General features: G+C 66.8%; 56 protein-coding genes and 1 tRNA gene (2 of these 57 only partly in view). 23 read left to right on the top strand and 34 right to left on the bottom strand.

The window, feature by feature from the left end; translation table 11 throughout:
- From AC6HZP_RS15845 to AC6HZP_RS15860, 4 genes are all read right to left on the bottom strand, one after another.
- Window positions 1-127, bottom strand: partial view of an arginase family protein gene (locus AC6HZP_RS15845; protein WP_497523619.1) — the start only. The gene continues 881 nt to the left of window position 1, outside the view; 127 of the gene's 1008 nt are visible here — the first part of the coding sequence; the start codon lies at window positions 125-127; its stop codon lies off the left edge, out of view.
- 80 nt (window positions 128-207) lie between these two features.
- Window positions 208-930 carry an amino acid ABC transporter ATP-binding protein gene (locus AC6HZP_RS15850; protein WP_497526811.1) on the bottom strand — a complete coding sequence of 241 codons (723 nt, stop codon included), beginning with the start codon at window positions 928-930 and terminating at the stop codon, window positions 208-210.
- 33 nt (window positions 931-963) lie between these two features.
- A complete protein-coding gene (locus AC6HZP_RS15855) occupies window positions 964-1701 on the bottom strand; it encodes an amino acid ABC transporter permease (protein ID WP_201400083.1) in 738 nt (245 codons plus the stop codon).
- 25 nt (window positions 1702-1726) lie between these two features.
- Complete coding sequence (locus AC6HZP_RS15860; RefSeq protein ID WP_497523620.1) at window positions 1727-2551, bottom strand: transporter substrate-binding domain-containing protein; 825 nt, start codon at window positions 2549-2551, stop codon at window positions 1727-1729.
- 145 nt (window positions 2552-2696) lie between these two features.
- On the opposite strand from AC6HZP_RS15860, the gene AC6HZP_RS15865 reads away from it, so the two are divergent.
- On the top strand, window positions 2697-3284 hold the full coding sequence (locus tag AC6HZP_RS15865) for a helix-turn-helix domain-containing protein (protein WP_497523621.1): 588 nt from the start codon (window positions 2697-2699) through the stop codon (window positions 3282-3284).
- A 3-nt stretch (window positions 3285-3287) separates the two neighbouring features.
- On the opposite strand, the gene AC6HZP_RS15870 is transcribed toward AC6HZP_RS15865, so the two are convergent.
- A complete protein-coding gene (locus tag AC6HZP_RS15870) occupies window positions 3288-3677 on the bottom strand; it encodes a RidA family protein (protein WP_497523622.1) in 390 nt (129 codons plus the stop codon).
- Between the two features lie 19 nt (window positions 3678-3696).
- A complete protein-coding gene (locus tag AC6HZP_RS15875; protein ID WP_497523623.1) occupies window positions 3697-5001 on the bottom strand; it encodes an NAD(P)/FAD-dependent oxidoreductase in 1305 nt (434 codons plus the stop codon).
- Between the two features lie 245 nt (window positions 5002-5246).
- On the opposite strand from AC6HZP_RS15875, the gene AC6HZP_RS15880 reads away from it, so the two are divergent.
- A complete protein-coding gene (locus AC6HZP_RS15880) occupies window positions 5247-5543 on the top strand; it encodes a hypothetical protein (RefSeq protein ID WP_201400088.1) in 297 nt (98 codons plus the stop codon).
- A 45-nt stretch (window positions 5544-5588) separates the two neighbouring features.
- Here the strand turns inward: AC6HZP_RS15880 and AC6HZP_RS15885 are convergent, their stop codons facing one another.
- From AC6HZP_RS15885 to AC6HZP_RS15915, 7 genes are all read right to left on the bottom strand, one after another.
- Window positions 5589-7832 (bottom strand): tetratricopeptide repeat protein, encoded by a 2244-nt coding sequence (locus AC6HZP_RS15885; protein WP_497523624.1) that lies wholly within the window; start codon window positions 7830-7832, stop codon window positions 5589-5591.
- On the bottom strand, window positions 7823-8803 hold the full coding sequence (locus AC6HZP_RS15890; RefSeq protein ID WP_497526812.1) for a family 8 glycosyl hydrolase: 981 nt from the start codon (window positions 8801-8803) through the stop codon (window positions 7823-7825). The genes AC6HZP_RS15885 and AC6HZP_RS15890 overlap by 10 nt, the downstream gene beginning before the upstream one ends.
- An 80-nt stretch (window positions 8804-8883) precedes the next feature.
- Window positions 8884-11592, bottom strand: a complete 2709-nt coding sequence (locus tag AC6HZP_RS15895; protein ID WP_497523625.1) for a cellulose biosynthesis cyclic di-GMP-binding regulatory protein BcsB — start codon at window positions 11590-11592, stop codon at window positions 8884-8886.
- Window positions 11589-13793 (bottom strand): UDP-forming cellulose synthase catalytic subunit, encoded by a 2205-nt coding sequence (bcsA, locus tag AC6HZP_RS15900; protein ID WP_497523626.1) that lies wholly within the window; start codon window positions 13791-13793, stop codon window positions 11589-11591. Before bcsA ends, AC6HZP_RS15895 begins: the two co-directional genes overlap by 4 nt.
- Before the next feature lie 146 nt (window positions 13794-13939).
- Entirely contained in the window at window positions 13940-14839 is a 900-nt protein-coding gene (bcsN, locus tag AC6HZP_RS15905; RefSeq protein ID WP_497523627.1) for a cellulose biosynthesis protein BcsN, read from the bottom strand.
- A gap of 324 nt (window positions 14840-15163) precedes the next feature.
- Window positions 15164-15583, bottom strand: coding sequence for an HIT domain-containing protein (locus tag AC6HZP_RS15910; protein ID WP_497523628.1), 420 nt, complete (start codon window positions 15581-15583; stop codon window positions 15164-15166).
- Window positions 15580-16536, bottom strand: a complete 957-nt coding sequence (locus AC6HZP_RS15915; protein ID WP_497523629.1) for a UDP-glucuronic acid decarboxylase family protein — start codon at window positions 16534-16536, stop codon at window positions 15580-15582. The genes AC6HZP_RS15910 and AC6HZP_RS15915 overlap by 4 nt, the downstream gene beginning before the upstream one ends.
- A 314-nt stretch (window positions 16537-16850) precedes the next feature.
- Between AC6HZP_RS15915 and AC6HZP_RS15920 the strand changes: the two genes are divergently transcribed.
- Complete coding sequence (locus tag AC6HZP_RS15920) at window positions 16851-17750, top strand: DMT family transporter (protein ID WP_497523630.1); 900 nt, start codon at window positions 16851-16853, stop codon at window positions 17748-17750.
- Window positions 17751-17977: 227 nt separating this feature from the next.
- On the opposite strand, the gene folD is transcribed toward AC6HZP_RS15920, so the two are convergent.
- Both folD and purU read right to left on the bottom strand, forming a co-directional pair.
- The gene (gene folD, locus AC6HZP_RS15925) at window positions 17978-18910 is read right to left on the bottom strand and encodes a bifunctional methylenetetrahydrofolate dehydrogenase/methenyltetrahydrofolate cyclohydrolase FolD (protein ID WP_497523631.1); all 933 of its coding nucleotides are present in this window, start codon (window positions 18908-18910) and stop codon (window positions 17978-17980) included.
- Window positions 18882-19742, bottom strand: a complete 861-nt coding sequence (gene purU, locus AC6HZP_RS15930; protein ID WP_497523632.1) for a formyltetrahydrofolate deformylase — start codon at window positions 19740-19742, stop codon at window positions 18882-18884. The genes folD and purU overlap by 29 nt, the downstream gene beginning before the upstream one ends.
- Window positions 19743-19916: 174 nt before the next feature.
- Between purU and AC6HZP_RS15935 the strand changes: the two genes are divergently transcribed.
- Both AC6HZP_RS15935 and AC6HZP_RS15940 read left to right on the top strand, forming a co-directional pair.
- Window positions 19917-20612 carry a fumarylacetoacetate hydrolase family protein gene (locus AC6HZP_RS15935; RefSeq protein ID WP_497523633.1) on the top strand — a complete coding sequence of 232 codons (696 nt, stop codon included), beginning with the start codon at window positions 19917-19919 and terminating at the stop codon, window positions 20610-20612.
- Window positions 20613-20728: 116 nt separating this feature from the next.
- Window positions 20729-21511: an NAD kinase gene (locus AC6HZP_RS15940; RefSeq protein WP_497523634.1), complete on the top strand. Its 783-nt coding sequence runs from the start codon at window positions 20729-20731 to the stop codon at window positions 21509-21511.
- Between the two features lie 167 nt (window positions 21512-21678).
- On the opposite strand, the gene AC6HZP_RS15945 is transcribed toward AC6HZP_RS15940, so the two are convergent.
- Complete coding sequence (locus tag AC6HZP_RS15945; protein ID WP_201400100.1) at window positions 21679-22254, bottom strand: nitroreductase family protein; 576 nt, start codon at window positions 22252-22254, stop codon at window positions 21679-21681.
- A 274-nt stretch (window positions 22255-22528) separates the two neighbouring features.
- Here AC6HZP_RS15945 and AC6HZP_RS15950 point away from each other — a divergent pair, with 274 nt between their 5' ends.
- From AC6HZP_RS15950 to AC6HZP_RS15970, 5 genes are all read left to right on the top strand, one after another.
- Complete coding sequence (locus tag AC6HZP_RS15950) at window positions 22529-23542, top strand: RgsD C-terminal domain-containing protein (protein ID WP_497523635.1); 1014 nt, start codon at window positions 22529-22531, stop codon at window positions 23540-23542.
- Between the two features lie 847 nt (window positions 23543-24389).
- Entirely contained in the window at window positions 24390-25259 is an 870-nt protein-coding gene (locus AC6HZP_RS15955) for a hypothetical protein (protein WP_497523636.1), read from the top strand.
- 41 nt (window positions 25260-25300) lie between these two features.
- Window positions 25301-25639 carry a hypothetical protein gene (locus AC6HZP_RS15960; RefSeq protein WP_497523637.1) on the top strand — a complete coding sequence of 113 codons (339 nt, stop codon included), beginning with the start codon at window positions 25301-25303 and terminating at the stop codon, window positions 25637-25639.
- A gap of 112 nt (window positions 25640-25751) precedes the next feature.
- Window positions 25752-26333, top strand: a complete 582-nt coding sequence (locus AC6HZP_RS15965) for a hypothetical protein (RefSeq protein WP_497523638.1) — start codon at window positions 25752-25754, stop codon at window positions 26331-26333.
- Between the two features lie 168 nt (window positions 26334-26501).
- Window positions 26502-26885, top strand: coding sequence for a hypothetical protein (locus AC6HZP_RS15970; protein WP_497523639.1), 384 nt, complete (start codon window positions 26502-26504; stop codon window positions 26883-26885).
- 171 nt (window positions 26886-27056) lie between these two features.
- Here AC6HZP_RS15970 and thrS read toward each other — a convergent pair whose 3' ends face one another.
- Window positions 27057-29027, bottom strand: a complete 1971-nt coding sequence (gene thrS, locus AC6HZP_RS15975) for a threonine--tRNA ligase (protein ID WP_497523640.1) — start codon at window positions 29025-29027, stop codon at window positions 27057-27059.
- A 213-nt stretch (window positions 29028-29240) separates the two neighbouring features.
- A complete protein-coding gene (gene blaOXA, locus AC6HZP_RS15980; protein ID WP_497523641.1) occupies window positions 29241-30074 on the bottom strand; it encodes a class D beta-lactamase in 834 nt (277 codons plus the stop codon).
- Between the two features lie 105 nt (window positions 30075-30179).
- Between blaOXA and AC6HZP_RS15985 the strand changes: the two genes are divergently transcribed.
- Complete coding sequence (locus AC6HZP_RS15985; protein WP_497523642.1) at window positions 30180-31091, top strand: LysR family transcriptional regulator; 912 nt, start codon at window positions 30180-30182, stop codon at window positions 31089-31091.
- On the opposite strand, the gene AC6HZP_RS15990 is transcribed toward AC6HZP_RS15985, so the two are convergent.
- The 4 genes from AC6HZP_RS15990 to AC6HZP_RS16005 all read right to left on the bottom strand — a co-directional run bounded on the left by AC6HZP_RS15990 (window position 31076) and on the right by AC6HZP_RS16005 (window position 32946).
- Complete coding sequence (locus tag AC6HZP_RS15990; RefSeq protein ID WP_497523643.1) at window positions 31076-31606, bottom strand: dihydrofolate reductase family protein; 531 nt, start codon at window positions 31604-31606, stop codon at window positions 31076-31078. The two genes, AC6HZP_RS15985 and AC6HZP_RS15990, sit on opposite strands and share 16 nt — an antisense overlap.
- 118 nt (window positions 31607-31724) lie before the next feature.
- On the bottom strand, window positions 31725-32201 hold the full coding sequence (gene yidD / locus AC6HZP_RS15995; RefSeq protein ID WP_497523644.1) for a membrane protein insertion efficiency factor YidD: 477 nt from the start codon (window positions 32199-32201) through the stop codon (window positions 31725-31727).
- A complete protein-coding gene (locus tag AC6HZP_RS16000) occupies window positions 32131-32427 on the bottom strand; it encodes a hypothetical protein (RefSeq protein ID WP_497523645.1) in 297 nt (98 codons plus the stop codon). Before AC6HZP_RS16000 ends, yidD begins: the two co-directional genes overlap by 71 nt.
- 63 nt (window positions 32428-32490) lie before the next feature.
- Window positions 32491-32946, bottom strand: a complete 456-nt coding sequence (locus AC6HZP_RS16005) for an iron-sulfur cluster assembly scaffold protein (protein ID WP_497523646.1) — start codon at window positions 32944-32946, stop codon at window positions 32491-32493.
- 163 nt (window positions 32947-33109) lie between these two features.
- Here AC6HZP_RS16005 and folE point away from each other — a divergent pair, with 163 nt between their 5' ends.
- The 3 genes from folE to AC6HZP_RS16020 all read left to right on the top strand — a co-directional run bounded on the left by folE (window position 33110) and on the right by AC6HZP_RS16020 (window position 36128).
- Entirely contained in the window at window positions 33110-33736 is a 627-nt protein-coding gene (gene folE, locus AC6HZP_RS16010; protein WP_497523647.1) for a GTP cyclohydrolase I FolE, read from the top strand.
- Between the two features lie 96 nt (window positions 33737-33832).
- Window positions 33833-34312 (top strand): phosphoribosyl-AMP cyclohydrolase, encoded by a 480-nt coding sequence (gene hisI, locus AC6HZP_RS16015; protein ID WP_497523648.1) that lies wholly within the window; start codon window positions 33833-33835, stop codon window positions 34310-34312.
- A 43-nt stretch (window positions 34313-34355) separates the two neighbouring features.
- On the top strand, window positions 34356-36128 hold the full coding sequence (locus tag AC6HZP_RS16020) for an ABC transporter ATP-binding protein (RefSeq protein WP_497523649.1): 1773 nt from the start codon (window positions 34356-34358) through the stop codon (window positions 36126-36128).
- On the opposite strand, the gene AC6HZP_RS16025 is transcribed toward AC6HZP_RS16020, so the two are convergent.
- Both AC6HZP_RS16025 and AC6HZP_RS16030 read right to left on the bottom strand, forming a co-directional pair.
- Window positions 36110-36538 carry a CBS domain-containing protein gene (locus AC6HZP_RS16025; protein ID WP_497523650.1) on the bottom strand — a complete coding sequence of 143 codons (429 nt, stop codon included), beginning with the start codon at window positions 36536-36538 and terminating at the stop codon, window positions 36110-36112. The genes AC6HZP_RS16020 and AC6HZP_RS16025 overlap by 19 nt on opposite strands.
- Window positions 36539-36742: 204 nt before the next feature.
- Window positions 36743-37486, bottom strand: a complete 744-nt coding sequence (locus AC6HZP_RS16030; RefSeq protein WP_497523651.1) for a rhomboid family intramembrane serine protease — start codon at window positions 37484-37486, stop codon at window positions 36743-36745.
- Window positions 37487-37857: 371 nt separating this feature from the next.
- Here AC6HZP_RS16030 and AC6HZP_RS16035 point away from each other — a divergent pair, with 371 nt between their 5' ends.
- A complete protein-coding gene (locus tag AC6HZP_RS16035; protein WP_497523652.1) occupies window positions 37858-38532 on the top strand; it encodes a PAS domain-containing protein in 675 nt (224 codons plus the stop codon).
- A 386-nt stretch (window positions 38533-38918) separates the two neighbouring features.
- Window positions 38919-39533 (top strand): transglutaminase-like cysteine peptidase, encoded by a 615-nt coding sequence (locus AC6HZP_RS16040; RefSeq protein ID WP_244669502.1) that lies wholly within the window; start codon window positions 38919-38921, stop codon window positions 39531-39533.
- Window positions 39534-40113: 580 nt separating this feature from the next.
- Here the strand turns inward: AC6HZP_RS16040 and AC6HZP_RS16045 are convergent.
- The 4 genes from AC6HZP_RS16045 to AC6HZP_RS16060 form a co-directional block, all read right to left on the bottom strand.
- Window positions 40114-40644 carry a gamma carbonic anhydrase family protein gene (locus AC6HZP_RS16045; protein ID WP_497523653.1) on the bottom strand — a complete coding sequence of 177 codons (531 nt, stop codon included), beginning with the start codon at window positions 40642-40644 and terminating at the stop codon, window positions 40114-40116.
- A gap of 276 nt (window positions 40645-40920) precedes the next feature.
- Window positions 40921-41142, bottom strand: a complete 222-nt coding sequence (locus AC6HZP_RS16050) for a DUF3126 family protein (protein ID WP_371813037.1) — start codon at window positions 41140-41142, stop codon at window positions 40921-40923.
- 109 nt (window positions 41143-41251) lie between these two features.
- On the bottom strand, window positions 41252-42076 hold the full coding sequence (cysE, locus tag AC6HZP_RS16055; RefSeq protein ID WP_201400121.1) for a serine O-acetyltransferase: 825 nt from the start codon (window positions 42074-42076) through the stop codon (window positions 41252-41254).
- Between the two features lie 278 nt (window positions 42077-42354).
- Window positions 42355-43113, bottom strand: a complete 759-nt coding sequence (locus tag AC6HZP_RS16060; protein WP_497523654.1) for an alpha/beta fold hydrolase — start codon at window positions 43111-43113, stop codon at window positions 42355-42357.
- Window positions 43114-43264: 151 nt separating this feature from the next.
- On the opposite strand from AC6HZP_RS16060, the gene AC6HZP_RS16065 reads away from it, so the two are divergent.
- Both AC6HZP_RS16065 and AC6HZP_RS16070 read left to right on the top strand, forming a co-directional pair.
- Window positions 43265-43513: a zinc-finger domain-containing protein gene (locus AC6HZP_RS16065; RefSeq protein WP_497523655.1), complete on the top strand. Its 249-nt coding sequence runs from the start codon at window positions 43265-43267 to the stop codon at window positions 43511-43513.
- Window positions 43514-43523: 10 nt separating this feature from the next.
- Window positions 43524-44711, top strand: coding sequence for an FAD-dependent monooxygenase (locus AC6HZP_RS16070; protein WP_497523656.1), 1188 nt, complete (start codon window positions 43524-43526; stop codon window positions 44709-44711).
- A gap of 584 nt (window positions 44712-45295) precedes the next feature.
- Here AC6HZP_RS16070 and AC6HZP_RS16075 read toward each other — a convergent pair.
- Both AC6HZP_RS16075 and AC6HZP_RS16080 read right to left on the bottom strand, forming a co-directional pair.
- A complete protein-coding gene (locus AC6HZP_RS16075; RefSeq protein WP_497523657.1) occupies window positions 45296-46753 on the bottom strand; it encodes a GGDEF domain-containing protein in 1458 nt (485 codons plus the stop codon).
- A gap of 130 nt (window positions 46754-46883) precedes the next feature.
- Window positions 46884-48488, bottom strand: coding sequence for an AMP-binding protein (locus AC6HZP_RS16080; RefSeq protein WP_497523658.1), 1605 nt, complete (start codon window positions 48486-48488; stop codon window positions 46884-46886).
- Window positions 48489-48715: 227 nt separating this feature from the next.
- Here AC6HZP_RS16080 and AC6HZP_RS16085 point away from each other — a divergent pair, with 227 nt between their 5' ends.
- The 4 genes from AC6HZP_RS16085 to AC6HZP_RS16100 all read left to right on the top strand — a co-directional run bounded on the left by AC6HZP_RS16085 (window position 48716) and on the right by AC6HZP_RS16100 (window position 51689).
- On the top strand, window positions 48716-49348 hold the full coding sequence (locus AC6HZP_RS16085; RefSeq protein ID WP_497523659.1) for a PadR family transcriptional regulator: 633 nt from the start codon (window positions 48716-48718) through the stop codon (window positions 49346-49348).
- A gap of 313 nt (window positions 49349-49661) precedes the next feature.
- Window positions 49662-50567: an alpha/beta fold hydrolase gene (locus AC6HZP_RS16090; RefSeq protein WP_497523660.1), complete on the top strand. Its 906-nt coding sequence runs from the start codon at window positions 49662-49664 to the stop codon at window positions 50565-50567.
- Between the two features lie 105 nt (window positions 50568-50672).
- Window positions 50673-50757: transfer RNA gene (locus AC6HZP_RS16095), tRNA-Leu, on the top strand.
- A 248-nt stretch (window positions 50758-51005) separates the two neighbouring features.
- A complete protein-coding gene (locus AC6HZP_RS16100; RefSeq protein WP_497523661.1) occupies window positions 51006-51689 on the top strand; it encodes a hypothetical protein in 684 nt (227 codons plus the stop codon).
- A 20-nt stretch (window positions 51690-51709) separates the two neighbouring features.
- Here AC6HZP_RS16100 and AC6HZP_RS16105 read toward each other — a convergent pair whose 3' ends face one another.
- Complete coding sequence (locus AC6HZP_RS16105) at window positions 51710-52570, bottom strand: LysR substrate-binding domain-containing protein (RefSeq protein WP_497523662.1); 861 nt, start codon at window positions 52568-52570, stop codon at window positions 51710-51712.
- 132 nt (window positions 52571-52702) lie between these two features.
- Between AC6HZP_RS16105 and AC6HZP_RS16110 the strand changes: the two genes are divergently transcribed.
- On the top strand, window positions 52703-53620 hold the full coding sequence (locus tag AC6HZP_RS16110) for a DMT family transporter (RefSeq protein WP_497523663.1): 918 nt from the start codon (window positions 52703-52705) through the stop codon (window positions 53618-53620).
- 137 nt (window positions 53621-53757) lie between these two features.
- On the opposite strand, the gene AC6HZP_RS16115 is transcribed toward AC6HZP_RS16110, so the two are convergent.
- From AC6HZP_RS16115 to AC6HZP_RS16125, 3 genes are all read right to left on the bottom strand, one after another.
- A complete protein-coding gene (locus tag AC6HZP_RS16115; protein ID WP_497523664.1) occupies window positions 53758-54096 on the bottom strand; it encodes a hypothetical protein in 339 nt (112 codons plus the stop codon).
- Between the two features lie 11 nt (window positions 54097-54107).
- Entirely contained in the window at window positions 54108-54605 is a 498-nt protein-coding gene (gene gpt / locus AC6HZP_RS16120) for a xanthine phosphoribosyltransferase (protein WP_201404495.1), read from the bottom strand.
- A gap of 96 nt (window positions 54606-54701) precedes the next feature.
- Window positions 54702-55075 carry the 3' end of a competence/damage-inducible protein A gene (locus AC6HZP_RS16125; RefSeq protein WP_497523665.1) on the bottom strand. Its footprint extends 385 nt past the window's final position, so 374 of the gene's 759 nt are visible here — the last part of the coding sequence; its start codon lies beyond the right edge, outside the window — the gene reads right to left on this strand; its stop codon occupies window positions 54702-54704.

Consider the following 55075-nt stretch of genomic DNA (forward strand, 5'->3'; position numbering starts at 1 on the left):
CGCCGAGGAGCGCGATGTCGCTGGCGGCCGGATCCTCGTTCCACTCGCAGCGGAAGAAGGTCGGGATGCCCCACCAGTACCAGCGGCCCATATCCTTGCGCGCGGCGTCGAAGTCGAAATCGGTCATAGCGGTTTCCATTTCCTCGGGACGAGCGAAGCCGTGGCGCGAAGCGGCGCCGGGCGGCCCGATCCCGAACTCAGGGTCGGTTAGTGCTGGAGTTGCGACAGGAAGGTCTTGGCGCGAGGCGACGACGCCGAGGTGAAGAACTGTTCCGGCGGGGCGACCTCGACGATCTGGCCCTTGTCCATGAAGACGATCTGGTCGGCGACCTTGCGGGCGAAGGCCATCTCATGCGTCACGCAGACCATGGTCATGCCGTCACCGGCGAGCTCCACCATCACGTCGAGGACTTCGCCGACCATCTCGGGATCGAGCGCCGAGGTCGGCTCGTCGAACAGGATGACCTTGGGCTCCATGCAGAGCGCGCGAGCGATCGCCACGCGCTGCTGCTGGCCGCCCGAAAGCTGGGTCGGATATTTGTTGGCCTGCTCGCCGATATGGACGCGCTTCAGATACTGGTGCGCCCGTTCCGTCGCCTGGGCGCGGGTGAGCTTGCGCGCCAGCATCGGCGCCAGGATGCAGTTCTCGAGGATGGTCAGGTGTGGGAACAGGTTGAAGTTCTGGAACACCATGCCGACCTCGCGCCGCACCGCCTCGCAGCTGCGACGGCTCTTCGGCTCGACGCCCTCGATGGCGACGACGCCGGTATCGTGGGGCGCGAGGTAGTTCATGCAGCGGATCAGGGTCGACTTGCCCGATCCGGAGGGGCCGCAGATGACGACCTTGGAGCCCTTGGCGATGGACAGGCTGACATTGTCCAGCACGAGGAAGTCGCCATAGCGCTTGCTGATGTTCTCGACGCGGATCATTTCGGACACGGGGATCACCAATCGACGTGAGGGTCAGGAGCGGCGGTAGAAGGCCATCGCCTTCTGCAGCATGCCGGGCGAGGCCTCGGCGGCGGAGGTGTTCCAGACGAGTCGGCGCTCGAGCCGCGACTGCAAGAAGACCAGCACGTAGACCATGACCAGGTAGTAGACCAAGGCGGCGGCGTAGTACTCGGTGAACTGGAACGTGGTCGCCACGGCGCGCGAGGTGACGCTCATCAGCTCGGAGAGCGAGATGACCGAAGCGAGCGAGGTGATCTTCAGCAACGTGATGAACTCGTTCGCGGTCGAGGGCAGCGCCACGCGCACCGCCTGCGGCAGCAGGATCCGGCGCAGGATCTGGAACCGCGTCAGGCCGAGCGCGACGCCGGCGGCCTTCTGGCCGGGATCGATGGCGCCGAGCGCGGCGCGGTTGATCTCGGTCTGGTAGGCGGCCTCGTTCAGGCTGAGCGCGATCCAAGCCGCCAGGAACGGCGAGAACCACGGCTCGCGGAACACCGGGAAGAACTGCGGCAGCGCGTTCCAGACGAACAGGAGCTGCAGCAGCGTCGGCGCGCCGCGAAGCATGCCAAGGATACCCTTGACGAGCCACCGGAGCGGACTGGGCGGCCCGCTCACATAAAGGGCGGCGGGAATGGAAATCAGGATGCCGACGCCGTGCGAGAGCAGCGCGAGCAGGACCGTGACCAGGGCTCCGTTCAGGAACGCCGTGGAGAACAGCGCCCCGAAGAAGACCGAACTATCAAAGGCCATGTCGTAATCTCCATTCCCGACCGGATTATTGGCTCACGCCGGGAACGAGGCTGTCGACGGAAGTTCCCCACTTCTTGGCGATCTCGCCGAGCGAACCGTCCTTGACGAGAGCCGCGACCGCCGCGCTGACGGCAGCCTCGTCACCATCGACGCGCTTGATGAAGACGGCGAAATCGCTGGTGTCGGGGAAGGAATAGAGGGTCTTGAACTGGCCTTCCTTCTGCAGGTTGCGATAGGCGAGTTCCGTATCCTGCGAGACCGCCGCCTCGGCGCGGCCGACCAGAACCTGCTGGATGACGTCGGTCTGCTTCGGATAGGTCTGGATGCGGATGGCGGGACGGCCCTCGGCAGCCAGGGTCTCGTTGATCTTCTCAAGGCGCGCCAGATAGCTGGTGCCGGCCTGGACGGCGACGACCTTGCCGGAAAGATCGGTGGCGTCGTTGACGACGAGGCCCGACTTGTCACCCGCGAAGACGACGACGGCGGTCGAGAAATACGGGACGCCCGGATAGGAGGCGACGCGCTCCGGCGTCAGCGGGATGCCGCTGATCACGGCGTCGCAGCGGCCGGCGTCGAGACCGGGAAGCAGACCCGTGAACTCCGAGACGATGATGCGGGATTCGGCGCCCCAGTGACCGGCCAGCGCCTTGGCAAGGTCGATGTCGAAGCCGACGGGTTCCGCATTGCCGGCGCTCTCGAAGAACTCCATCGGCGGGAACGTCGCGTCGGTGCAGACGGTGAAAACCTTGTCCCCAACAAAAGACGGCTGCGCTTCGGCGGCAAAGGACGGTACCGTTGCTGCGGCGAGCGCAAGGGCGCACAAAATTCCGGTCTTGAATGACTGCGACACGTTAATTCCCCTCTTGGAAACGGAGCAGATTTCCCCCTGCCCCTTATCTATACTGTCCTACCCGGATTTCTCTATAAGTCAACTAATTTCGTTTTTACCGAACTTGCGGTATGAGGGTGCTACACCCTGAGTTCAAGGATTACCGATGAAGACGGACACTTCGCCTGCGGCCAGCAAGCCACAGAAGCCAGCCCCGAAGTTCGGCGGCCTGATCAAGGAGCGCCGGCGGCAGCTCAACCTGACGCTGGAGAGCGTCGCGAAGACGGTCGAGCTGACCAAGAGCTTCCTGAGCGACATCGAGAACGACAAGACTTCGCCCTCCGTGGCGTCGCTCGTCCGGCTCTGCGACGCGCTGGGGCTTTCGATCGGCGACCTGTTCAATTCGACGATGTCGACCGTCGTGCGCGCCGACGAGCGGCCGAAGGTCTCCTTCGGCGGCACCGGCGTCTCGGATTCGCTGCTGACGGCCAGCAACAGTACGCGCCTGCAGGCGCTCTGGACCGAGATCGAGCCGCTCGGCACGGGTGGCGAGAAGCTCTATTCGCTGCGCGCCGACGAAGAGTTCATCCACGTCGTTTCCGGCACGCTGCTGGTGCGGATGGAGAATGAGAGCTTCGAGCTCAACACCGGGGATTCGATGACCTTCGATCCCCGCCTCCTGCACACCTTCCTCAACCCCTCCTCCACCGAACGGACGGTCGCGATCTTCGTGATGACGCCGCGACCGTCCTGAGCGTCAGGCGCGCTTGACGGCGACGACGTCGATTTCGACGAGAAGGCCCTTGGCGACGAAGCCCGAGACGATGACGACGGTGGAAGCCGGCGGCGGCTCGGGCATCAGCCGGTCGCGTACGGCCTTGTAGGCGCCGACATCGTCCGCGCTGGTCAGGTAGCCGGTCACCTTGACGACGTCGGCCAGTGTCAGCCCTTCGGAAGCGAGCAGCGTCTCGATGTGCTTCCAGGTCAGTTCAGCCTGGCGCTCCGCGCCCTCGGCGATGCTGCCGTCGTCGTTCAGGCCGACCTGGCCGGACAGGAAGACGAATTCGGCATTGGCCGGCGCGACCGCGACCTGCGAATAGCGGCTCGGCGGCTGCGGAGCGGCGGGCGGATTGGCAAAGCGGATCATGATGAGCCTTTCGATGGGATCAGGAGCGGGAAGGACGATCAAGCCAATCCAGGAAGCGGTAATATTCGCCGATGACGGGAATGAACCACGGATTGCCGGTGTAGCCGGGCACGGTCTTGATCGGGTTGAAGGCGAAGGCACTTTCCTCGCCGGTGCCGAGGATGTCGCCCGCGAGGCAATTGCCGAAATGGCTCATCAGCGCGACGCCCTGGCCGCAGCAGCCGAGCGCGTAGTGGACGCCCTCATGCGAACCGAGATGCGGCAGCGAGTCGAAGGTGAAGGCGACGTTGCCGGTCCAGCTATGGGTAACGCCGACATCGGCGAGGCTCGGGAACACCTCGGCCATGGACAGGCGCAGGCGGCGCGCGCTTTCGAGCACGCTGATCGGCCGGAAGCTGGTGCGCCCGCCGAAGATCATGCGGCGGCCATCCGGCGACAGGCGGTAGTAGTAGAGGTTACGCTTGGTATCCTGGATCATGCGCTCGCCCGGGATCAGCGCCCGGAGGCGACCGGGATCGAGCTCTTCCGTCGCGATGATATAGCTGCCGATCGGGATGACGCGGCGCTTGAACCAGGAGAGACCGCCATCCGTGTAGGCATTGGTGGCGACGACGACGCGGCCGGCGCGCACCGTTCCCTTGGCCGTCGTCAGCGTGAACTGCCCGGCTTCCTTCTTCATCGCCTCGACGCGGCAACCCGTGACGAAGCGGACGCCGGCCTCGCGGCAGGCCCGCACCAGCCCGGCGTGATAGCGCGCCGGATGCAGGCCGCCGGCGAAGGTGGTAACGCGGCCGCCGAAATAGAGATCGGAATTAAGCTCGCGCCGCTGGTCGGCCTTGGCCACCATGCGGGTCTCGACGCCGAGCGCGTCCAGCTGCTCGGCTTCTCGAGCGAGATCGTCGTAATGCTTCGGTGCATAGGCGGCGAAGTACATGCCGTAGCGCCGGTAGCCGCAGTCGATCGCGTTCTCGGAGATCAGCTTCTCGAGGAAGAGAACCGAATTCTGCGCCTCGAAGAAGATGCGGTCCGCCCGCTCCTTGCCGTAGGTCTTGACCAGCTGCGGGTGCGAGACCTTGAGCGTGCCGGAGACCATGCCGCCGTTTCGCGTGCTGCCGCCTTCGCCGAGTTCGCCCGCCTCGACGACGAGGACCTGGACGCCCGCCCGCGCCAGCCGCAGCGCGGCGCAGAGACCGGTATAGCCCGAACCGATGACGGCGACGTCGACGGCGCCGGAAGGCAGAGGTTGATCCTGCCCCCGATCGCGGGCATCCCACCAATAGGGACTTTGAGATATAGCTGAGCTGGTTCCGCCATCGATCAGCAAGACGTTCCTCCAATTCGCAATCAATTATAAGCGAATAAAGTTCACTTATAACGAATTACGAATCGGAACAAGACCGCGACGCGCCCGTGCGCGCCGCTTTGGCTCCCAAGCTTCGGTGCCCCATGCGTCGCACATCGACGCGATCACCCCCGGCCGCTCCTACCTGCCCAACATGACGCATGGTAAAGAAGACCCGGGCGGATGAAGCCGGCACAGGCCGGCGTCCGCCCGAGGGAGACGACGCCATGAGACAGGTAATGGAGCAGGCAGCCCGTCATCAGCTGAAACTCGCGGCGCTGGCCGGCCTCTTCGCCGCCATCGGGCTTTGGGCCGCCAGCGGCACCAGCGAGGCCGCGGTCTATTGCACCCGGGTCGGCTATCCCGTCGGATGCATCGTGCGGCCGGCGCCGGTCGTCCGCCCGGCGCCCGTCGTCTATTGCCAGAACGGCGTCTACGTCAAAGGCTGCGTGGCCCGTCGCCCGGCACCCCACGTCGTCTACTGCAAGCGCGTCGGCTATCCGAAGGGCTGCGTCATGCGCTGACGCGACGCCGCAGCGCCGCGTCGCAGACGGCAGACCGCCGCCGGCTCATTTCGGCTTCATTTCCTCGGCGAGCGTCGCGAGCGCGCGCTGCGCTTCGCGCGAACCCGTGCCTGCGACGGCGACGAAAATCGTCTTCGCGTCGTTGAAGCGGCGCAGGTGGAAATAGGACCAGCCCCGCATCATCATCAGGTCGTTCTGCTCCGGCGCGATGCGCGAGCGCTCGTCGAGCATCAGCAGCGTCTCGATGTAGCGGCCGTCATTGTAGGAACCGATCGCGCGCTGGGTCAGGATCTCCCGCTTCAACTCGATGCCGCGGGCAACCGTCTGCTGCGTCGAGGCGGCGGAGGCGGCCGCGAGATCGGTCAGCCCGGCGCGGAGATAGGCGAGCGTCTTGCCATAGGCGGCGTCCTGCTGGACCTGGCCGTAGCTGGTGCGCGCCGCCGCGTCGAAGGCGTCCGCCGCCTCGATCGGCCGGTTCAGCTCCATCAGGCACCAGCCGCGATTGAGCGCGCTCATTGCGGAGAGCTGGTCGGGACGGATATCGCCCGTGCAGGAACGGCCGCCACGCGGCGCGGAGGCGCGCTGCACAGGGCGGGCTTCCGCCGCCGGGGCGCGACGCGGCGCGGCAGCGCGCGGACGCGCCTCGATCCGTTCGACCGGACCGGTATCGCCGGAGGCTTCGGCGCTCGCGACATCCGCCGTCTCGACCGCGGTTCCGTCCGGCCCGGGCAGCGCTTCCGCTACCGGCATGGCCTCGCGCCGCGCCTTCGGGTCCGCCAGCGCCGCGATGCGCGGCGAGCGTGAGCCCCATTCGCTCAGCACCTTCTGAAAGCCGCTCTTGTCCTTGAGCTTCTGATAGGCGAGCGCCAGGCCATAGGCCGAGGGCTCGTCTTCCGGCATGAGCTGCTGCGCCATCGCGAACCAGCGGGCCGCCACGGCCGTCTGCCCGATCTTGTAGGCGTACCAGCCGAACTCCTGCGCGCCGGGCGCATATTTCGCATCGCCGATCGCCTTGGCGATGCGCGTCAGCACCTCGCGGTCCATCTTGACCGGCGGATCCACGGCGAGCAGCGCGGTCGCGACCACCAGATAGGCGTCGAGATTTTCCTTGCCGGCATCACGCCACTTGTAGGCGGCCTGCTCGGCCTCGGCCGGGCGCTTCAGGGCGTTCAGCACATAGGCGTAGCCGCGCGCGATATCCGCCGTATCAGCCCGCCCCTTGGCGAGCTCGTACCACTGCGCCGCGCGCGTCGGATCGTTATGCTGGAACCAGTAGGCGCCGAGCAGCACGGCATCGTCCGGCCCGGTCCCCTCGCGCACCAGCCGTTCGACGAGCGCGATATCAGCCGTCGTCGCCGTCAGGCTCGGATCCTTGGTCGCGGCGCCGATGCGGCGCCGGGCGATGTCGGCCTTGACGGCGGCGAACTCGCCCTGCCCGTCCGCGCCCTGCCGCTCCAGCTTGAGCAGATCGGTGAGTTCGGCGTCGCCGAGATAGCCCATCGCCTTCTGCACGGTGGCGAGGCGCTCGGCCGGATCCTGGCAATTGGTCAGGATATAGATGCCGGCGTCGCGGGCGCGCGCCTGGCGCTCCGTCTTGGCGAACGCCTCGGCGACGCGCCAGAGCACGTCGACATCGGCGCAGGTGAGCAGGCTCGGCGTCGCGGCGGCGACGGTGACGACGGTGTTCCACTGCTGGGCATTGGAGGCGTTGACCAGGCGCTCGCGCGCCTCGCCGACATCCAGCCGCGCCAGCAGGTCCGGCGGCACCACCCATTGCGGGTTCTTCGCCTGACGCTCCGCGATGGCGCTGCGGACGGCGGCATACTGGCCCTGCCCGTAGAGTTTCCACATCTGGTCGAGCGCGGGATCGCCGATCGGCGCCGGCTGCGAGAAATCATCCGGCGGCGTCCAGTCGGGATAGAGCGCGCGCAGCCGCGCGATCTCCGCCTGCAGGCGGCGCTCGTCGCCCTGGCGCGCGAAATAGCGCAGCGCCGTCTCGTCGACGACGGGCGCGGCGGGAGCCGCGGGCGCCGGCTGCGCGGCGGGAGCCGGAGACTGTGCTGGCGCAGGGGACGTCGCCGCGCCGTTCGCCTGCGCGGTGCGCACTGGACGGCCGTCGGCGGCGGAGGTGAAGAAGTCCGACGCGGCGCCGTTCGGGCGCACCGGCTGGCGCAGCACCACCTCGCTCCCGGCTTCCGCCGGGGTGAACAGCTGGTTGAGGAGATACGCTCCCTCGAGGCCGATCACCGCAAGCGTGCCGAAGATCATCAATTGCTGCTTCACAGGCATTGCGCGTGCCTTTCCGTCAGAAAGGACAGAGAGAGGAGATGGAGCGTCGACGGGTAGTAGAGCGTCGGCGTGAAGGTCTTGAGGTCGTCGGGCACGGGCGCGCCGTCGAGCACGCAGGCAAGCGCCGCGGCCAGGATCCGGTAGCCGGGCTCGTCCAGCCTGTGTTCGACGACGTTGGTCTTGACGTTAACGACGGCGGGTCCCGGCTTGCCCTGACCGAGCCAGGCCGTCTTGAACGGTCCGAGCAGGGCCGGATCGTTGATGCCGGCGCGGATCATGTAGAGCGGGATGCGGATGGCGTTGTAGCCGAAGAGCGGATCGAAGCCGGTCGCCGGCTCCGGCGTCTTGCCGCGAACCGTGATCCAGTCGGTCGGCAGCTGCTCCGCGCCGAACCGCGCGCTCTGGATGAGACCGAGCCCGGTGCGCGACAGCGCGGCCCAATCGGTCGCCGGCGCGAGCTGCGCCATGGTCGGCAACGCCTCGAACACCCAATAGGAGAGATTGACCACCGGACCGTCCGCCCGCGCGGCGCGGCCGAAGCCGTCGACGCCCGGCAGCATCAGCACACGGTCGCCGTCCTTGATCACCGTCTCCTTGCCGAGGCTCTCGGCGATCGACACCGCCGCTTTGACGTAGATCGGCTCGTTCCAGGCCCACCCGGCCTCGGCCAGGGCATAGGCGATCAGCATGTCGCCGTCAGAAGCGTTGTTGGTGTCGCGGACATGCGGCGCGGTCGGCTGCCAGCTCCAGACCGCGAGCCCGTCATCGCGCAGCATCAGCTCCGTGCGGGTGAAGCTCCAGATCCGTTCGAAGCCGGCGCGATCGTTGGCAGCGAAGGCGAGCAGCAGGCCATAGCCCTGACCCTCGCTATGGCTGATGCCGCCATTCGCGTCGTCGATCACTCGCCCCGAGGGCGCGACGAAGCGCTCGTTGTAGGCGCGCCAGTCGGCGGCCGTGATCGTTCCCTGCATGGTCAGCGCCTCCGCGCCGGAGGCGACGGATGCCGTCAAGCTCAGCGCCGTGAACACGACCGCCGGGATGAGGCCAGACTTCACGACGGCCTCCCCAGGCGGCGCAGCAGCGCGGTCGTGACGATACCCAGCACCAGGCAGAGCCCGACCAGACCGAGCGCGTAATAGAGGATATTGCTGGACAGCCAGTTGGCCGCGATCAGCCGCATATTGCCCAGCGAGAAGGGCTGCGTCTGCACGAAGGTGAACTGGTTGGCCGGGCGGCTCTCGATGGCGTCGGTGGTGGCGTTGAAGGTGCTGATGCGACCGCCGAGCTCCGGCCAGCGGGCAATGCCGGTGACCGTCTGGATGCCCGAGACCAGGCGATCCTCGGACGGCGCCGTGACCATCGTCCACGTCCCCTCGCCGTTCGGGCTGCCGGACTGGGCGATGATCATCGTCGTCTTGGCAGACGGTTCGAACGGAGGGGTCGCGGCGCTGAAGAAGCTGAGCGTCGAGAAGGAGATGTCGAAGGTCCGCTTCAGCCAGCCCTCGAGCGCGTTCACCTGGCCGTGCCAGCCGCCGCCGACCAGCTCGTTCTGCCAGCGATCGAAGGTCACGTCGGTATTCTCGGCTTCCGCCCGCGAGGCCGGCGCCTGAGCGAGTTCGGTGCCCGGCCGGCGCAGCACGGCGTCGAGCGGCGCGAAATCGTTCGCGGTCGCGATGCGCTCGCCGGCCGCCGTCTCGTCGCGCCAGGTGGTGCGAACGGTCTCGGCGATGCCGAGCTGCCCCAGCACATTGCCCGGCATCTGGGCGGCGGCGCCGATGAACAGCGCGTTGCGATCCCCGACGCTGGCGGCGGGCGTCGGCGCCAGATCGATCACGCGACCCGCCTGGATCGCCATCCGCGCCAGCAGGCTGGCAGCGGCGGAATAGTTCTTCGGATCGGTGCGGCCCATCACCAGGGCGGACGGTTCGGTGAAGCGGTTATAGGGCGCGGCCGTGCCGGCGAAGGCGCCGAGGTCCGGCCGGCGACCGATCCGCGCGAAATTGCCGATCTCGAAGGTCGTGGTGTCGAACAAGACGAAACGCGGGCCGCCCTCGGTCGAGCCGCCCGGCGCGCAGGCGGCGTCCTCGGCAGTATCGAGCAAAGCGTTGATCGAGACGCGGTTCACGCCCGGGTGGAAATGCCGGAGCGGGATCTTGATCGGGAACTGGCGATAGATGCCGCCCTGCTGGCGCGTGATGCGGGTGGTCGCGGCGATCTGGCCGTTGACGTAGATGTCGATGTGGCTGGCCGGGCGGACGGCGGCGGTATAGGCCGCGTCGAGCCGCAGCGTCGCCTCGCCATAGGCCTCGGCGTAGAAGTCGGACGGTATGCCGACGGCGAATTCCGTGCGGAAGCGGCGGCCGGAGAATTCCTGCGTCGTGACGCCGGCATCGAGCAGGCGGAAGCTGTCGCGGCCCATGACAAAGCGGACGTCGGGCGCGAGCCAGGGCGCCGTGTTCAAGGTCTTGCGCAGGACGCCGATCGGGCGATCGACGCCGCTGGCGATCTGGTCGATCGCGGAGCCGATCTGCGTCCAGTTGGCACCAGTCACCACCATGACCGAACGGCCGAGCGACGGCTCGTCGACGAAGCTGACGATCGGACGCGAGCCGGCGTCGGCCGGCGGCGTCTGCATCAGCGAGCCGAGCTCGCTGCCGACGCCGAGAACGACCGTGAGCACACCCGCGCCGGCCGGCTCGAGCGCACGGTCCGAGACGGTGACGATCGGATTGGGATAGTTGCCGGCCAGCGTCAGCGCCTGCACCAGCTTCAGAAGATGCGGCGCGATCGTGGCCTGGTTGCTGCCGGGCGCGATGACGCGGATGGCGGTGACACCGCTTCCGTCGAAGCCGATGGCGGGAAGATCGTCGAGCCCGCGCAGCACCTGCGTCTGCTGCGGGTTCGGGGCGAAGGTCAGCGTCGTGTCCTTGCCGTCGATCTCGGTCCAGAGCTCGTAGGTCGACTGCACCGTGCAGTCGGTGCGGTGGCGCTGGGCGACCTGGAAGCGCACCGTGTTGGCGCCAGCCTGCAGCAGGCCGGGCGGGATCATCGCGGCGACGTCCCGGAACGAATCCGACGCCGTCAGCGCCGTCTCGAGCACCGCCTGGTTGTTGATCGAGACCCGCAGCAGCGATGCCTCGGGCATGACGACGATCGCGTTCTTGAACGATACGTCGAGCCGGGCCGGCTGGCCCGCCTGATCGCCGGCGAGATAGATCACCCAGGAATGCTGGTCCGTCTCGCCCTCGAGACGCAGCGTCGACGACGGCACGATGAAGCGGCTGTCGGGATTTTCCGCCGGAGCCGGCTCTGTCGCGGCCGCGACGACCGGCGCAGGCTCGGACGGCTGCGCGGGAGCGGGCTGGTCGACGGCTTCGGTCACCGGCGCGGCGGGGGCCGCCGGGGTCAACACGATCGTCGGCGCTGTCTGCGGCGCAGGAGCCTGCGGCGCAGCTGGTGCTGCCACCGGCATCTGAGGCGCTGCGGGAGCGGCCGGCGCGGCAATCGGCGTCTGGGGCGCGGCCGGTGCGGCCTGCGGCGTCGGTGCGCTATGCGGCGTCGGCTCCAGCTGGAACGGAGCGAACGCGCCCTGCCCGGCCGGTGCGCGCTGCGGCGGAGGCGGCGGGGGCGTCGCCGTGCCGGCCCCCGTGTCGACCCGTTCGCCGCTCATGTCGAATGGCGATGCATTCTGGGCGATGGCCCAGAGCGCGCTGCTGCCGAGAAGACTGACGGCGAGGCCGGTGCGGATCAGCGTTTTCATGTGCCCGACTTCCCGGCGCTGGCGGGAGCGGCGGCCTTGGCAGGCGCCTCGCGACGGAACGACTTCAACAAGTAGGTGAGCCCGCGTCCGGTCTGATAGATCGAGATGCTGAAGAACCAGATCGTGCCGCGGAAAATTCCGATGTTCGTGCGGCGCGACCACTGGAACTTGGTCCATAGATCGGAGCTGGCGAACACGACGTCCGAAATCAGCTGGTAGTGACCGGCGACCGACGGCTCATAGCGCACGCCGAGCATCACGCCGTCCGGCGTCCGGGTCATGGCGCGAATGCTGATCGGCAGCGACTCGGTGGCAATCGGAACATTGGTCTTGAAGCGGACGTCGCAATAGAGATCGCGCGAGATCTCCGGCACCTTCACATTGCCGAGGTTGATGCGCGCGCCGCCGACAGAGGCATCCTCGATCGTCGCCGGCACGACCAGGTCTCCAACAAGGATCTCGCAGCGACGCTTGACGTCGACGCGACGGCTGGCGCGGCTTTCGCGCCGTTCCGAGACGACCCCGAGCGCGCAGCCGGCGATGATCAGGTTGAGCAGGTTCCAGCCACCCACCACCATGGCGACGTCGGCCTTGTAGGGTTCGTTGATGATGCGCCAGGCAGTCATGCCGACGGCGGCCACCAGCACGAAGAAGATGATGAAGAACGGACGTGACAGCTCGGAGACACGCGCGGTCTCGAGCGACTCGCTCTTCGCCGTCACCTTGAAGGTCGGCTTCGAGGGATTGAGGATGACCGAGACGAGCGCCGGTAGCAGGTAGACCGACTGCACATACTCATACAGCTCCGAGATCCACGGCCAGCGGAAGCGGCCATAGAGGTAGTTCTGCATCATCAGGTTCACGAGCATGTAGGACGCGGTGTAGGCGATGAACTCGCCGCCAGACGCCGTGAAGATCTCGAGATTGAAGAAGAGGTAGCAGAGCGGCGCGAGCAGGAAGACCCAGCGCGTGATCGGGAAGAACCAGAAGAGCGTGCTGGACATGTAGCAGAGGCGCTGCGGGATCGAGAGACCGCGCTTTCCCGGCGGAAAGCGGAAGCGCAGGATCTGGTACATGCCCTGCGCCCAGCGGCTGCGCTGGCCAATGAAGGAGGCAAAGGTGGCGGGCTGCAGGCCGGCGATCAGCGGCCGGTCGACATAGACGCTGTGCCAGCCGCTGGCGTGCAGCTCGAGCGCCGTCTCGGCATCCTCGGTGATCGAGACGCCGGAGAAGCCGCCGGTCTGATCGAGCGCCGCGCGGCGCAGCACCGCGGCCGAGCCGCAAAAGAATGAGGCATCCCACTTGTCGAGGCCGCGCTGGATGATGCCGTAGAACATCTCGTTCTCCGACGGCATCGTCTCGAAGGTGCGCAGATTGCGCTCGACCGGGTCCGGGTTGAGGAAGAAGTGCGGCGACTGGACCAGGAAGAGCTTCGGATCTTCCTTGAAGTAGCCGACCGTGTAGAGCAGGAAATCGCGGGCCGGCGCGTGATCGGCGTCGAACACGACGACGAGATCGCCCTTCGCATATTGCAGGCCGTTGTTCATGTTGCCGGCCTTGGCGTGCTCGTTACGCTCGCGCGTCAGGTAGCGGCAGCCCATGTCCTCGGCCAGCTTCTGCAGCGTGATCATGCGCTGTTCGGCTTCCTGGGCCGACTGCATGTTTTCCGCGTTGCGCTTCTGGACCGTGCCGCCATCATCGAGCAGCCAGACGGTCAGCTTGTCGGCCGGGTAATCCATCGCCTTGGCAGCGGCCAGCGTCGTCGCCAGCAGCTCGGGCTCTTCATTGTAGGTCGGGACGAACACGTCGACGGTCGGCAGGTCGGGATCGGACGACGAGATCTTGAGATTGCGCGGCGGATGCGGAAGCATCACCACGAACAAGCTCAGGAACAGCATGAAGATGCTGTACATTTCGCAGATGTAGACGAGGAAGCCGGGGATGAAGTTCTGCAGTTCGTTGACCGGCGGCAGCGTGCTGGTGGTGCGCCAGTAGGCGTAGCGCAACACGATCGACGTGCCGAGCGCCAGCGCGATCTGACGCCAGACGCCAGCGCTGGTGAAGGTCTTCAACACCATCATCGCGCCGAGCACGGCCGCGCCGGCGATCAGATGCGTCTGAAGGTTGATCGGCAGGGTGATGAGAAACACCATCACCAGGCCCACCAGGGCCCAGAGGAGCCCGATGCCGATCCGCGTCATCAGACGCCCCCTGCGAATGCGGACCGCAGCCCGGAAATGGTAACGCGAGGCCCGATGCTTCGCGGATGGCGGCAAACCCCGGCGAGGCCTTCGGCCCCCGCCTCAATCTTCCAACGCGCCTCGGCGTCACTGGTCATGTCATGCGCTCAGGGTTGCGGGGGTGGAACGGGGGCATAATCCTCGAAACGATTGACGGCCTCGGCCGCCGGCGGCGCGGCGGGCGCCTCGGCAACCGGCGCCGGCCTCGGCGCGCGGCGGACGGGCGCGGCGCGGACCAGTGCGGGCTCTGGGGCCGCCGGAACCGCAACCGCAGCCTCCGGCACGACCGTCGCGCCGAGCTGGCCGATCGTCGGCGGGATCGGCGGCGCGCCGCCATAGGGGTTCCAGTTCGCCGCCAGGATGTAGGAGCTGATCGTCATGCCGGTCATGACGGCGAGCAGCTCGGCCTCGCTGGAACGCGGCTCGCAGAGCCGGAGCCGGATCGAGATTGTCCCCTGGCCGATGGTGAAGTTGGAATCGAGATCGGGGCCGCGCACGCGCTGCCAGGCGTAGAGGCAGGTATCGCCCTGCGCCGAATTGCCGGACGCATAGCCGAACGAGCCGTAGCGGTTCTGGGCGTAGTAGGGCGAAACGCGCATCGGCACGCCGGGCAGCGCCTCCCGCATCTCCGCCCCGACCGCCGACAGGCTGAGCGCCGGGTTCGACTGCAGGTTCTCGACTCCCGTCACCACCTTGACCGGACCGAACAGCGTGACGTTCACCGCGTTCTGTCCGGCGGTGTGGGAACGGTTGGTCAGGATGATTTCCTGCGCCGTCGCGTTGGCGTAGTGCCGCTCGACCACGCCGACGACACCCGGACCGCCGGGCGGCATGTCGACAAAGGCGGTCTCGATCGGCACGCGCGTCGCGATCGCCCCTGACGTGATCGGCTTGCCGCCGCCACAGGCGGCGAGGCTGAGCAGCGCCAGCACGGACGCGACGCCCTTGAGGGAGAGGTTGATCGATCGGGGGAGCGGGAGCGGCGTGAGGAGCGACCTGGGGGGCATGGTGGCTCTCATCCGACGAACCGATTCAGGGTTCGCCCGGAACCGCCGGCACATCGCCCGGTGGCCCGACCCCAAATTCCTGCCCGCATCGATCGCCCCCATTGCCCGTTCAGCGGCATCGCCGCATCGGCCGCGATGGCTGTTCCGGCCTCGCCGCGAACCGCCTTCAGCTTTGGAGCTCAACCTGTTCGAGCATGGTTAACAAACGGTTACGATCCGAATGTTAAGGGCCGTTAATCATAAAAAGCAGCGGAGAAAAATGCGAATAACAGCAAGCCGTTGCGCCGAAGACGCGCCCGTGCGCGCATCCCCTAACGGCAGCCGTCAGCCCGCTTTCGCGACAGCCGACTGCAAGCGGGAAATCAGCGCGTCGCGCTCGTCGGCCGGATAGGGCTCGCGAGTGCCCTGCCCCCAGACCGGCCCCGGCCAGGCGGCGTCGCCGACCGAGCGGCCGATGACGTGGACATGCATCTGGCGGACGATGTTGCCGAGCGCTCCGACATTGAGCTTGTCGAACGTCGCCACGGCGCCGAGCAGGAGGCCCGCGCGCTTGGTCTCGACCGCCAGGTCGGCGAGTTCCGCGTCCGACAGCTCCGTCCACTCCTCCAGCCCCGGCTTGCGCGGCAGGAGCAGGAGCCAGGGATAGCGGCGATCATCCATCAGGCGGAGCTGGCAGAGCGGCCATTCAGCGACGAGGATGCTGTCCGCCGCAATGCGCTCGGCGATTTCGAACGTCTCGCTCACGCCGCCGACTCCGACAGCAGGCCGTCGAAATAGGCAATGGTGTGGCGCAGCCCCTCGTCGAGCTCGATCGTCGGCTTCCAGTCGAGCACGCGACCGGCGAGCGTGATGTCGGGCTGGCGCTGGCGCGGATCGTCGGAGGGCAGCGGCTGGAAGACGAGCTTCGACGACGAGCCGGTCAGCGCGATCACCCGCTCCGCCAGCTGGCGGATGGTGAATTCGTTCGGGTTGCCGACATTGATCGGACCGGTCACCTCGTCGCCGGTATCCATCAGGCGGGTCATGCCCTCGAGCAGATCGTCGACATAGCAGAACGAGCGCGTCTGCTGGCCCTCGCCATAAATGGTGATGTCCTCGCCGCGTAGCGCCTGGACGATGAAGTTGGAGACGACGCGCCCGTCATTCGGGTGCATGCGCGGGCCATAGGTATTGAAGATCCGCATCACCTTGATGCGCAGCTTGTGCTGGCGCCAGTAATCGAAGAACAGCGTCTCGGCGCAGCGCTTGCCCTCGTCGTAGCAGGAGCGGATGCCGATCGGGTTGACGTTGCCCCAGTAATCCTCGGTCTGCGGATGCACGCTCGGATCGCCATAGACCTCGGAGGTCGAGGCCTGCAGGATCTTCGCCTTCAGGCGCTTGGCCAGCCCCAGCATGTTGATCGCGCCATGGACGCTGACCTTGGTCGTCGCGACGGGATCGTGCTGGTAATGCACCGGCGAGGCCGGACAGGCGAGGTTGTAGATCTCGTCGACCTCGACATAGAGCGGGAACGTCACGTCGTGCCGCAACAGCTCGAACCGCTTGTGACCGATCAGATGCTCGATGTTGCGACGGGAGCCGGTGAAGAAATTGTCGGCGCAGAGCACCTCGTCGCCACGCGCCAGCAGCTTGTCGCAAAGATGCGAGCCCAGAAAGCCTGCGCCGCCGGTGACGAGTATCCGCTTGTTCGAATGCATGAGGGCCTCTCGAATCGATTGCGGCCATCCTGACCGGTTTCCCCGACCCCGCCAATGCGGCGCGGCGGCCGATCCGGCGGCATTTCCGTCACAGGCTATCGGCAAGAACCAAGAATCCCGAATCCGGCGCGATTACGCCTTGATTCTGCCTCCGGCGGTGGGTTTGCATCGAACTGCAACCAGCGCTGGTGAGTCCCCGCCGGCCGGCTTGCCACCCGCACACCGTCCGAGGTCGACGTGTCCACCATCGCCGAGAAGCGCCGCATGCCGACATGCGCGCGCTTGCATGCGCCGCCACATCGGGAACCCGCCCGATGACCGCCGTTCTGCCCGTCTCCAACGACCAGACGGAACGCGTCGTCGCCGGAATCCTGATCGCCCTCTCCGGCAACATCATGTTCGCCACCAGCGACGCGATCGTGAAGCTGCTGACGGCGCGCTACTCCGTCTTCCAGATCATCGTCAGCCAGGCCCTCTTCGCGCTGATCCCGCTCACCGTGATCATCCTGCGCAAGGGCGGCTTCCGCTCGCTGAGGGTCCGTCATCCGCGTCTGGTGGTGCTGCGCGGCGTCCTCGCCGGGACGGCGACGGTGTTCGGCTTCTACAGCTTCTCGCAATTGCCGCTCGCCGAAAGCTATTCGATCGCCTTCTGCACGCCGCTCTTCGTCACGCTGCTGTCGATCCCGATCCTCGGCGAGAAGGTCGGATTGCATCGCTGGGGTGCGGTCCTCGCCGGCTTCGTCGGCATCCTCGTGATGGTGCGACCCGGCTTCGCTACCCTGCATGTCGGCCATGCCGCCGCGTTGATTGGCGCCGGCCTCGGCGCCTTCACGGTTCTGGTCATGCGCCGCATCGCGCGCGAAGAGATGCGCGCCGTCATGGTGCTCGCCGTCGTCACCGGGCTGATCGTGGTCAGCCTGCCCGGCATGTTCCTGACGTTCCGCATGCCGACGCTGCCGGACATGGCGCTGTTCGCCTGCACCGGCCTGCTGATGGGCAGCGCCCAGTTCTTCATCGCGAAATCGCTGTCGCTGGCGCCGGCCTCGGTTATCGCGCCGATGCAGTATTCGATGATCCTCTGGGCGATCATCTATGGCGCGCTGCTATTCGGCACGCGTGTCGACCCGATCATGGTCGTCGGCGCGACGATCGTCATCGCCAGCGGCCTCTACATCATGCACCGCGAGAGACGGCGGGGTCACCGGAGCCGGTAGAGAGAGGTTAAGCTCCCTCGCTACTTCGAGGGACTTGATCCTCCCCCTTCACCTCTCCCTGAGGGAGAGGTCGGAGCGAAGCTCCGGGTGAGGGTTTAGGGAACCCTCCGGATAAGGCTCGGACGACGGAGACAGGCCGGAAAGGCCGTAAACCCTCACCCGCCGGCCTCCGGCCGTCGACCTCTCCCTCAGGGAGAGGTGAAGACAGCAGGCCAGACAGGAGCCCCCTAAAACTTCGGCTCGGGCTGGCCGGCGGCGCGGCAGGCGGCCGTCAGCGTGTTGGCCATCAGCATGGCGATGGTCATCGGGCCGACGCCGCCCGGAACCGGCGTGATCGCTGACGCGACGGCCGCCGCCTCGGCATAGGCGACGTCGCCGACGAGGCGCGTCTTGCCTTCGCCGCGCTCGGGCGCAGGGATGCGGTTCATGCCGACATCGATGACGACGGCACCGGGCTTGACCCAGTCGCCGCGCACCATCTCCGGCCGGCCCACCGCCGCGACGATGATATCGGCTTTGCGCGCCAGCGCCGGCAGGTCGCGGCTGCGCGAATGCGCCACCGTCACCGTGCAGCTCTCCTGCAGCAGCAATTGCGCCATCGGCTTGCCGACGATGTTGGAGCGGCCGATCACCAGCGCGTCCTTGCCGGCGAGATCCCCGCCGAGCACGCGCTGGATCAGCAGCAGGCAGCCCGCCGGCGTGCAGGACACCAGCGCGCGATCACGCTCGCCGATCGCCAGCCGGCCGACATTGATCGGATGGAAGCCGTCGACGTCCTTGGCCGGATCGATCGCCTCGATCACCTTCGACGTGTCGATGTGCCGGGGCAGCGGCAGCTGGACGAGGATGCCGTGGATGGCCGGGTCGCGGTTCAGCTGCTCGACGATGGCGAGGACATCGGCCTCGCTGGTATCGAGCGGCAGCGTGTGCTGCACCGAATGAAAGCCGAGCTCGGTCGCCTTGCGCCCCTTGGCGCCGACATAGACCTGGCTCGCGGCATCGTCGCCGACGAGCACGACCGCGAGGCCGGGGGCCACGCCGCCATTGGCGATCAGCCGCGCGGTCTCTGTCGCGACCTGCGCCGTGATCTCGGCCGCGACCGCCTTGCCGTCGATCACGGCGGCCTTGGCCTCAGCGGAAGATGACAGTCCGTGTGTCATTGAGAAGGACCCGATGCTCGATGTGGAACTTGACCGCACGGGCCAGCACTGTGTTCTCGATGTCGCGACCGATTGCGATCATCGCCTCGGCCGACATGGAATGATCGACGCGGCCGACATCCTGCTCGATGATCGGACCCTCGTCGAGCTCGGCGGTGACGTAGTGCGCCGTCGCGCCGATCAGCTTGACGCCGCGCTCATGCGCGCGGTGATAGGGCTTAGCGCCCTTGAAGCTCGGCAGGAACGAATGGTGGATGTTGATGACGCGGCCGGCGAGACGGGCCGACATGTCATCCGACAGCACCTGCATATAGCGCGCGAGCACGACGAGATCGATCTTCTGATCGTCGATCAGGGCGAGGATCTCGCTCTCCTGCTCTTCCTTGCTGCGGCCGTCGACGGGCACGTAGTGGTAGGGCAGCCCCTCCCCCTCGACCCGGCGGCGCATCGTCTCGTGGTTGGAGACGACGGAAACGAGATCCATCGGCAGCTGGCCGATCGAATTGCGATAGAGCAGGTCGTTCAGGCAGTGCCCCATCTTGGAAACGAGGATCATGACGCGCGGCTTGATGCGCAGATCATGCAGCTTCCAGTCGAAATCATAGGCGGTCGCGACCGGCTCGAAGCCACGCGAAAAGCTCTCCAGCGTCGTATCCGGAAGGCCGGAGAACGAAACGCGCATAAAGAAACGGCCGCTGTCGGGATCGCCATACTGGGCGCTCTCGACGATGTTGCAACCCTGCGAGGCAATGCAGTTCGCCACGGCGGCGACGATACCTCGACGGTCGCCGCACGACAGGGTGAGTACGAAACGCGCGGGATCGACTGACATGGGTGCACTGGCCTCGTGTGGATAGAACGGAGCTGCCGCTCCGGAGCGGCGAGGACTAGCGTCCGGATCGCCGGACCGCAACTGACAACTGCGTCGCATCCGGCGAAAGCCAGCAACACTTGCACCGCAACACCGCGCCGGACAGAGTACGGCACCCTTATCCAGGAAGCCGCCATGACCGAGCCGAGCTATGTCGTCACCCCGCCGCCCCGCATTTCGGTCGGCGTGCGCGATTCGTCCGCCCGCTTTCCCGTGCACCGGATCTACTGCGTCGGCCGCAACTATGCCGCCCACGCCCGCGAGATGGGCCACGACCCCGACCGCGAGCCGCCCTTCTTCTTCCTGAAGAACCCCGACGACATCGTCGAGGCGGGTACGCCCGTCCCCTACCCGTCGCAGACGTCCGACCTGCATCACGAAGCCGAGCTGGTGGTCGCCCTCGGCGAGGGCGGCAGCGACATCAAGGCGGAAGACGCGCTCTCGCATGTCTATGGCTATGCGATCGGCCTCGACCTGACGCTTCGCGATGTGCAGGCGGAAGCCAAGAAGGCGGCGCGCCCCTGGGCCACCGCCAAGGCGTTCGCGGCCTCCGCGCCGATCGGCGAGATCATGCCGGCGAGCGTCCTCGGCCATCCCGCCTCGGGCCGCCTGACGGCGACCGTCAACGGCCAGCCGCGCCAGGAGGGCGACCTCGCCGACATGATCTGGTCGGTTCCCGAGATCATCGCGCATCTGTCGCGCTGGTTCGTGCTGGCGCCGGGCGATCTCATCTTCACAGGCACGCCGGCCGGCGTCGGTGGGCTGGAACGCGGCGATGTCGTCGTGGCTGAGATCGACGGCATCGGCAGCCTCGAGGTGTCGATCCGCTGACGCCCTTCAAGGCAAGGGTGTCACAGCAACGGTTTGGAAACACGCAAGCGGCATGATAGGCCCTTGATGAAGCGGGCAATACGGCCGCGACCCGCCGTCGCGACCGGGAGGAGACCATGGCGATCGAACCAGCGCGGCACGGGGCGATCGCCTTCATCGCCAGCGGCACCCCGGATTCGACCGAGGCGCAGCAGCGCCTGACGGCGCTCTATGACGGCACCGATCCCGAGACGGCCGACGTCATCGTCGCGCTCGGCGGCGATGGCTTCATGCTGCAGACGCTGCATCGCTTCATGAATTCGGGCAAGCCGATCTACGGCATGAACCGCGGTTCGGTCGGCTTCCTGATGAACGAATATCGCGAAGACGATCTGCGCGACCGCCTGGCGGCCGCCGTCCCGTCGACGCTGCATCCACTCCGCATGGACGCCCATGACGCGGCCGGCAACGAACACCGCGCCTTCGCGATCAACGAGGTCTCGCTGTTCCGCCAGTCCTACCAGACGGCGAAGCTCCGGATCTCGATCGACAACCAGGTTCGCCTCGAGGAACTGATCGGCGACGGCGTGCTGGTTTCGACGCCGGCCGGATCGACCGCCTACAACCTTTCGGCGCACGGCCCCATCCTGCCGATCCACGCGCCGCTGCTGGCGCTGACGCCGATCAGCGCCTTCCGGCCGCGCCACTGGCGCGGCGCGCTCATTCCCGATCGCGTTACCGTATCGATCGAAGTGCTCGAGCCAGAGAAGCGCCCCGTCAACGCCGTCGCCGATCACACCGAGATCAAGTCGGTCCTGAAGATCGCCATCAAGCAGGACCGGCGCGCCAAGAGCCTGATCCTGTTCGATCCCGGCCACAGCTGGGACGACCGCATCTTGGCGGAACAGTTCCGCTACTGAGGCTGAGGCGGACAAGAAAGCCCCTCACCCCAACCCTCTCCCGCTTGCGGGAGAGGGAGCGCAGAGAGCCCAGCCTCTCCATCGCCAACACGCCGGCCCAAAAGCCCTCGCCCGCTTGCGGGAGAGGGTTGGGTGAGGGTCTTGCTTCTAAAAGCAGTCCGCTCGGCTCAGGCGCCGGGCTTCCAGTCGCTGACGATATCGGCGAGCGCCGGGCGCGGCCGTTCGAACGGCTCGGTATTCGGCGTGCCGACATAGACCAGGCCGACCAGGCGCTCCGTCTCGGCGAGCCCCAGCACCCGGCGCGCCTCGGCGTCGTAGGTCACCCATTCGGTCAGCCACTGGGTGGCGAAGCCCATCGCATTGGCGGCGACGATCAAGTTCATCGCGACGGCGCCGGCCGACATCAGCTGTTCCCATTCCGGGATTTTTACATGCGGCGCGGCGCGGCTCACGACCGCCACCACCAGCGGCGAGCGCAGGAAGCGGTTCTTCTCATGCGCCAGCGACTTGTCGTCGATGTCGGGCCGGTTCTTCAGCAGGACCGCCGCCGTCGCCTCTCCAGCCGCCGCGCGGGCGTCGCCGCGAAACAGGATGAACCGCCAGGGCGCCAGCTTGCCGTGATCGGGCACGCGGCTGGCGATGGTCAGGAGATCGGTGAGTTGCTCGGAATTCGGGCCGGGCTCGACGAGGTTCATGGAGGGGAACGAACGTCGGGTCTTCAGGAGCGAGATCGTTTCGGTCATGGGCGCCGCTAGCATCGAGGAAGGGGAGGATGGCGGGCGGCCTGCCAAGGGACAGGCGCGGCTGGCTGGGGCCAGACATCGGACGAATCGCCCGGCATTGCAACCCCTGCCCTCGCCGCATTGAGCCGGGCGGAACGCCCGCCCCTCCGCCAGGCGCGCCGGGCTTCCGGGCACTCCGGTCTTGAAATCGCCATGCTGATCGGGCTCTAAGAAACCATCCGGCATGCTCGTCCGGAATTGGGGTCGAGACCGGATTCGGGGTCAGGAATTGCGCGTGAACGCTTCAAGACGGCTGTTTCAGCTTGCCCGCCGGTCCGGCCCCGCCGCGCTGCTCGGCCTGACACTGTCCGTCGCCACCGCGCAGGCGCAGGGCGGCCCGATTCCGCCGGCGGATATTCCTGACGGCGCCGCCCCCGCCGATCCGCTGTCGCTGGCGCCGCTGCTCGTGCCGGAACAGACCGATCCCGCCGCTCTTCTCAAGACGGGCAAATCCGACCCCGCTTCCCCTCGTCCGACCGAAGGACGCCCCCGGCCCGGACTGACGCTGGAGGCCAAGCTGCTGGATGGCGGCCCGTCCATTCCGAAGGGCGTGATCTGGCGCGTCTTTGCCAAGCAGCCGGGCGCCGACGGAAGGCTGCCGCTGATCCAGGAGACCCAGGGCGGCACGGTCAACCTCCCGCTCAAGAACGGCGACTACATCATTCATGCCGCCTATGGCCGCGCCGGCACCCTGAAAGAGGTGAGCGTCGGCGGCGGCGAGGAGCATGACACGCTGGTCCTCAACGCCGGCGGCCTGAAGCTCGACGCCCTGGTCGGCAAGGATCAGTCCCCCCTGCCCAATCTCGTCAAGTTCGACGTCTTCGCGAGCGACAGCCCGACGACGGAAGAGCGGGCGCCGATCGTCTCGGGGCTCCGCGACGACGAACTCGTCCGCCTCAACGCCGGCACCTACCACATCGTCAGCCGCTACGGCGACGCCAACGCCATCGCCCGCGCCGACGTCCGCGTCGAAGCCGGCAAACTGACCGAAATGCGGATGTTCCATCAGGCCGCCCGCATCACGCTGAAGCTCGTCTCCGAAGCCGGCGGCGAAGCCCTGGCGAATACCAGCTGGACGGTGATGACCCCCGCCGGAGAGACCGTCTTCGACAGCGCCGGCGCCTTTCCTGACGCCGTGCTCGCAATCGGCGACTACACGGCGATCGCCAAGCACGACAACCAGATCCACGAACACAATTTCAAGGTCGAGCCCGGCCTGAACCGCGAGATCGAAGTCCTGACGAAGTAGCGCCTTCGCCGCATTCGCCGCGGCGTCGGGCTTTCACCGTCTCAGTCCCCTCGACGGCCACCGGGACGCGCAATGCGCGAACCACCCCCTCCGGATGCGTGTGCCGGAAGCGGCAAGGCACGGGCTCGCCCGAAGGAATGAGCCCGCTTCAACTTTCCGAATGAGGATTCTACTTCGGGACACCGACCTCGGAGTGATGGCCGGCCGTTTCGGCATGCTTTGCCGGCGAAGGGGGGCGGCATCACACGATCGGCGGCAAGTCCTTGCGGCGCCGACGCTTCCCTGATCTGGGAGTCTTACCTTACGGAATCATGATGAAACCGTGAAGCTCTCACATCTGCGTTACTTCGCGTCATCGAAGAACACGTTTGCCGGAAGCGGCTCCACCAAACTAATCCTGAAATAAAATTCCAACAGTTTGCGAGAAGTCAAGCCCGCAAACTCGATCTATCCACAGGCAATATTCAAGCAATGTCGAAATCGCGCGCCGCCGTAGAGGAGCCCGCGAGGATAGACGATTCGACCAGGTTAACCGCGATGTATCGCGACCGCGCCTTGGCAAAAATGGCTGAATGGCGATTCAAAGCTTTCCTGATCAGACAAATCGATTGAATCACCATTCAATACTTTGCCCGATCCGATCGCCTCCAGCGCTTCAATACACCAATAGGATGAAGTAGATTTTAGTAGCGCGGAGTTTGGTCCAGGCAGGGGACCTCATTCGGCCGAGTCTATTTCGATTTTTTATTTCGGCTTAGGGGTTAAAATCATGTTCTGGCGAAGGGATGGGTCCGCCCATGCTGTTGGGCAGGCGACGAGGTTTGTTGCCCTGGCGGCGATTATCTTGATGACTGCCCCGCCGCTCGCCTATGCGGACCGCTCCACCGGCCGCAGCGGTGGCGGCGGCAGCAGCGGAACGTCAAGCGCATCCAGCCCCAGCCAGTCCGGCGGCGGCGGCTCATCCACCTCCACCAGCGGCGGCGGCGCGCAAACCTCCCAGTCGGAAGGCGGATCGTCCACCAGCGCCGGCGCCGGCACCAGCGCCACGGCCGGCGTCTCCAACGAAGGCCGCGTGATGCGGGCCTGGTCCTCCGCGACCGGCGCCGCGGGCGCCTCGGCAACGACGCCGACGGATGAGACATCCGCCGCGGCAGGCGTCACGGTGACCGCCGTCGCCACCGCCGGCGAAACTCCCACCGCGACCACCTCCGCCGGCTCCGAGACCAGCGCCACGGCCATCGGCGGCAAGAACCCGACCACGACGGCCCAGGGCGGAACCGTCGTCAACCGGCGCACGCCCGGCGGCGGCTCGATGTCGATCGCCTATACCAGCACGGGCACCTATTCGGTTGCGATCTCCAACCATGTCAGCGCCCAGGCAATGTCCAGCACATTCGCCGCCGGCAGCGCCTTCACCGCCAAGGACGTCTATTCGGCCGCCCGAAGCGCGGCAACGGCCTTCGCGATGGCGACGAAGACCAACGCCTCTGCGTGGGCACAAGCCACGGCGTCCGCCACGGGCAAAACCCCGCACGGCATATCGAACGCGCAGAGCAGCGCCTGGGCCAGCGCCAATTTCGGGTCCAATCCCAGCACTTCCGGCCTGAAGAGCGTCCGGATCACCGACGTCAACAGCCTTCGGGGCGACTCCGCCAGCTGTGTCTGGAGCCAACAGCAGAAGACCCTCTTCTGCCAGCCCTTCCGCGCAGGCCGCTAGTCCGGCCTCGCCCAGAAAAACAAGACTGAGGAGTATCCACCATGAGCATCATCCACTTCAGACGCTCAGCCTCGCTTCTCCCGATTGCCCTTGCCGCGGGCTTCCTGGCCCTCGGCGCCTCCGGTGCACAGGCGAGCAACAGCGGCAGCAAGAGCGACTCATCCGAGGTGTGGGAGGCCGCCGAGGCCCCGCCGCCCGCGACCGGCATGGCCACGCAGCAGAGCAGCGCCTCGGCCTGGTCCGAAAGCGATGGCGATCACGGCATGTCCGTCACCACGACCCAGTCGGGCGACAGCACCAGCTGCATGGTCGTCGAATGGAAGCGGGAGAATGGCGGCATCAAGAGATGGCAGTATCGCTGCGATACGGCTCGACCTTGAACTGCCAGGTCTAGGCCGGACCGAACCTGATTTCCCGGCAGACCGAAGCGATTACATCCACCGAAATTCATTGCCGTTCCTGCCACCAGGAACGATTAGGGGATTTTTTATCATGCGCTCCAGTTCCATCACCAGACTATCCCTCGTGACCTCGGCGGCTTTGCTTTCGATCGTCGCCTTCACAGACGTATCGATCGCCGCCGGCTCGGCCTCCAGCAGCAGCGGCAGCAATTCAAGCGCCTCCTCCTCCGGACCCAGCGGCTCGGCCACCGCCTCCAACACCTCGAGCGGCAACTCCAATGGCGGCGGAGGCGGCGGATCCGCCAATGCCGGCGCCAATGGCAGCTCGACCAGCGGCGTGACGGCATCGACCTCCGGAACCGGCTCGGCGCAGGGGCTGGCCTATGGCGGCTCGACCTCGACCGGCAATGGCTGGGACGGCGGCTCCGCCACGGCGACGCATACCGCGACCGTCGGCACGATCGCCAGCGCCTACACATCCGGCCCCGGCGGCGACCCCAGCCAGCTCAACCAGCCCAATCAGCCCGCCGCCCCGCGGTCGGTCCTGTCCAGGCTGTTCGGCGGCGACGGCGGCGGCGGCTCGTCATCGAGCGATATCAATTGCTCGAACTTCAAGACCAAGACCTGGAACCAGCAAAGGCAACTTGCATATCACTGCGATTACAAGAAATGATTTTCTTTAGAATTCCCAAGATTTTTATCACTAACAGTTCACATAAATATCAACAGAGTTCATTTCCAATTACGTATTTCTTAGAAATAGAACGAATGGCGTCTTGCTAATTTCTGCAAGAAGCCAGAACAGCCAGCGCAATGAACCGTGAACCAAAAGGAGTATATTATGACAAAGTATCGCAATATTCTCATCGGCGTTGCGACTTCCGCGATCGTCGCGATCTCGGCTTCGGCCGCCATGGCCGGCCAGGCGAGCAGCTCCGCTTCGCAGAACGCGGGCGGCACCTCGTCGACGTCGTCGAACGCCGCCGCCGGCCTCGGCACGGCTAGCGGCGCCAGCACCAGCTCGTCCAGCACCTATGCCAACACCAACACCGCCTCCTCGACCAACAGCTACGGCTCGGTTGCGGTGGGTGCGGCTCATGGCCGGTCGTCCGGCGGTGCCGGCAGCGGCTACGACGCCGACGGTATCGGCGCTTCGACGAGTGGCGGTTCGCATCAGCGCAGCTCGTCCTCGACGAGCGGCCTCAGCTTCTCGTGGGGCCCGTAGCAGGATCCCTGCCGCTTGCGACACCGTGAAAAGCGCCGCAGGCGTGACGCGGCCGGGGGAAACCCCGGCCGCGTTCTTTTATTGCGCCTGTCCGATCGGCCGGGCGAAACCCCGACTGCGTTCTTCAGCCTGCCAGGTTGGCCGGGGGAAAACCCGGCCGCGTTCTTCTGCTCAGTCGGCCAGATTGGCGCGCACGATGTCCGGCGGCGTCGCTTCCGCCACCAGATCGGCGATCGCCTGGTCGAGCGTCGACGAGACCTGGTCGCGCGAACCGAGACGGCGGATATTCACCGTCCGCTCCTCCGCCTCGCGCTTGCCGCAGACGAGGATCACCGGCACCTTGGCGACCGAATGCTCGCGGACCTTGTAGTTGATCTTCTCGTTGCGAAGATCGATCTCGGCGCGGAGCCCAGCCTTGCGGAGCTTGGCCAGGACTTCCTCGGCATAGTCGTCGGCTTCCGAAGTAATCGTCGTGACGACGACCTGCTGCGGCGCGAACCAGAGCGGGAAGTGACCGGCGAAGTTCTCGATCAGGATGCCGAGGAACCGCTCCATCGAGCCGCAAATGGCGCGATGGACCATCACCGGCGTCTTCTTCTCGCCGTCTGAATCGACGTAGAAGGCGCCGAAGCGTTCCGGCAGGTTGAAGTCGACCTGCGTCGTGCCGCACTGCCATTCACGGCCGATCGCATCGCGCAGCGTGTACTCGAACTTCGGACCGTAGAACGCGCCCTCGCCTTCGAGGATGCCGGTCTTGATCTTGCCGCCCGACTGTTCTTCGATCGTCTTCAGGACCCGGGTCATGACCTCTTCGGCATGATCCCAGTTCTCGTCCGAGCCGACGCGCTTTTCCGGACGGGTCGAGAGCTTGACGACGATCTCCTCGAAGCCGAAATCGGCATAGGTCGAGAGGATCAACTCGTTGATCTTCAAGCACTCTTCCGCCAGCTGCTCTTCCGTGCAGAAGATGTGGGCGTCGTCCTGCGTGAAGCCGCGCACGCGCATCAGCCCATGCAGCGCGCCCGAAGGCTCGTAGCGATGGACATTGCCGAATTCGGCAAGCCGCAGCGGCAGATCGCGGTAGGACTTCAGGCCGTGCTTGAAGATCTGCACATGGCCGGGGCAGTTCATCGGCTTGATCGCGAAGACGCGCTCGTCCTCGGTATCGTCGCCGGCCGACTGCGCCGCGAACATGTTCTCCTTGTACCAGCCCCAATGGCCCGAGGTCTCCCACAGCGACTTGTCGAGCAGCTGCGGCGCGTTAACCTCCTGGTAACCCAGCGGACGCAGGCGCCGGCGCATATAGGCGATCAGCTCCTGGAACATCGACCAGCCCTTGGCGTGCCAGAACACGACGCCTGGCCCCTCCTCCTGGAAATGGAACAGATCCATCTCGCGGCCGAGCTTGCGGTGGTCGCGCTTCTCCGCTTCCTCCAGCATGTGGAGATAGGCGTCGAGCTGGACCTGGTCATGCCAGGCCGTGCCGTAGATGCGGGTCAGCATCGGGTTGTTGCTGTCGCCGCGCCAATAGGCGCCCGCCACCTTGGTCAGCTTGAAGGCGGAGCCGATCTGGCCGGTCGAGGCCATGTGCGGACCCCGGCAGAGGTCGAACCAGTCGCCCTGGAAGTAGATCTTCAGGTCCTGGCCTGCGGGAATGGCGTCGACGAGCTCGACCTTGTAGGCCTCGCCCTTGTCGGCGAAGACCTGCTTGGCCTTGTCGCGCGACCAGACCTCCTTGGTGAAGTGAGCATTGCGCGCGATGATCTCGCGCATCTTCTGCTCGATCTTCGGAAGATCCTCGGTCGTGAAGGGCTCGTTGCGGGCGAAATCGTAGAAGAAGCCGTTCTCGATCACCGGGCCGATGGTGCACTGGGTGCCGGGGAACAGCTCCTGCACGGCCTCGGCCATCACATGCGCCGCGTCATGGCGGATCAGCTCGAGCGCGCGCGGATCCTCGCGCGTCACGATCTCGAGCTTCGCATCCCGAATGATCGGGTCGGAAAGGTCGGAGAGCACGCCGTCCAGGGTCATCGCGACGGATTTCTTGGCGAGCGACTTGGAAATGCCCTCGGCGATCGCCTTGCCGGTCACACCGGCCTCGAACTGGCGAACGGAACCATCGGGGAAGGTCAGATTGATCATGTCTGTCTCCTGCTCACTCCCGCAGACGAACGCGGGTAAGCGTTAGGCCGAAAAAAGAGCAGGGTCCGGACCCCGCCCACCGGCAAAACTGCCGGTGGCAGACGGCTATATGATGGCAGCGCGGCAGGCAAGCCGCATGGGCCAAAAGGGCGCGAAACGGGCGAGATCGGCCAGCTTCCCGATCCCCGTCCCGCGCAAAATACCAGGTCTCGATCAGCCGGCGGCGAGGCTGGCAAAATCCTTCAGCATCGCCGCGCGGGCGATCATGCCGCCATAGGTCTTCGAGCGCTCGTTGCCGAGGTTGAAGCGGGCGAAGGCGATGCGCCGGCCGTCCTTCTCGCCCCAGCCGACGAACCAGCCGATCGGCTTGCTGTGGTCGAGCGCGCCCTTGGACGTGCGGAGAAAGCCGCTTCCCGTCTTGCCATGCAGGTTCCAGCCGCCCTCCGCCGGATATTGCGCCAGGCTCGCCAGCGTCGCGTCATAGGCGTGGTCCGAGACCGCGAGCTTGCGATCGAGGAACCGCCTGACGAAAGAGACCTGCTCGTCGGGCGAGATCTGCAGCGACGACATCAGCCAGGACTGGGTCAGGCCGTCCTTCTTGCCGGGATTGCCGGTGATGTCTTCATTGCCGTAGTCGAAGCGCGTGACGTAGTCGCGAAAGCGCGCCTCGCCGAGCTTGCGGGTGATCTCCTGCGAGTACCAGACGATCGAATCCTTGAGCCAGATCGTCGGATCGGTCGCCTTCTTCTGCAGCTCCATCGTGGTCTGGAATTCCGGTCGGTAATCCCAGAGCGGGTTGTGCGGGTCGACCAGCACGCCGGAATCGAAGCCCATCACGGCGAGCGGGAACTTGAAGGTCGAGCAGGGCGAGAAGCGACGCGTGCTCGGCCCGTCGCGGAAGACGGCCTTGCCGGTCTCGACGTCGACGAGAACCGTACTCACGAATTTCTCTGATGCCTTGCGTGCCTCGGCGCGCGTGCCCGCGCCCACCAGCGCCAGCCCGGCCGAAAGCGCCAATCCCCTGGAAAACTGCCTTCTGTCCATCATCCATTTCGTCCTTCTCTGTCGATCGGCCTTTTTCCTAGGTCACTCGCCAGAAGGCGGCAAACGATGATATTTCGGGAAAGCCATTAGAAAAACTAAGAGATCAGCATGGTCCGCCCGCATCTGCCGCTGAACGCGCTGAAGGCCTTCGAGGCCTCCGCCCGGCATCTGAGCTTCACCCGCGCCGCGATCGAGCTCGCCGTCACGCAGGCGGCCGTCAGCCATCAGGTCAAGTCGCTGGAAGAGCGGCTGGGATCGCCGCTGTTCCGCCGCCTGCCGCGCGGGCTGGCGCTGACCGACGAGGGTCAGGCGCTGCTGCCGACGCTGCGGGATTCGTTCGATCGCATCGCCGGCGTGCTGGAGCAGTTCGAGGGCGGCCATCTTCGCGAGGTGCTGGATGTCGGCGTCGTCGGCACCTTCGCCGTCGGCTGGCTGATCGAGCGATTGCCCGAATTCAGGCTCGCCCACCCCTTCATCGACCTGCGGCTCTCGACCAACAACAACCGCGTCGACATCGCCGCCGAAGGGCTCGACTTTGCCATCCGCTTCGGCGATGGCGCCTGGCACAGCACGGAGGCCGAGCGCCTGTTCACGGCGCCGCTTTCCGTCCTCTGCATCCCGGAGATCGCCGACCGCCTCGCCGAGCCCGGGGACCTCCATGGCGAGACGCTGCTGCGCTCCTATCGGGCCGACGAATGGCCGAGCTGGTTCGCCGCCGCCGGCGTCGCCGCGCCCACCGTGAAGGGCCCCGTCTTCGATTCCTCGCGCACCATGGTCGAGGCGGCGATCCTCGGCGCCGGCGTGGCGCTCGCCCCGCCGCTGATGTTCCGCCGCCAGCTCGGCGACGGCGCCATCCGCCAGCCCTTCGAGACCTCGGTCACGAACGGATGCTACTGGCTGACCTGGCTCAAATCCTCGACGCCGACGCCGGCGATGCGCGCCTTCCGCGCCTGGATCCTCGCCGCCTCGCAGCCCTATGCGGAAGCCCCGGGGCCGGCTGGCCCTCAAGCCGGCACGTAGGTCAGCCGGATCACGCCCTCGCCGACGGGCTCGTTGGCGACGAGGCGGAGCGGTGGCCGCGGGCCGGCGAAGAACGGCTCGCCGTGCCCGAGCACGACGGGGTGAAGGTAAAGGCGATACTCGTCGATGAGGCCGAGATCGGTCAGGCTTTGCGCCAGTTCCGGTCCGGCGACCGCGATTTCGCCCTCGAGCCGAGCCTTGAGGTCCCGGATCACCGCCTCGAGGTTGTCCGAGACCAGCGTGGCATTGGGGCCAACCGACGTCAGCGTGCGCGACACGACCCATTTCGGCTGGCGTCGCCACGCCGCCGCGAACTCGCGTTGATCCGCGCTCTGATCGGGACGGTCTTCGTCCCAATAGCGCATGAGCTCGTAGACGTGACGACCGTAAACGCTGCCGGCCAGACCGCGCACATGCTCCGTCCAGTGACGAAAGAGCTCGGGGCCCGTCGTCATTTCCATGTAGTCGACGTAACCGTCCAGGGACTGGTTCATTCCGAAGACGAACTTCGCCATGCTGCAGTCTCCACCGCTGGATTTTTGGAACAGCCGGAGACGAGATTACGCAAAGTAAGGCCGGGCACAAACAGCACGGAGCTCCCTGCCCGCGTGTGAAGCGCCCGATTTCGATCGGTTAGAGATCCAGCCGCGTCTTCGGATCGATATGCCTGCCCGTCCACTGGCCGTAGCCCCAGGGCCTGTACCAGCGACCCGCGCCGGGCAGATGCTCCGGCACCGGGTCGTAGCCCGAGGCGCCGAAGGGGCCGCAGCGCTGGAAGCGGGCGAGCGTCATCCACCCGCCGGCCCAGAGGCCGTAGCGGCGGATCGCCTCCTCGCCATAGCTCGAGCAGGTCGGAAGATAGCGGCAGTTCTGGCCGAGGAAGGGCGACAGGGCGAGCTTGTAGACGCGGATCAGGCCGATGCCGATCCGCCCCGGCAGGCGGTCGATCGAAATGCGCGACGCTTCCGGCCCCTTGCCGGGCGCGCTCGTCCGTTCGGCCCCGCGGCTGGGATCGGCGGCATGGCAGCCGGCCGCATGGTCATGAGCAGTGGAAGTACAGATAGCGTCCGGCCTCCTGGCCCGCGGCCCGCGCCACCGCGTGGTCGCCATTGATCTTCTTCGCCTCGGCGAGCGCGATCGTCGCCGCCGTAACCACCTTGGTCAGCTGGCCGCGATCCGAGCAGACGGGCTTCAGGTTCGGCGTCGTCGCCTTGACGCGATCGACGATCGCCTGGGCGTCGTTGGAGAGCGCCAGCGCGGCGCCGGTGCCGAGCGCCATCGCGACCGTCAGACCGAAGACCGCCGTCAGCAGGCGGGGCTGGACGAACAGGGACATGTTTCTTGCCTTTCCGCTCGGGTACTCTTTCCGCTTAAACGCCGGACCCGCCGGCGCCGTACATCATCCGGCGACCAAAGAGCCCTTCGCGCGCTGCGCCTCGATCTGGCCGATCGCATTGACCACGGCGTCGAAAGTCAGCATGGTCGAGGCATGGCGGGCCCGGTAGTCCCGGACCGGCTCCAGGAACCTGAGATCGGCGAAGCGTCCCTCCGGCGGCGGACCGTTCTCCTTCAGCATGCCGAGCATGGTGGCGCGCAGCCGCTTCAGTTCCTCCGACCCGGCGCCGACGATGTGCCGCGCCATGATCGAGGACGTCGCCTGGCCGAGCGCGCAGGCCCGCACCTCATGCGAAAAATCGGTGACGACGTCGCCCTGCATCGCCAGATGCACGGTGACGGTCGAGCCGCAGAGCTTCGAATGCGCGGTTGCGCTCGCATCTGGCCGCTCGAGGCGGCCGAGACGGGGGATGTTGCCGGCGAATTCGAGAATCCGGGCGTTGTAGATGTCGTCGATCATTGCGACCTCCTGCCGCCAATATAGAAACTCGCCAGCGGACGGACCAGATAGTAGGAGTGCGGCCATATCGCGGTCGCACGCTCGGCCCGATATGACCCGCACGATCTTTCCGCGATCTGGCCGGATCGCGGCCGGGTCCGTCGTGACCACTAGGAGTTAGACCATGGACGCCAAGAGCCCAGAGGCAAAGCACGACGCGGCGGAGCCGGGCCATGCGCCGCGCCGGCCTAGCCGGGAAGAGGCGGAAGCCGCCGTCCGCACGCTGATCGCCTGGGCCGGCGACGACCCGGCGCGCGAGGGCCTGATCGACACACCGAAGCGCGTGACGAAGGCGTTCGGCGAATTCTATCGCGGCTATCACGAGGACGCCGCCGAAACGCTCGACCGCGTCTTCGATGAAGCCGGCGGCTATGACGACATCGTGCTCGTGCGCGACATCCCGTTCTTTTCGCATTGCGAGCACCACATGGTGCCGTTCATCGGCAAGGCGCACATCGCCTATTATCCGAAGGGCGGCGTCGTCGGCCTGTCGAAGCTGGCGCGGGTGGTCGACATCTTCGCCCGCCGCCTGCAGATGCAGGAGCGGCTGACCAACCAGATCGCGCATGCCGTCGACAAGGGCCTCGCGCCGCGCGGCGTCGCCGTGATGGTCGAGGCGGAACATCACTGCGTGTCGATGCGCGGCGCCCACAAGTCGGGCGTCTCCACCATCACGACGAGCTTCACCGGCGTGTTCCACAAGGAAGCCGCCGAACGCGCCCGCTTCCTCGCCCTCGTCCAGGGCCGGTAGGGCGTCTATCGGGACCAACGCCGGCCATCGGCCGCCACGCCCCCTTCCCTTGCGATCGCGCCGGCGCTATGCCCGGCGCGACAGCCGGAGTTCGACATGACCACGACCACGCCCGATACCGCCCCGCCCCGTTTCGCCGCCCCGGGCTCGCATGCCGAGGTCGAGGAAGGCACGACGCTGATGCCGCGCTTCGGCGCCGACGGCCTGATCGCGGCTGTCGTCACCGATTTCGAGACGGGCGACGTCGTCATGCTGGCCTGGATGAACGCCGAGGCGCTGGCGAAGACAATCGAGACCGGCGAAGGCTGGTACTGGAGCCGCTCGCGCCAGGAGCTCTGGCACAAGGGCGCGACCAGCGGCCACGCGCAGACCGTCAAGGAGATGCGGGTCGACTGCGACCAGGACGCGATCCTGATCAAGGTCGTGACCGCCGGCACCGGCGCCAACTGCCACACGGGCCGCAAGGGCTGCTTCTACCGGACAGTTCCCGTCGGCCACAAGGTCAGCCCGACGCTCGCGCTCGACTTCACCGGCGACGTGCCGCTGTTCGACCCGAAAAAGGTCTATGGCGGCTGACGGAGGCCGCCCTGCCTTTCCGGCAAACCCACCGAGACCCTCCATGCTGCGCCGCTTCTTCTCCTATTACGCCCGCTACAAGCGGCTGTTCTTCCTGGATTTCGGCTGCGCGGTTCTCGCCGGATTGCTGGAGCTCGGCTTCCCCCTCGCCGTGAAGGTGTTCGTCGACCGGCTGCTGCCGAGCCAGAACTGGGGCTGGATCGCCGGCGTCGCGGCGCTGCTCCTGGTGATCTACGTCCTCAACACCGGCCTGATGGCGATCGTCAACTACTGGGGGCACGCGCTCGGCATCAGCATCGAGACGGACATGCGCCGCGAGGCGTTCGACCACATCCAGAAGCTCAGCTTCCGCTATTTCGACAACAACAAGACCGGCCACCTGATCACGCATGTGACCAAGGACCTGGAAGAGGTCGGCGAGGTCGCGCATCACGGGCCGGAAGACGTCTTCATCGCCGTCATGACCTTCGTCGGCGCCTTCGTCCTGATGTTCCTGGTACACTGGAAGCTGGCGCTGATCACCACGGCGATCATCCCGGTCATCACCTGGCTGGTCAGCCGCTACGGCGCCAGGATGACGGAGAACTGGCGCCGGCTGTTCCGCCAGGTCGGCGACTTCAACACCCGCGTCGGCGAGAGCGTCGGCGGCATCCGCGTGGTCAAGGCCTTCGCCAACGAGGACCACGAGCGCGCCTTGTTCGCCGAGAACAACGAGAGCTACAAGACCACCAAGCTCAGCGCCTACGCCTACATGACGGCGAGCCTGGCGATGTCCTATTTCAGCACGCGCTTCGTGCAGCTCGTGGTGATGATCGCCGGCACCTATTTCGTCATCCGCGGCGAACTGAGCAATGGCGGCTTCGTCGGCTTCCTGCTGCTCGTCAACGTGTTCTTCCGGCCGATCGACAAGATCACCTCGGTGCTGGAGAGCTATCCGAAAGGCATCGCCGGCTTCAAGCGCTTCGTCTCGCTGCTCGATACGGCGCCCGACATCGCCGACCGGCCCGGCGCCATCGCCGTCGACCACTTCAAGGGCGACATCGTCTATCGCGACGTCGACTTCGGCTACAACGAGCACGGCAAGGTGCTGCAGGGGCTGGACCTCACGATCCGCGCCGGCGAGACGGTCGCCTTCGTCGGTCCGTCCGGCGCCGGCAAGACGACGATCTGCTCGCTGCTGCCGCGCTTCTACGAGGTCGATGGCGGCGCGATCACCATCGACGGCATCGACATTCGCGACATGACGCAGGCGTCGCTGCGGGCCCAGATCGGCATCGTGGCGCAGGACGTGTTCCTGTTCGGCGGCACGATCCGCGACAACATCGCCTATGGCCGGCTCGACGCCACCGACGAGGAGATCATCGAGGCGCTGCGCCGCTCGGCGCTCGACCAGTTCGTGCTGTCGCTGCCGGACGGGCTCGACACGCTGACCGGCGAGCGCGGCGTCAAGCTTTCCGGCGGCCAGAAGCAGCGGCTGGCAATCGCCCGCATCTTCCTGAAGAACCCGCCGATCCTGATCCTCGACGAGGCGACGTCGGCGCTCGATACCGCGACCGAATTCGCCATCCAGCAATCCCTGGCGGAGCTGTCTCAAGGACGCACGACGCTGGTCGTCGCGCACCGGCTGGCGACGATCCGCAACGCCGACCGCATCGTGGTGGTCGGCACCGACGGCATCGTCGAGCAGGGCACGCATGCCGAACTGCTGGCGCGCCAAGGCGTCTATGCCCGCCTGCACGAGACGCAGTTCGGCGCGGCGCCGCAACCGGCGCCGCCGGAACCCGGCTCGCCCCGGCCTCAGGCCATGGCGATATAGGCGCGCATCTCGTCGGCCTCGCGCTCGACCTGCTCGATCCGCGCCTTGACGACGTCGCCGATCGAGACGATGCCGGCGAGCCTGTCGTCCTCGACGACGGGCAGGTGGCGGAAGCGCCCCTCGGTCATGCGCGTCATCACGTCGTTGATGGTGTCGCGGTCGGTGCAGGTGACCACCTTGGCGGTCATGATGCTCTCGACCGCGCCATCGAGCGCCCCGGGGCCGCGAGCGAGCGCCCGCACCACATCGCGCTCGGAGACGATGCCGAGGATGCGGCGATCTCCATCGGTGACGACCACCGCGCCGATCCGGTGCTCGGCCAGCATCTGGATCACGGTGGCGATACTGAGGTCAGTCGGGACGGTGACGACCTCCCGGCCCTTCCTGGACAATATGGCAGCTACGGTCATGGGCGTCGGCTCCCTGTTGACGGGGCCGGCCGCTCTTCGAGGTGGACCAGTCCGAACCCCAAGGCATCAGGCCGCGATCTCAGCGGTCCTGTCGCAGGGCCGGCGCGGCGATAGCGCCCGCTCCTGCCGATCCCTGCGATGATGGGGCCGTGGGTCGGCGTTTGCAAGGCGCGGCGCGACGTCGAAGCTGCGGGAGGCGAAGGGCTACGCCCGGCGCACCCGGCCAACGGGATCGAACCAGGGGAAGGCCAGCAGGCCGAACACGAAGCCGCCGAGATGCGCCTCCCAGGCGATCGAGCTGGTCGTCACGCCGGGCGGCGTGAAGAACAGGCCGAACAGCAGGTTGAAGACGAACCAGACACCGAGGAAGGCGACGATGCGCCGGTCGCGGAACATTTCGACGATCGAAAGCGCGGGACGGAAATCAGCGTCGCTACGGGCGATGCCGCCGCCGAGCCGGCCGCCGGCGGAAAAGGCAAAGCGGGCCGAGGCCGCCATCTGCGCCGAGATCGCCGCCGAGGCGCCGATCAGCGGCGAGGTGCCGGCCGGATAGAGCAGCATATGCGCCGCCGCGCCGGCCGCAGCCCCCAGCAGCGAGAAGATCAGAAAGCGCACGCTGCCGAACCGGCGCGCCAGCGGCGTGCCGAACGCCGCCAGCCACAGGCCGTTGACGGCGTAGTGCATCCAGTCGCCATGCAGGAAGGCGTAGCTGAAGAAGGTCCAGACGTCGCCGGCAAGCCCGCCGGGCCAGTAGAAGCCCGGAATGTCGGGCCCGGTGATGCGAATCGGGATGAAGGCGAAGGCGGCGATGAACCAACTCGCCTGCGCTTCCGTCAGCACATAGACGCGGACGATGTGCACGATCGCGAGCACCGCCAGCGAGGCGACGATCACGGCGGGCAGATTGAAAACCGGCTCGCGCGCCGCGCGTTCGCTTCTGGGGCTCATGTCCATCGGAGATAGTCGGCTCGCCATGTCGGCGCAAGCGGATCGACGCGGCGGGGGCAGAAAACCAGCGAGGGTCCAGAAACAAGTCGGCCGTCCGGCGCGCTTCTCAAATGGGCGCGCACGGACGGCCTTGTCACGCCCCGTCTAGCCCCCCGGCATAAGACGCCCCGTGAACAAGGTCAGACTGTCACGCTTCAAAATTGAGTGCAATCTCAAAATACCGTCAACCTGTGCGTAACCGTATCCGGAGGGAATAGACCCGGGCCTCCGGGCCGCATGCTATGACCGCCTAACCAATGCCGCGAAAGCAGCAATTCGGCCAGCCCCCTAGCGGGGAGGCACGGACAGATCCGACACAGCAAGTGGACGCCATGCAGCATCCATCGACCGCGGCGCTCTACGCCTACTGGAACCGCCAGCGCGGCGTCGCGCCGGCGCCCATCCGGCGCGACATCGCGCCGGACCAGATCAGCGGCCTGCTCGGCGACATGTTCATCCTGCAGGCGGACGAGGACGGCGCCTTTCCATTCCGGCTCGCCGGCACCCGCCTCTGCGCCATTTTCGGCCGCGAGCTGACGGGACAGGATTTCCGCTCGCTCTGGAGCGGCGAGGAGCGCCGCGCGATGGCTGCTTCGCTCCAATCGGTACGCGAGGGCACGACGATCGTTCACCGCCTCACCGGCTTCAATGGCCGCGGCCAGACGCTCACCGCCGAAATGATCCTGCTGCCGCTCAGCCAGGATGGCCTGACGATCGACCGCGTCCTCGGCCTGTTCGCCCCGGTCGAGCGGCCCTACTGGCTCGGCCTGCATCCGCTGACGCGGCAGGCGATCGTCGGTACCGACCGGATCACGCCCAGCGAGACGAAGCGTCCGCGCCGCCCCGTCGCCCCGCGCGCCGCGAAGCTCCCCTCCACGCCGCCCGCGACCGTCCCCGTCGCGATCCCCTCGCCCGAGGGCGACCGGCAGGCCGAGCCTTCCGCCGCCTCGGAGCCGGACGGCCCGCGACGCCCGCGCCTCGTCGTCCTCGAGGGCGGCCGGCGCTGACGGAACACCGACGCCCGCGCCCCGACCAAGGGCTGCGGCAGCGATGTCCAGCGATCGCACAACGATCGCGACGCCCGAAAAGGCCTCGCACGGGCCCCTCGCCGCCCCTCGGCCGCGATTATTCACAATTTCCTAACCATGATGTGGCGGCGCGAACACAGCCGCTTCACAAAGCCTGCATTTCCGCCATTTCGGTAAACCACCCCAGGCGCCATTGTCCACGCCGGGGAGACAATCGCCCAAGGTCAAATGGTTAATCGTTCATTAAACCAAAGCTTAAATTGCAATTATAATTCGACGAGAAGTCGATTAGAAACATCGCACTTGGCTTAGATCCGAGTAAAAGTCTATATGGCATAGTCTTCCTCAGACAAGAGGACGGTTTTATGTCGTTTGTACGCGTATCGAGTTGCATTGCCGGGCTTGCCCTGGTCCTCGGCCTGGTGGCGAGCGCCGCCGCGCAGGAACACCCCGCCTTCATGCGGGTGACGGGAAAGACCAGCCAGCCGGTCGGGCATCACGAGCTCTGCTCGCGGATGCCGGTCGAATGCAACGAGACCACGCGCGACACGACCCCGATGCACCTCACGGTGACACGGTGGAACGAGCTGATCGCCGTCAACGACAACGTCAATACTGCGATCGAGCCTGTAACGGACCTCGAGCTCTATGGTCGCGAGGAATACTGGAACTATCCGGACGAAGGTAAAGGCGACTGCGAAGACTTCGTCCTGTTGAAGCGTCGCGAGTTGATGGAGCGCGGCTGGCCGGCAGGCGCCGTCCTGATCACCGTCGTGCGCCAGACCAATGGCGAAGGCCACGCAGTTCTCACCGTCCGCACCGATCGCGGCGACCTCGTGCTCGACAATCTCGAGCCGAAGATCAAGCTCTGGGGCGAGACCGAATACCAGTTCGTCAAGCGCCAGTCGGACCGCAACAGCGGCCGCTGGGTCTCGATCGACGACGACCGCCCGACGCTGGTCGGCAGCATCCGCCGGTAAGGAGCGAGCGCCTCTCTCTCGGGGAGAGGCTTGGTGTCGGAGCGTATCCTGCGCCTTCTGCCTCGACGCTCAGCCCACTAAGTAAGCAAGCCCCTCACCCAACCCTCTCCCGCCAGCGGGAGAGGGCTTTGCACGGCGCCCTTCCTCGATCTCGACGCAAAGCGACAGACACAGGCAATTGACCACGGCGAGCGCAGGCGACCTCCCTCTCCCGCCTGCGGGAGAGGGTTGGGGTGAGGGTCTTCGGCTAGGCCGGGCACCTCAGGACGAGGCCTGAACCCTCCCCTTGAGGGAGGGTCAAGACCGCCTCTGGCGGTCTTGGGGAGGGGATGCTTCGTCTGGTTTCTCGGAAGCTGCGAAAAGCGCCCCCTCCCGAAAACGCGAAGGGCGTTTTCGACCTCCCCTCAAGGGGGAGGTTCAAGAGAATGGGCGGCGGGCACACAGTCCGCAGACCAAATCCGCTCGGCCCCTAGATCATGGGCGTTCCCTGGACCCTCCTTCGAGGCCCGGCTTCGCCGGGCACCTCAGGATGATGGTAGAGTGTTGGAATTGCAGTCCGAACTCTGGCCGGCCTAACCGATCAATCGACCCGGCGCAGGCCCGCTGCGTAGCGGCGCCAGTTGGCGACGTAGTGGTCGGCGCCGGCGCGGAGTTTTGCGAACACCGTCTCGTCGAGCGCTCGGATGACCTTGGCCGGCATGCCGACGACCAACGATCCATCCGGAATGACCTTGCCCTCCGGCACCAGCGCGCCCGCGCCGATGACGCAGTTGGAACCGATGCGGGCGCCGTTCATGACGGTGGCGCCCATGCCGATCAGGCTGTTGTCGCCGATCACGCAGCCATGCAGCATGGCGCGATGGCCGATCGTGCAGCCCTCCCCGATCTCGAGGGGAAAGCCCATGTCGGTGTGGAGCACGCAATGCTCCTGGATGTTCGAGCGCGCGCCGACCGTGATGCGCTCATTGTCGCCGCGCAGCACGGCGCCGAACCAAATGCCGACCTCGTCGCCGAGCGTCACCTTGCCGATCAGCGTCGCGTCGGGCGCGACCCAGTGGCGATCGGCGGGCGGGAGTTCCGGCGAGATGCCGTCGAGGGCGTAAATGGCCATGGCGGATCCAGTTCGTCAGCGCGAGGGTGGCCGGTCCCGGCTGAGCGCCGCCGCGACCCGGGGTCGCCGGACGCGGTCCGCGTCCGCTCTGGAGCGTCGCATCGCTTCAGGGAAACGACGAAACGCCCGATTGTCTGTCTTGCCGCGTCTTCGTCCGCGCGAACCGGTATCCGCTTCGCTCGAAACGCTGTCGCGGCACCCACGATCGGCGCTCGCCGGGAGCCGGCGCCAATCATGGCTACACCTCGGGAGACCGGGGCCTCCCGCGCGAAAAACTCAGGCTTCCTCGAGATCGATGTCGAGGATGGCCATGGTGAAATTGTAGGACAGTTCACCTTCTTCATCGTCCCGGAACAGGACGCCGACGAACTCGTCGCCGAAATAGACCTCGGCGGAATCGTCCTTGCGGGGACGCGGACGGATGGTGATGCCCTTCGAATTGAAGCGGCGCTGGAAGAAGCTCTCGAGCTTCTGGACCTCTTTGCGATCCAATTTCATCTCCTGATCAACGGGGAACAACAGGGCATTGCCATAGCGCATCCACGCCACGGCCCGTCGCATCGCCGCCCCGAGCGGCGCCGCCACAGCCCACGAAAGTCGTCTGGTATTATGCCTGATCCGGCAGGATCTGGTCCATCATCCGCGACGGCTCGGCGCAGGGCGCCTTGCCGACCACCCGCGCCGGGACACCGGCGACCGTCGTGTTCGGCGGAACCGAATGCAGCACGACCGAGCCGGCGGCGACGCGCGAGCAGGGTCCGATCTCGATATTGCCGAGAATCTTGGCGCCGGCGCCGATGAGGACGCCGTGGCGGACCTTCGGATGACGGTCGCCGGTTTCCTTGCCGGTGCCGCCGAGCGTCACGCCCTGCAGCAGCGAGACATCATCCTCGATCTCGGCGGTTTCACCGACGACGAGGCCGGTGGCGTGGTCGAGGAAGATGCCCTTGCCCATGGGCACGGCCGGATTGATGTCGACCTGGAACACCGACGAGGAGCGGCTCTGCAGGTAATAGGCGAAATCGCGCCGGCCCTGCCGCCACAGCCAGTTGGCCAGGCGATGGGTCTCGATGGCGTGGAAGCCCTTGAAATAGAGCACCGGCTCGATGGCGCGGTTGCAGGCGGGATCGCGGTCGTAGACGGCCTGGATGTCGACCCGGACCGCGCTGGCGATCTCCGGCTCCGACGCGAAGGCTTCGGCGAAGGCCTGGCGGATGAACTCCGCCGGCAGGTCGGCGTGATGCAGGCGCTCGGCGATCCGGTGCGCGACCGCGTCTTCGAGGCGCGTCTGCGAGAGAATGGTGGCGTAGACGAAGCTGGCGAGCGCCGGCTCGACGCGCAGGATCTCCTCGGCCTCGACCCGCATCTCGGACCAGAGCGGATCGAAGCTGGCGACCCCTTCACCGACGACGCGGGAATTAACAGCTGACATAGACCACTCCTTCGCTGCCAAGCATCGCCGCAGCCATTTTCGATCGGCACCCTAACATGGTGCCGGATGCCGCAAAACCGGCACCCTTGAGTAAATAATGCTCCGGGCCGCTTCCGGCGACGGGGAGCGGCAAAGGTCGAAGACATATCGGCCGGAGGTGAAAATGCAACGGAAATCAAAACAGCTCCCCGGCAAAGCCGTGCGGAACGCCGCCGCGGGCTGAATCAATCTCTGCGTGATCCCCGCCAAGTCCTTGAGAACGCGTCGCTTCTTGCCGCTCAGCTCAGGCCGCGCCTGGCCAGAAATTCGAGCACGCCGGCCTTGTAGACCTTGTCGCCGACGGCGAGCATGTGGTCGCGCTTCGGGATGTCGAGCACCTCGGCGCCCGGGATGATGGCCGCGAGATCGGCGGCGGAGCCGGCCAATTCGTCGCGCTCGCCGACGGCGATCAGGACGGGCACATGCAGCGTCGCGAGGTCGTCGGCCGAGATCGGCTGGCGGGTCGCCTTCATGCAGGCGGCGAGCGCCACGCGGTCGCTGCCGGTCTGCTCGGCGAACTTGCGGAACATCTGGCCGATCGGATCGGTGATCGTCTCGGGGTGGTCCGTCTGCAGCGCGTCGACCACCGGCTCCCAGGGGCCGATGCCGGTAACGATGCCGTAGCCGAGGCCGCCGAGGATGATCGCCTTCACCATCTCCGGATGTGTCAGCGCCAGGAAGGCGGTGATGCGGGCGCCCATCGAGTATCCCATCACATCGGCCTTCGCGATGCCGAGATGCTTCAGGAGATTGCGCGCGTCCTCCGCCATGGCGGCGATGCGGTAGGCGGAGACGTCGTGCGGCTTGTCGCTGGCGCCATGGCCGCGATTGTCGAAGGCGATGACCCGGCGACCGGCCTTGACCAGCGTGTCGACCCAGCCCGGATTGACCCAGTTTACCCGGGCGCTCGACCCGAAACCGTGGATGAGGAGGATGGGCGGGCCCTCGCCTTCATCCAGATAGGCTAGGGAGACGCCGTTCGATTGGAAATGTTGCATGGGAGATCCGCGATCGATGTCCCGCCCTTATGCCGGATCGAGCCGACCGCGCCAAGGTGTCGCCACGACACACCTCTCGCCACCCTGTTCATCCCGCCCCTGCGACGCTATGGTCCGGCCAATTGCTGCTTCGAACCGACGGACCCGCGCCATGGCCGCCCATGTGATCCCCCATTTCCACAATGATTCCGGTGTCGAGACGATTGAGATCGGCGTGAAGGAATTCATGTGCGTCGGCGCCAAGCCGCCCTTCGACCATCCGCACATCTATATCGACATGGGCGAGGACTCGGAGAAGGTCTGCTCCTACTGCTCGACCCTCTACCGCTTCAATGCGCGCCTGCACGGCCCCGAGACGCTGCCGCCCGGCCATCTCTACGTCGAGCCCGTCGCGGCCTGAGCCGCTTTCGATGAGGCCTCTCCGCGTCGGAATTGCGGGCGCGGGCATTGCGGGCCTGACGACCGCCCTCGCCCTGGCGCATCGCGGCATCGGCTCGACCGTGTTCGAGCGCGCTGCCCGGCTTTCGGAAGTCGGCGCCGGCCTGCAGGTCTCGCCGAACGCCGGTCGCATCCTCGAGGGGCTCGGCCTGACCGCCGCCCTCGACCGCGCCGCCGTGCTGCCGGAAGCGATCGACATGCGTTCCGGCCGCACCGGCGAGCCGATCGTCACCCTGCCGCTCGGCGAGAGCGCACGCGCCGCCTATGGCGCGCCCTATCGCCTCGTCCATCGCGCCGATCTGCAGGCGCTGCTGCTCGACGCCGTCGACGCCGATCCCCGCATCACGCTGAAGCTCGGCGCAGAAGTGACCGGCTCCCGCCAGTCCGCCGAGGCGGCGACGCTGGTGGTGGATGGCGCGTCGCATGAATTCGACTGCCTGATCGCCGGCGACGGCGTCCGCTCGACGCTGCGCAGCGCCGTCCCGGGCGCCGCGCCGTTCAAGCCTTCGGGCCGCACCGCCTGGCGCACGACGATCCCGATCGGCATTGCCCCGCGCGACCTGCCGCATCAGCGCACCACCGTGCTCCTGAACCGCGCCGCGCATGTCGTGATCTACCCGGTGCGCGGCGGCCGGCTGATCAACGTCATCGTCGTGATCGAGGAAGACTGGGACGGGCCGGAATGGAGCGCGCCGGGCGACGCCGCCGTGCTGCGCCGCCGCTTCGACGCCGACAGCACGCGCTTCGTCAGCCGCTTCACCGGCCTCGACCTGCAATGGACCCGCTGGTGTCTGACCGAGGTCGATCCGCGCGGCAGCTGGGTCGACGGCCGGATCGCGCTGATCGGCGACGCGGCGCACGCCATGGTGCCGTTCCTCGCCCAGGGCGCCGCCATGGCGATCGAAGACGCCGACGCGCTGGCGACGGGGCTCGCGACCGCCGGGGACCACGTTCCCGAGGCGCTCCGCCGTTACGAGGCGATCCGCCGCCCGCGCGCCACGCGCGTCTGGAAGACGGCCCGGCAGGCGGGGCAGATCTATCATCTCGGCGGCCCGATGGCGGTCGCCCGCGACATGACCATGACCGCCCTCGGCGGCGCCAGCCTGCTCAAGCGCTACGACTGGATCTATGGCTGGCAGCCGGGCCAGGAGAGCGCCTGAGGGGCTGAGGGACGCTGTCGATCCCTTGAGGACGGCCGCCTCGGAGGCCGTCGCCTGCTTCACCTCTCCCTGAGGGAGAGGTCGACGGCCGCAGGCCGGCGGGTGAGGGTTTACGGCCTCAAAAGCCCGTCTCCGGCAGGGCAATGCCTTGTTCTGAAAGTTCCCTAAACCCTCACCCGGAGCTTCGCTCCGACCTCTCCCTCAGGGAGAGGTGAAAGGGGCGGCGCGGATCGAGCGAGCTTGAGCCACATCCTCCACGACTGCATTCCCCAAACACGACCATCATCCTGAGGCGCCCGGCGAAGCCGGGCCTCGAAGGAGGGTCCAGGGAACGCCCCGGATGGAGACTGCGGGACGGATTTCGCCTGCAAACTGCAGTGCCCCGCTGGACCCTCCTTCGAGGCTTCGCTTACGCGAAGCACCTCAGGATGATGGTGGAGGCAGTGGGCCGGCCTGAAAGGTTCGGAGGTCTCGACAGCGGCCGCCCCTCACCTGAAGCAGCAATCCAGCCTCGGGTTCAAATGATTGGCCGTCCTCAGAGCTTCCAACGGTGGCCTAACGACAAAGAAGCAGCCAAGGATCGCTCACCCCGTCGCGGCGGTCGCGGTCCGCGGCGGTGGGGCGTGGCAGACGATGCGGTTTCGTCCCCTCGCCTTTGCCTGGTAGAGCGCCGCGTCGGCGAGCGGCAGCATCTCGATCACGCCGCCGCCCGGATAGCGCACCCGGTGGACGATGCCGATGCTGATCGTCGTCCGGAGCGCCGGGCCGGCGCCGGCCGGGATCAGCAGCCGCTCGATGACATGGCGCAGCCGCTCGGCCATGGCGATCGCGTCCTGCCGCGTGATATCCGGCAAGGTGACGGCGAACTCCTCGCCGCCGATCCGGCCGAACAGGTCGTTCCGGCGCAATTCGCCGCCGATCGCGTCCGTCACCGCGATCAGCACCGCGTCGCCGACGGCATGGCCATGCAGATCGTTGACCTGCTTGAAGTGATCGATATCGATCATCAGCACGGCGACGCCGGAGAACAGATTGTATTGCGGGCGGGCCAGCAGCGCGCCGCTGCGCTCGAGAAAGGCGCGCCGCGCCAGGATGTTGGTCAGGCCATCCATGCTGACGGCGTGGTCGAGCCGCTTGAGAAGCCGCCGCTGCGCCACCGTGATCGTCGTCACCGTCAGCGGCCCGAGCGCCACCAGCGTGATGCCGAGGCGGAACGAGGTGCTGCGGTCGAAGACGTCGAGGCTCGTCGGCAGGAACAGAAGGCCGGCGACCTCCGCCGACAGCATCGCCAGGCTCGACAGCATGACGATGATGCTCATCGGGAACAGGCCGTAGGTGAGCGAGCACCAGAGCAACGCGGGAACCGGAAAGGCGATCGCGCCGGGGCCGCCGATGGCGATGGAGGCTGCGACGGAAAGGCAGAGCGCCGCGATCGGCATCGTCGTCGACGCCTCGGGCACGACGTCGCGCAGCCATCGCCCGAAAGCCTGCACGTCGAACGGCGTCGGCGCGGTCAGGAGCACCGGCAGCACGACGACGTAATTGCCGAGCTCCGAGATGAACCAGAAGACCAGGCCGGTGCGCAGCGTCGGATCGATGGTGAACCCGGCGCCGACCAGCGCCGAGGCGGCGGCGGCGGCAACCGAGATCAGCAGCATGTGCAGGACGGAGAGCGGCCGCTGCAGCGCGCGATCCTCCGGATCGAGCCGCTGGAACAAGACGAACCCGGTCACGACGCCGGCCAAATTGGCGCTCGTCAGCCAGAGATTGGTGACGAGGGCGTCGCCGCTGACATAGCCGGCGGCGAGATAGCCTGTGATCGCCCCGACCCAGCCGGGCCAGCCGGCCAGCCCCGGCCGGAGCACGAAGAGGCCGAGCAGCACGGCATTGGCCGGCCAGAGCGCCGCCAGGAAGCCGAGCGGCCGCGTATAGATACCGAAAAGCGATATGCCGAAGACGACCGCCGCGACGACGCAGGCGGCCCCGAGCCCTGGCGCGAACGTCCGCGCCAACTCCTTCATGCCTCCGGTCGATTCGCTCATGCCGTTCTACCTGGATCGATACATGGCAACTCGTACCAATGCGTCAGGGACGGCCATCGAGGCCCGCCAGCTGGCGCGCACGCTATGGATGTAACTGCGTCGGGTCAACCACCGAACGCATGTCCTGCGATCATTCCCCGCCTGCCGCGCCTCCCCGGCGAGCCAGCTCCGCGATAGTCAGATAATCCGTCTTGCCGGTCGCCAGCATCGGGAACGCCTCGACCGTGACGATCCGCTTCGGCACCATGATTTCCGGAACGCCATGCGCCTTGGCCGACGCGATGAGCGCGTTGCGATCCGGCGCGACGCGATCCGTCACCAGCACCAGCTGCTCGCCCTTGCGCTCGTCCGGCACGGAAACGACGGCATGGACGTTGTCGGGCCAGACCTGCGCCGCATAGGCCTCGACGGCGGCCAGCGAGATCATCTCGCCGCCGATCTTGGCGAAGCGCTTGGCGCGGCCGCGAATGGTGATGTAGCCCTCGGCGTCGAGGCTGACGATATCGCCGGTGTCGTGCCAGCCGTCCGGCGTCTGCTCGAGAATGCCAGGCGCGCTGTCGCGCATGTAGCCGAGCATGACGTTCGGTCCCTTGATCCAGAACCGGCCGCCCTCGTCCAGGCCCGGCACCGGCTCGATCCGGTACGACATGCCAGGCAAGAGCCGGCCGACCGTGCCATCCTTGTGATAGAGCGGCGTATTGGCCGAGACGACGGGCGCCGCCTCGGTGGCGCCGTAGCCTTCGAACAGCTCGATGCCGAAGCGGTCGCGCCAGAGCGTGCGGGTCGCCGGCTTGATCTTCTCGGCGCCGAGCACGACGAGGCGGAGATTGGCGAAATCCCCGGCTTCCGCCATGCGCGCCCAGCCGGCGGCGAAGGTGTCGGTGCCGATCAGGATGGTGGATCCGCTGTCGCGCACCAGTGTCGGGATCTGCTTGTAGTGTAGCGGCGTCGGATAGAAGAACACCCGCATGCCGATCGCGAACGGCGCGATCAGGCCGACCGTCATGCCGAAGGAATGGAAGACCGGCAGCGGATTGAACAGAGAGTCGTCCGGCCGGAGCGCCAGCGTGCGCAGGAACTGCTCGACATTGCAGAGCACGTTGGCGTGGGTCAGCGCCACGCCCTTCGGCGCGCCCTCCGAGCCCGAGGTGAACAGAATGACGGCGATATCGTCCGGCTTGGCGCCCGACCAACCATGCAGCCGACGCGCGAACCAGGACGAGACGACGCCGCGCACCTTGTCGAAGCCCGTGACCGTCTTCGCCAAATCCTCCAGCCAGATGATCTCGACATGGGCCGCGAGCGCGGCCACCAGCTCCTCCAGCTTGCCCTCGGCGACGAAGCGCCGGGACGAGATCACATGCCGGATCTCGGCCGCCTTGCAGGCGACGAGCAGGTTCTTCGGGCCGGCCGAGAAATTCAGCATGGCGGGAACGCGACCGAAGGCGACGAGGCCGAAGAAGGCCGGCGCCACCGTGGCGACGTTGGGCAGCAGCATGCCGACCCGCTCGCCCTTCTGGGTGCGGCGCGCAAAGATCCGGCCGAGCACCATCGCGCCGATCAGCACGCGGTCGAAGGTCATCGGCTTGCGCTGGTTGTCCTCGATCACCTCGCGCTTGCCGCCGAAGCGGGCGCGGGAATCGAGCAGCATGCCGAACAGCGTCTTGCGCCAGCGCCGCGCGTCGAGCGGGATTTCCTTGTTGGCGGGGCTCGGGATGGCAGTCGGCATATCCATGGGGGCTGCGTCGCTCTTTTTAGATCGGACCCGCTGACATCATGCGGACGGCGCATCATCATACAATGACGGCCGCCACACATGCGAGCACGCATCCGGAAAGCCCAAAGCGGAACGGAGCCGATGCCGGGTTCGTGAATTGCGCGACATGTCGTAAGATATATCTTGACGCAGGGGTTGCATGCTTCTAGCGATGGATACCCTTACGATATATCGGACCCCTTCTCATGGGCCAGCCCCCGACCGACCGAGATTCCCCGACCCGCCGCCTCCCCGGCCCCGGCAGCACCGTGCGCGGACGCGGCGGCGAAGGCCTGCGCGTCGGCCGGATGGTCGCCGATGGCGATCTCCGCCTCGTCGCGCTCTCGCTGATCGAACGTGGCCCCCGCCACGGCTACGAGATCATCAAGGCGATCGAGGAACTGACATCCGGCAGCTACAGCCCGAGCCCCGGCGTCATCTATCCGACCCTGACCGCCATCGAGACGGCCGGACATGCGACGGTGGCGACGCAGGGCAACAAGCGCGTCTATTCGATCTCGGATGCCGGCATCCGCCACCTCGCCGACCGGCGCGCCGCCACCGACACGATCCTCGACCATCTCGACAAGATCGGCCGCCGGATCGCGCGAACGCGCGAATGGTTCGATCGCGGCGAGACGGCGCTGCGCGACGAGCGGCCGGACCGCGACATACCCGGCGTCGTGCCGGAGCTGAACGACGCCCGCCGCGCGCTCAAGGCGGCGATCGCCGGCAAGGTCGGCAGCTCCTCGATCGAACAGCACCGCGTCGCCGAAATCCTGCTCGCCGCCGTCGCCGCGATCCAGGCGCGGTCGCCGGAAGGCGAGATCGATCTTTAGCCGGGCTCGGGGGCGGTGAGCCGCGCCGCCTTCCTTCCCCGCGTCTCTTCGGCCGTCGACCTCTCCCTCAGAAGGCCTCGGCAAAACACCACCCTCATCATGCTGAGGGGCCCGCAGGGCCGTCTCGAAGCACGCAGAGCGGCTGTGCAATCGAACGGCTGCACCGGAAGCCCCTCCCGAGATCCCGCGCCCGCTGCCTCCGCCGGCGATCGTGCGCGCTCATTCCCCATGGCAGCCGCCGTCCCGCTTGACATCTATTTTACCCGGGTAATAATAGAGACATCTTCTCACCCCGGCAAAAGCGCGTGCGACCATGACCCTTCTGAAAGCCAACGGCATCGACTTGGCCTATGACAGCTTCGGCGACGATGCCGCCGAAGCGATCCTGCTCATCTCCGGCCTCGGCACCCAGCGGATCCGCTGGACCGTCCCGTTCTGCGAGGCGTTGGCGCAGCGCGGCTATCGCGTCATCCGCTTCGACAATCGAGACGCCGGCGGCTCCACTCATTTTTCCGATCATCCGGCCCCGGACTTCGGTGCGCTTGCCGCCGAGCTCGGCGCGGGACGCCGGCCGGCCGTGCCCTATACGCTCTTCGACATGGCCGCCGACGCGGTCGGCCTTCTCGATGCGCTGGCGATCTCGCGGGCGCATGTCGTCGGCCGCTCGATGGGCGGCATGATCGCCCAGATCGCCGCCAGCGAGTATCCGGAGCGCGTGCTGTCGCTGACGTCGACCATGTCCGGCACCGGCAATCCGGCGCTTCCCTCGGCCGCGCCGGACGTGATGGCGATGATGATGCGCCCGACGCCTGATCCCTTCGCCGACGAGGCCGGATATCTGGCGGCGCGGCTCGCCTTCGCGAAACGCATCGCCGGCCATCCGTTCGACGAGGCGCTCCACCGCGAATTCGTTCTCGGCGAGCTTCGATGCGCCTACGACCCCGCCGGCTCCGCCCGGCAGATCGCGGCCATCGCGGTCACAGGCGACCGGCGGGCGCGGCTGGCGACGATCGCGGTCCCGACACTCGTCATCCACGGCACGGACGATCCCTTGATCCCGCCGGCCTGCGGCGAGGACACGGCGGCGGCCATCCCCGGCGCCGAGCTTCTGCTCCTCGACGGCATGGGCCACGACCTGCCGGCCGAACTCGATGCAACGGTGATCGACGCCATCGTGCGGACGGCGCAGCGCAGCGGCAGCAAGCCGGCGACCGCGTGAGCGAAGGGCGGTTACCGCCCTGCGAGAGCCGATTTGCACAACCGGCTCTCGCTCCGCGCGATTTGGCTATCCATCGCGCGCCAGAGATGGCAGAAAGCCGCCGCTGCGGGCGTGGCGAAACTGGTAGACGCAAGCGACTTAAAATCGCTCGACTTCGGTCATGCGGGTTCGATCCCCGCCGCCCGCACCAGACGCCTACGCGGCGCCAAACGCACCTTCGGCAAAGACTGCCGAAATCTCCCAACGCCTTGTTTCATAACGATTTATGCCCGCGAACCACGTTCCTGCAGCGGGCTCCTCGACGCATCGCGCGAAATTCCCCTTCAAATCGGTTGTGTCCCGCTGCTACATCCGGCGCGGGGGATTCGTGGCACCACGACGGCTCGCCCGACCGACATTCGACGACGAGCCAAAGAAGGTGCTCCCATGACCGAACCCGTGACTGAACCCGTTTCGCATCGTCAGGCGCTCGCGCTCGACCCGTTCGCCGTCCTGAGCCGCGTGCCGGCGATCGGCAACATGATCCTCGGCGTGCGCGCCGACGGCGCGCTGCTGGAAGGCCTCGGCGCGATCGACAGCGTCGAGCTCGACAATGGCTACGCCGTGCTGCGCGGCCCGGCGCGCGAGACGCGGTTCGAACTCGCGGCGATCGCCAAGATCGTCACCGACCAGATGGTGATGAAGAACGTCCTGCCCTTCATCGAGATCTTCGACGCGGACGGCAACACCATCGCCAAGATGACCGCGCTGGACGGGCTCGAGCGCTTCGACGCCGCGCTGGAGGGCCTTGCCCGCACGCCGCTCGACGCCGCGCCGCCGGCGGCCCGCCCCGGCCCCGGCGACGAGCCCGCCGATGGCCCGCTGAAGGCGGCGGAAGCGACCGGCAAGCCCGTCACGCTCAAGGCCGTCAAGCACGGCGTCGAGCACCGCTGGTCCGGCACGCTCACCAGCGTCTCGTTCAGCCACGGCTTCCTGAACGCGATGGAAGCGGACATGCACCTGCACATCCGCGCCGGCGCGATCGCCTCGTGGCGGGAAGAAAGCGTCGACGGCCTGACCGTTTTCAGCGCGATCGACGGCAATGGCAAGGCGATCGGCCTGTCGCTCTCGACCGAGGCCTGACGCTTCACGCCTGACGCGCCTCAGGCGGCGCGCGCCAGCCCTTCCCGCTCGCAGAAGGCGATGACGAGATCGGCGAGGTCCCGCACGGGACGGCGCGCGCCCGAGGCGACCCGAAGCGCCAGTTCTGTCGGCGGGACGGGCAAGAACCCGCCCCCCGACAAGACGACATAGCCCGGCCGCACCGCCCGCGCCTCGACCAGCGCGACGCCGAGCCCGCCGGAGATCGCCGCCTCGATGCCGATCAGGCTGGCGCTCTCATAGGCGATGCGCCAGCGCCGGCCGGAGCTCTCCAGCGCATGCACGGCGCGGTCGCGATAGCGGCAGCTTTGCGGGAAGGCGATCAGCGGCACCGGATCGACGCTCTTCCAGTCGACATCGCGCGCGCCGACCCAGACCAACGTCTCCGGCCAGACGCCTTCGGCCGGCCCGCCGCCTGCATCGCGCTTCATCAGCACGATGTCGAGGTCGCCGCGCTCCAACCCCCGCTCCAGCTCGACCGACAGGTCGCAGCGGACATCGAGCCGGCATTCCGGCCGCAGTCGCGCGAACTGCGCGACCAACCCGGTCAGCTCGGCAACGGCGAAATCCTCCGTGAGGCCGAGACGGACATGCTCGGAGGCCCCCGACGCGGCGACGACACTGCGCGCCTCCTCCGACAGCGCCAGGATGCGGCGGGCATAGCCGAGCAGCCGTTCGCCCTCGAGCGTCAGCGCGACGCTCCTGCCCTCGCGCACCAGAAGCGGCGCTCCCGCCAGATCCTCAAGCTTGCGGATCTGCTGGCTGATCGTCGACTGGGTGCGATGCACGCGCTCGCCGGCGCGGGTGAATCCGCCGGCATCAACGACGGAGACAAAGGTCTTGAGCAGATCGAGGTCGAACATGGCGAGGCCTCCTCAGGCATCGATTTATCGAATGAATATCATCCAAACATCGAATTTCCAAATGGCTGACAGAACGCCTACTGCCTTGGAGCCCGGCCGTGGCCGGCGTTTCAACCAGCAGGCAGACAGAGCATGACCGATAGAGTGGCAACCCCAGCAGCCGTGACACCGATCCCCATGGGGCGCGGCGGCAGCCTCGCCGATCTCGGGCTGATCGCGCTCTTCTGCCTGATCTGGAGCTCGGCCTTCGCGGCGGGGAAGCTTGCCCTGCCGGACTGTCCGCCGCTGATCCTGCTATCGAGCCGCTTCCTGGTCGCCGGCCTGTTCCTATTCGGTCTGGCCGCGCTCGTCGGTCGGCCGTCGTGGCCGGACCGGCGCACGACCGCGAGCTGGGTCGTTCTCGGCGCCCTCAACGGCGCGCTCTATCTCGGCCTCAGCTATACCGGCATGCGGACGGTCTCCTCCGCCTTCGCGGCGGTGCTGATCAGCGCCAATCCGCTCCTGACCGCGCTGGTCGCGGCGCCGGTACTGGGCGAGCGACTTTCGCCGCTGAAGCTCGTCGGGCTGCTGCTCGGCATGATCGGCGTCGGCATCGTGCTGCGCTCACGGCTCGTGGGCGGCGCCGAGGACTGGCACGGCACGTTGCTGGTGCTGGCCGCGCTGGTGGCGCTCGTCGCCGGCACGATCCTGTTCAAGAAGCTGAAGCCGGGCGGCGATCTGTGGACCGGCACGGCGCTGCAATCGCTCTCGGCCGGGATCCTGCTGCTGCCCCTGGCGCTCGCAACCGAGAGCCTCGGCGATGTCCGCCTGACACCGGCGCTCATCGGCGGCTGGCTCTATCTGGTGGTCGTGACGTCGATCGGCGGCTACCTGCTCTGGTTCCGCCTCCTGCGCAAGAAGACGGCCACCGAGGCGTCGTCGCTGCATTTCCTGATGCCGCCGCTCGGCCTCGCCTTCGGCTGGTTGGTATTCCGCGAGCCGGTCAGCCTCGTCGACCTGATCGGCATCATCCCGATCGCGATCGGCATCGCCATGGTCACGCGCGGGTAGACCCTTTGTTGGGTCCCGTTTTCTTCACGCGAACCGGTATCCACTTCGCTCGAAAACGCTCTAGCGGAACTGAAAACGAAAACGGCGGCGCCATCCGATGGCGCCGCCGTTCAGAACGTCAAGCGAAGCGTAGCCGATCAGGCCTCGCCTTCGCCCTCTTCGCGCTGCGCCTTGACTTCGGCGATGAAGCTCTCGGCGTCCTGCTTGGCCGAACGCGCGTGCTCTTCCGCGTCCTTGCTGAAGCGGTCGAGTTCCATCTTCAGCCCGCTGACGGACGGCTTCTCGACGCTGTTGGCGTAGCCGATCATGCGCAGGGAGACGGCGAGATCGAGCACCATGGCGGCGAGCAGGCCGTCATCGAGCTGCTCATTGTCGGCATAGTCCGAGATCAGGTCGTAGAGGGCGTCGCGATGCTCCTCATACTCTTCGGCAAAGGCCTCGAAATCCTCGTCGGCGGGTTCGTTCGGTTCGGTCATTTGTTTGTCTCCTAGCCGACGATCGGCGGTTGAAAGGCGAGACCCATGTCCCACGGGAAATAGATCCACGTATCCTGTGACACTTCGGTGATGAAGGTGTCGACAACGGGGCGGCCCATGGGCTTGGAATAGAGCGTCGCGTAATGCGCCTTCGGCAGCATGTCGCGCACGAGGCGGGCGGTGCGGCCGGTATCGACGAGATCGTCGATGACCAGGACGCCGGCACCCTCGCCGCCGCCGAGATCGATGATCTCCTGGCTGACCGGCTTCAGCACCTTGAGCGAGCCCTGCTCCTTGTAGTCATGATAGGAGGCGACGCAGATCGTCTCGATCATGCGGATGCCGAGTTCGCGCGCCACGATCGCCGCCGGCACGAGGCCGCCGCGCGTCACGCAGACGATCGCCTGCCACTTCTGGTCGCCCGAAAGGCGCCAGGTCAGCGCCCGCGCATCCCGGTGGAACTGATCCCAGGATACGGGAAACGCCTTGTCGCTGCGAGCATCGACCATCATTGTCTCCTGCGCGTGAATGGAGCGGAACGTGTGTGCCGGGGCTTGCCGTCATGCAATCGAATCGGCGCGCGATCCACAGAAATTGCCGACATGTCAGCTATTCGCCTGCATCATGGCTGCGACCATCTTCTCGACGGTCTGGGCCGCCTCGTCGAGGCGGGCGGCGTCGCGCGAGCGCAGCACGATGTCGGTCGCGAACGAGCCGTCGAGCATCTTCGGATAGCTGCCGATCGAGACGTCGGGAAACTCGAGCTGGATCTCGCCGAGCTGCTTGGCGATCCGCCCCTCGCCCATGCCGACCGGCACGGTGCGCGACAGCATCTTGGCGCCGGTCGGGATCTTGGCGGCGACCTCGTCGAACATCGCCTGCATGATCGACGGCACGCCGGCCATGACATGCACGTTTTCGAGCGTGAAGCCCGGCGCCTTGGAGACCTTGTTGAGGATCAGATCGGCACCGGCCGGAA

The sequence above is a fragment of the Kaistia sp. SLG-1 genome, from assembly GCF_059699055.1.

Bases quoted from the DNA above. Each gene is read 5' to 3' on its own strand.
- AC6HZP_RS15850 (WP_497526811.1), bottom strand. From the start codon at position 930: ATGATCCGCGTCGAGAACATCAGCAAGCGCTATGGCGACTTCCTCGTG.
- AC6HZP_RS15855 (WP_201400083.1), bottom strand. From the start codon at position 1,701: ATGGCCTTTGATAGTTCGGTCTTCTTCGGGGCGCTGTTCTCCACGGCG.
- AC6HZP_RS15865 (WP_497523621.1), top strand. From the start codon at position 2,697: ATGAAGACGGACACTTCGCCTGCGGCCAGCAAGCCACAGAAGCCAGCC.
- AC6HZP_RS15870 (WP_497523622.1), bottom strand. From the start codon at position 3,677: ATGATCCGCTTTGCCAATCCGCCCGCCGCTCCGCAGCCGCCGAGCCGC.
- AC6HZP_RS15880 (WP_201400088.1), top strand. From the start codon at position 5,247: ATGAGACAGGTAATGGAGCAGGCAGCCCGTCATCAGCTGAAACTCGCG.
- AC6HZP_RS15885 (WP_497523624.1), bottom strand. From the start codon at position 7,832: ATGCCTGTGAAGCAGCAATTGATGATCTTCGGCACGCTTGCGGTGATC.
- AC6HZP_RS15890 (WP_497526812.1), bottom strand. From the start codon at position 8,803: ATGCAGGGAACGATCACGGCCGCCGACTGGCGCGCCTACAACGAGCGC.
- AC6HZP_RS15895 (WP_497523625.1), bottom strand. From the start codon at position 11,592: ATGAAAACGCTGATCCGCACCGGCCTCGCCGTCAGTCTTCTCGGCAGC.
- bcsA (WP_497523626.1), bottom strand. From the start codon at position 13,793: ATGACGCGGATCGGCATCGGGCTCCTCTGGGCCCTGGTGGGCCTGGTG.
- bcsN (WP_497523627.1), bottom strand. From the start codon at position 14,839: ATGCCCCCCAGGTCGCTCCTCACGCCGCTCCCGCTCCCCCGATCGATC.
- AC6HZP_RS15915 (WP_497523629.1), bottom strand. From the start codon at position 16,536: ATGCATTCGAACAAGCGGATACTCGTCACCGGCGGCGCAGGCTTTCTG.
- AC6HZP_RS15920 (WP_497523630.1), top strand. From the start codon at position 16,851: ATGACCGCCGTTCTGCCCGTCTCCAACGACCAGACGGAACGCGTCGTC.
- folD (WP_497523631.1), bottom strand. From the start codon at position 18,910: ATGACACACGGACTGTCATCTTCCGCTGAGGCCAAGGCCGCCGTGATC.
- purU (WP_497523632.1), bottom strand. From the start codon at position 19,742: ATGTCAGTCGATCCCGCGCGTTTCGTACTCACCCTGTCGTGCGGCGAC.
- AC6HZP_RS15935 (WP_497523633.1), top strand. From the start codon at position 19,917: ATGACCGAGCCGAGCTATGTCGTCACCCCGCCGCCCCGCATTTCGGTC.
- AC6HZP_RS15940 (WP_497523634.1), top strand. From the start codon at position 20,729: ATGGCGATCGAACCAGCGCGGCACGGGGCGATCGCCTTCATCGCCAGC.
- AC6HZP_RS15945 (WP_201400100.1), bottom strand. From the start codon at position 22,254: ATGACCGAAACGATCTCGCTCCTGAAGACCCGACGTTCGTTCCCCTCC.
- AC6HZP_RS15955 (WP_497523636.1), top strand. From the start codon at position 24,390: ATGACTGCCCCGCCGCTCGCCTATGCGGACCGCTCCACCGGCCGCAGC.
- AC6HZP_RS15960 (WP_497523637.1), top strand. From the start codon at position 25,301: ATGAGCATCATCCACTTCAGACGCTCAGCCTCGCTTCTCCCGATTGCC.
- AC6HZP_RS15965 (WP_497523638.1), top strand. From the start codon at position 25,752: ATGCGCTCCAGTTCCATCACCAGACTATCCCTCGTGACCTCGGCGGCT.
- AC6HZP_RS15970 (WP_497523639.1), top strand. From the start codon at position 26,502: ATGACAAAGTATCGCAATATTCTCATCGGCGTTGCGACTTCCGCGATC.
- thrS (WP_497523640.1), bottom strand. From the start codon at position 29,027: ATGATCAATCTGACCTTCCCCGATGGTTCCGTTCGCCAGTTCGAGGCC.
- blaOXA (WP_497523641.1), bottom strand. From the start codon at position 30,074: ATGATGGACAGAAGGCAGTTTTCCAGGGGATTGGCGCTTTCGGCCGGG.
- AC6HZP_RS15985 (WP_497523642.1), top strand. From the start codon at position 30,180: ATGGTCCGCCCGCATCTGCCGCTGAACGCGCTGAAGGCCTTCGAGGCC.
- AC6HZP_RS15990 (WP_497523643.1), bottom strand. From the start codon at position 31,606: ATGGCGAAGTTCGTCTTCGGAATGAACCAGTCCCTGGACGGTTACGTC.
- yidD (WP_497523644.1), bottom strand. From the start codon at position 32,201: ATGGCGACCACGCGGTGGCGCGGGCCGCGGGCCAGGAGGCCGGACGCT.
- AC6HZP_RS16000 (WP_497523645.1), bottom strand. From the start codon at position 32,427: ATGTCCCTGTTCGTCCAGCCCCGCCTGCTGACGGCGGTCTTCGGTCTG.
- AC6HZP_RS16005 (WP_497523646.1), bottom strand. From the start codon at position 32,946: ATGATCGACGACATCTACAACGCCCGGATTCTCGAATTCGCCGGCAAC.
- folE (WP_497523647.1), top strand. From the start codon at position 33,110: ATGGACGCCAAGAGCCCAGAGGCAAAGCACGACGCGGCGGAGCCGGGC.
- hisI (WP_497523648.1), top strand. From the start codon at position 33,833: ATGACCACGACCACGCCCGATACCGCCCCGCCCCGTTTCGCCGCCCCG.
- AC6HZP_RS16020 (WP_497523649.1), top strand. From the start codon at position 34,356: ATGCTGCGCCGCTTCTTCTCCTATTACGCCCGCTACAAGCGGCTGTTC.
- AC6HZP_RS16025 (WP_497523650.1), bottom strand. From the start codon at position 36,538: ATGACCGTAGCTGCCATATTGTCCAGGAAGGGCCGGGAGGTCGTCACC.
- AC6HZP_RS16030 (WP_497523651.1), bottom strand. From the start codon at position 37,486: ATGAGCCCCAGAAGCGAACGCGCGGCGCGCGAGCCGGTTTTCAATCTG.
- AC6HZP_RS16035 (WP_497523652.1), top strand. From the start codon at position 37,858: ATGCAGCATCCATCGACCGCGGCGCTCTACGCCTACTGGAACCGCCAG.
- AC6HZP_RS16040 (WP_244669502.1), top strand. From the start codon at position 38,919: ATGTCGTTTGTACGCGTATCGAGTTGCATTGCCGGGCTTGCCCTGGTC.
- AC6HZP_RS16045 (WP_497523653.1), bottom strand. From the start codon at position 40,644: ATGGCCATTTACGCCCTCGACGGCATCTCGCCGGAACTCCCGCCCGCC.
- AC6HZP_RS16050 (WP_371813037.1), bottom strand. From the start codon at position 41,142: ATGAAATTGGATCGCAAAGAGGTCCAGAAGCTCGAGAGCTTCTTCCAG.
- cysE (WP_201400121.1), bottom strand. From the start codon at position 42,076: ATGTCAGCTGTTAATTCCCGCGTCGTCGGTGAAGGGGTCGCCAGCTTC.
- AC6HZP_RS16060 (WP_497523654.1), bottom strand. From the start codon at position 43,113: ATGCAACATTTCCAATCGAACGGCGTCTCCCTAGCCTATCTGGATGAA.
- AC6HZP_RS16065 (WP_497523655.1), top strand. From the start codon at position 43,265: ATGGCCGCCCATGTGATCCCCCATTTCCACAATGATTCCGGTGTCGAG.
- AC6HZP_RS16070 (WP_497523656.1), top strand. From the start codon at position 43,524: ATGAGGCCTCTCCGCGTCGGAATTGCGGGCGCGGGCATTGCGGGCCTG.
- AC6HZP_RS16075 (WP_497523657.1), bottom strand. From the start codon at position 46,753: ATGAGCGAATCGACCGGAGGCATGAAGGAGTTGGCGCGGACGTTCGCG.
- AC6HZP_RS16080 (WP_497523658.1), bottom strand. From the start codon at position 48,488: ATGGATATGCCGACTGCCATCCCGAGCCCCGCCAACAAGGAAATCCCG.
- AC6HZP_RS16085 (WP_497523659.1), top strand. From the start codon at position 48,716: ATGGGCCAGCCCCCGACCGACCGAGATTCCCCGACCCGCCGCCTCCCC.
- AC6HZP_RS16090 (WP_497523660.1), top strand. From the start codon at position 49,662: ATGACCCTTCTGAAAGCCAACGGCATCGACTTGGCCTATGACAGCTTC.
- AC6HZP_RS16105 (WP_497523662.1), bottom strand. From the start codon at position 52,570: ATGTTCGACCTCGATCTGCTCAAGACCTTTGTCTCCGTCGTTGATGCC.
- AC6HZP_RS16110 (WP_497523663.1), top strand. From the start codon at position 52,703: ATGACCGATAGAGTGGCAACCCCAGCAGCCGTGACACCGATCCCCATG.
- AC6HZP_RS16115 (WP_497523664.1), bottom strand. From the start codon at position 54,096: ATGACCGAACCGAACGAACCCGCCGACGAGGATTTCGAGGCCTTTGCC.
- gpt (WP_201404495.1), bottom strand. From the start codon at position 54,605: ATGGTCGATGCTCGCAGCGACAAGGCGTTTCCCGTATCCTGGGATCAG.